General features: G+C 56.7%; 46 protein-coding genes and 1 pseudogene (1 of these 47 running past the window's edge). 25 read left to right on the top strand and 22 right to left on the bottom strand.

Annotation, left to right across the window (positions count from 1 at the left end):
- Nucleotides 1-208 carry the 5' end (the start) of an MFS transporter gene (locus tag AC4PCC_RS11400; protein ID WP_492127499.1) on the bottom strand. The gene continues 1019 nt to the left of window position 1, outside the view, so only the first 208 of its 1227 coding nucleotides appear in the window; the start codon lies at nucleotides 206-208; its stop codon lies beyond the left edge, outside the window.
- A gap of 237 nt (nucleotides 209-445) precedes the next feature.
- Between AC4PCC_RS11400 and AC4PCC_RS11395 the strand changes: the two genes are divergently transcribed.
- The 3 genes from AC4PCC_RS11395 to bioD all read left to right on the top strand — a co-directional run bounded on the left by AC4PCC_RS11395 (nucleotide 446) and on the right by bioD (nucleotide 3521).
- Nucleotides 446-1339: a LysR family transcriptional regulator gene (locus AC4PCC_RS11395; protein WP_492124584.1), complete on the top strand. Its 894-nt coding sequence runs from the start codon at nucleotides 446-448 to the stop codon at nucleotides 1337-1339.
- Nucleotides 1340-1473: 134 nt separating this feature from the next.
- The gene (gene mlc / locus AC4PCC_RS11390) at nucleotides 1474-2691 is read left to right on the top strand and encodes a sugar metabolism global transcriptional regulator Mlc (protein WP_492124583.1); all 1218 of its coding nucleotides are present in this window, start codon (nucleotides 1474-1476) and stop codon (nucleotides 2689-2691) included.
- A gap of 164 nt (nucleotides 2692-2855) precedes the next feature.
- Nucleotides 2856-3521: a dethiobiotin synthase gene (gene bioD / locus AC4PCC_RS11385; protein ID WP_492124582.1), complete on the top strand. Its 666-nt coding sequence runs from the start codon at nucleotides 2856-2858 to the stop codon at nucleotides 3519-3521.
- 2136 nt (nucleotides 3522-5657) lie between these two features.
- On the opposite strand, the gene osmV is transcribed toward bioD, so the two are convergent.
- From osmV to AC4PCC_RS11365, 4 genes are all read right to left on the bottom strand, one after another.
- Complete coding sequence (gene osmV, locus AC4PCC_RS11380) at nucleotides 5658-6794, bottom strand: osmoprotectant ABC transporter ATP-binding protein OsmV (protein WP_492124581.1); 1137 nt, start codon at nucleotides 6792-6794, stop codon at nucleotides 5658-5660.
- Nucleotides 6794-7441, bottom strand: coding sequence for an osmoprotectant ABC transporter permease OsmW (gene osmW / locus AC4PCC_RS11375; RefSeq protein ID WP_067702166.1), 648 nt, complete (start codon nucleotides 7439-7441; stop codon nucleotides 6794-6796). Before osmW ends, osmV begins: the two co-directional genes overlap by 1 nt.
- 9 nt (nucleotides 7442-7450) lie before the next feature.
- Nucleotides 7451-8332 carry a glycine betaine ABC transporter substrate-binding protein gene (locus AC4PCC_RS11370; RefSeq protein WP_492127498.1) on the bottom strand — a complete coding sequence of 294 codons (882 nt, stop codon included), beginning with the start codon at nucleotides 8330-8332 and terminating at the stop codon, nucleotides 7451-7453.
- 66 nt (nucleotides 8333-8398) lie between these two features.
- Entirely contained in the window at nucleotides 8399-9115 is a 717-nt protein-coding gene (locus AC4PCC_RS11365) for an ABC transporter permease (RefSeq protein WP_492124580.1), read from the bottom strand.
- A gap of 294 nt (nucleotides 9116-9409) precedes the next feature.
- Between AC4PCC_RS11365 and AC4PCC_RS11360 the strand changes: the two genes are divergently transcribed.
- On the top strand, nucleotides 9410-10873 hold the full coding sequence (locus AC4PCC_RS11360) for an MDR family MFS transporter (RefSeq protein WP_492124579.1): 1464 nt from the start codon (nucleotides 9410-9412) through the stop codon (nucleotides 10871-10873).
- 30 nt (nucleotides 10874-10903) lie between these two features.
- Here the strand turns inward: AC4PCC_RS11360 and AC4PCC_RS11355 are convergent, their stop codons facing one another.
- Both AC4PCC_RS11355 and AC4PCC_RS11350 read right to left on the bottom strand, forming a co-directional pair.
- Nucleotides 10904-11200: a DUF1161 domain-containing protein gene (locus tag AC4PCC_RS11355; protein WP_067702154.1), complete on the bottom strand. Its 297-nt coding sequence runs from the start codon at nucleotides 11198-11200 to the stop codon at nucleotides 10904-10906.
- 83 nt (nucleotides 11201-11283) lie between these two features.
- Nucleotides 11284-11631: a DUF1283 family protein gene (locus tag AC4PCC_RS11350; RefSeq protein WP_082804093.1), complete on the bottom strand. Its 348-nt coding sequence runs from the start codon at nucleotides 11629-11631 to the stop codon at nucleotides 11284-11286.
- Between the two features lie 141 nt (nucleotides 11632-11772).
- Here AC4PCC_RS11350 and AC4PCC_RS11345 point away from each other — a divergent pair, with 141 nt between their 5' ends.
- Nucleotides 11773-12102 (top strand): YnfA family protein, encoded by a 330-nt coding sequence (locus AC4PCC_RS11345; RefSeq protein WP_492124578.1) that lies wholly within the window; start codon nucleotides 11773-11775, stop codon nucleotides 12100-12102.
- A 3765-nt stretch (nucleotides 12103-15867) separates the two neighbouring features.
- On the opposite strand, the gene ydfG is transcribed toward AC4PCC_RS11345, so the two are convergent.
- Nucleotides 15868-16614: a bifunctional NADP-dependent 3-hydroxy acid dehydrogenase/3-hydroxypropionate dehydrogenase YdfG gene (gene ydfG, locus AC4PCC_RS11340; RefSeq protein ID WP_492127497.1), complete on the bottom strand. Its 747-nt coding sequence runs from the start codon at nucleotides 16612-16614 to the stop codon at nucleotides 15868-15870.
- Nucleotides 16615-17010: 396 nt separating this feature from the next.
- On the opposite strand from ydfG, the gene guaD reads away from it, so the two are divergent.
- Both guaD and dcp read left to right on the top strand, forming a co-directional pair.
- Nucleotides 17011-18357: a guanine deaminase gene (guaD, locus tag AC4PCC_RS11335; protein WP_492124577.1), complete on the top strand. Its 1347-nt coding sequence runs from the start codon at nucleotides 17011-17013 to the stop codon at nucleotides 18355-18357.
- Nucleotides 18358-18465: 108 nt separating this feature from the next.
- Nucleotides 18466-20520, top strand: coding sequence for a peptidyl-dipeptidase Dcp (gene dcp / locus AC4PCC_RS11330; RefSeq protein WP_492124576.1), 2055 nt, complete (start codon nucleotides 18466-18468; stop codon nucleotides 20518-20520).
- Between the two features lie 132 nt (nucleotides 20521-20652).
- Here the strand turns inward: dcp and hpxO are convergent, their stop codons facing one another.
- Nucleotides 20653-21810, bottom strand: coding sequence for an FAD-dependent urate hydroxylase HpxO (hpxO, locus tag AC4PCC_RS11325; protein ID WP_492124575.1), 1158 nt, complete (start codon nucleotides 21808-21810; stop codon nucleotides 20653-20655).
- 242 nt (nucleotides 21811-22052) lie between these two features.
- On the opposite strand from hpxO, the gene AC4PCC_RS11320 reads away from it, so the two are divergent.
- The 3 genes from AC4PCC_RS11320 (at nucleotide 22053) to AC4PCC_RS11310 (ending at nucleotide 23702) form a co-directional block, all read left to right on the top strand.
- Nucleotides 22053-22688, top strand: coding sequence for a hypothetical protein (locus AC4PCC_RS11320; protein ID WP_492124574.1), 636 nt, complete (start codon nucleotides 22053-22055; stop codon nucleotides 22686-22688).
- A gap of 96 nt (nucleotides 22689-22784) precedes the next feature.
- Nucleotides 22785-23231, top strand: coding sequence for a DUF441 domain-containing protein (locus tag AC4PCC_RS11315; protein WP_345831441.1), 447 nt, complete (start codon nucleotides 22785-22787; stop codon nucleotides 23229-23231).
- Nucleotides 23232-23291: 60 nt separating this feature from the next.
- Nucleotides 23292-23702 carry a hypothetical protein gene (locus AC4PCC_RS11310; RefSeq protein ID WP_492124573.1) on the top strand — a complete coding sequence of 137 codons (411 nt, stop codon included), beginning with the start codon at nucleotides 23292-23294 and terminating at the stop codon, nucleotides 23700-23702.
- 35 nt (nucleotides 23703-23737) lie between these two features.
- On the opposite strand, the gene AC4PCC_RS11305 is transcribed toward AC4PCC_RS11310, so the two are convergent.
- A complete protein-coding gene (locus tag AC4PCC_RS11305; protein ID WP_492124572.1) occupies nucleotides 23738-25012 on the bottom strand; it encodes a Glu/Leu/Phe/Val family dehydrogenase in 1275 nt (424 codons plus the stop codon).
- Nucleotides 25013-25478: 466 nt separating this feature from the next.
- Here AC4PCC_RS11305 and eptB point away from each other — a divergent pair, with 466 nt between their 5' ends.
- The 6 genes and pseudogenes from eptB (at nucleotide 25479) to AC4PCC_RS11275 (ending at nucleotide 31710) form a co-directional block, all read left to right on the top strand.
- Complete coding sequence (gene eptB, locus AC4PCC_RS11300; protein ID WP_492124571.1) at nucleotides 25479-27149, top strand: kdo(2)-lipid A phosphoethanolamine 7''-transferase; 1671 nt, start codon at nucleotides 25479-25481, stop codon at nucleotides 27147-27149.
- A 74-nt stretch (nucleotides 27150-27223) separates the two neighbouring features.
- Nucleotides 27224-28420: an enoyl-ACP reductase FabV gene (gene fabV / locus AC4PCC_RS11295; RefSeq protein WP_492124570.1), complete on the top strand. Its 1197-nt coding sequence runs from the start codon at nucleotides 27224-27226 to the stop codon at nucleotides 28418-28420.
- Nucleotides 28421-28804: 384 nt separating this feature from the next.
- A pseudogene (gene tssK, locus AC4PCC_RS11290) lies at nucleotides 28805-29249 on the top strand (type VI secretion system baseplate subunit TssK); the annotation flags it as partial.
- Nucleotides 29250-29700: 451 nt separating this feature from the next.
- Nucleotides 29701-30330, top strand: a complete 630-nt coding sequence (locus AC4PCC_RS11285; RefSeq protein WP_492124569.1) for a hypothetical protein — start codon at nucleotides 29701-29703, stop codon at nucleotides 30328-30330.
- Nucleotides 30331-30474: 144 nt separating this feature from the next.
- Entirely contained in the window at nucleotides 30475-31143 is a 669-nt protein-coding gene (locus tag AC4PCC_RS11280) for a hypothetical protein (RefSeq protein WP_492124568.1), read from the top strand.
- Nucleotides 31144-31320: 177 nt separating this feature from the next.
- Entirely contained in the window at nucleotides 31321-31710 is a 390-nt protein-coding gene (locus AC4PCC_RS11275; RefSeq protein ID WP_492124567.1) for a hypothetical protein, read from the top strand.
- A gap of 124 nt (nucleotides 31711-31834) precedes the next feature.
- Here AC4PCC_RS11275 and ptrR read toward each other — a convergent pair whose 3' ends face one another.
- A complete protein-coding gene (gene ptrR, locus AC4PCC_RS11270) occupies nucleotides 31835-32713 on the bottom strand; it encodes a putrescine utilization regulator PtrR (RefSeq protein ID WP_492124566.1) in 879 nt (292 codons plus the stop codon).
- A 135-nt stretch (nucleotides 32714-32848) separates the two neighbouring features.
- Between ptrR and AC4PCC_RS11265 the strand changes: the two genes are divergently transcribed.
- The 6 genes from AC4PCC_RS11265 to AC4PCC_RS11240 all read left to right on the top strand — a co-directional run bounded on the left by AC4PCC_RS11265 (nucleotide 32849) and on the right by AC4PCC_RS11240 (nucleotide 40696).
- Nucleotides 32849-34240 carry an NAD-dependent succinate-semialdehyde dehydrogenase gene (locus AC4PCC_RS11265; protein WP_492124565.1) on the top strand — a complete coding sequence of 464 codons (1392 nt, stop codon included), beginning with the start codon at nucleotides 32849-32851 and terminating at the stop codon, nucleotides 34238-34240.
- Between the two features lie 454 nt (nucleotides 34241-34694).
- Nucleotides 34695-35129, top strand: coding sequence for a DUF2231 domain-containing protein (locus AC4PCC_RS11260; protein WP_067702090.1), 435 nt, complete (start codon nucleotides 34695-34697; stop codon nucleotides 35127-35129).
- Nucleotides 35130-35131: 2 nt separating this feature from the next.
- Nucleotides 35132-36454, top strand: a complete 1323-nt coding sequence (locus tag AC4PCC_RS11255; RefSeq protein WP_067702087.1) for a PQQ-dependent sugar dehydrogenase — start codon at nucleotides 35132-35134, stop codon at nucleotides 36452-36454.
- Nucleotides 36455-36615: 161 nt separating this feature from the next.
- Entirely contained in the window at nucleotides 36616-37404 is a 789-nt protein-coding gene (locus AC4PCC_RS11250) for a siderophore-interacting protein (protein ID WP_345831471.1), read from the top strand.
- Nucleotides 37405-37477: 73 nt separating this feature from the next.
- Nucleotides 37478-38017, top strand: coding sequence for a PadR family transcriptional regulator (locus AC4PCC_RS11245; protein WP_492124564.1), 540 nt, complete (start codon nucleotides 37478-37480; stop codon nucleotides 38015-38017).
- Nucleotides 38018-38293: 276 nt separating this feature from the next.
- A complete protein-coding gene (locus AC4PCC_RS11240) occupies nucleotides 38294-40696 on the top strand; it encodes a membrane-bound PQQ-dependent dehydrogenase, glucose/quinate/shikimate family (protein ID WP_492124563.1) in 2403 nt (800 codons plus the stop codon).
- A gap of 131 nt (nucleotides 40697-40827) precedes the next feature.
- Here AC4PCC_RS11240 and AC4PCC_RS11235 read toward each other — a convergent pair whose 3' ends face one another.
- The 7 genes from AC4PCC_RS11235 to AC4PCC_RS11205 form a co-directional block, all read right to left on the bottom strand.
- A complete protein-coding gene (locus AC4PCC_RS11235) occupies nucleotides 40828-42465 on the bottom strand; it encodes a GMC family oxidoreductase (RefSeq protein WP_492127439.1) in 1638 nt (545 codons plus the stop codon).
- Nucleotides 42465-42995: a sugar dehydrogenase complex small subunit gene (locus tag AC4PCC_RS11230; RefSeq protein WP_492127438.1), complete on the bottom strand. Its 531-nt coding sequence runs from the start codon at nucleotides 42993-42995 to the stop codon at nucleotides 42465-42467. Before AC4PCC_RS11230 ends, AC4PCC_RS11235 begins: the two co-directional genes overlap by 1 nt.
- The gene (locus AC4PCC_RS11225; RefSeq protein WP_492127437.1) at nucleotides 42988-44403 is read right to left on the bottom strand and encodes a c-type cytochrome; all 1416 of its coding nucleotides are present in this window, start codon (nucleotides 44401-44403) and stop codon (nucleotides 42988-42990) included. The genes AC4PCC_RS11230 and AC4PCC_RS11225 overlap by 8 nt, the downstream gene beginning before the upstream one ends.
- A 10-nt stretch (nucleotides 44404-44413) precedes the next feature.
- A complete protein-coding gene (locus AC4PCC_RS11220) occupies nucleotides 44414-45127 on the bottom strand; it encodes a hypothetical protein (RefSeq protein ID WP_492127436.1) in 714 nt (237 codons plus the stop codon).
- A 61-nt stretch (nucleotides 45128-45188) separates the two neighbouring features.
- Nucleotides 45189-46340 (bottom strand): lactonase family protein, encoded by a 1152-nt coding sequence (locus tag AC4PCC_RS11215; RefSeq protein ID WP_492127435.1) that lies wholly within the window; start codon nucleotides 46338-46340, stop codon nucleotides 45189-45191.
- 25 nt (nucleotides 46341-46365) lie between these two features.
- On the bottom strand, nucleotides 46366-47007 hold the full coding sequence (otnC, locus tag AC4PCC_RS11210; RefSeq protein ID WP_492127434.1) for a 3-oxo-tetronate 4-phosphate decarboxylase: 642 nt from the start codon (nucleotides 47005-47007) through the stop codon (nucleotides 46366-46368).
- 65 nt (nucleotides 47008-47072) lie between these two features.
- Nucleotides 47073-48380 (bottom strand): MFS transporter, encoded by a 1308-nt coding sequence (locus AC4PCC_RS11205; RefSeq protein ID WP_492127433.1) that lies wholly within the window; start codon nucleotides 48378-48380, stop codon nucleotides 47073-47075.
- A gap of 237 nt (nucleotides 48381-48617) precedes the next feature.
- Here AC4PCC_RS11205 and AC4PCC_RS11200 point away from each other — a divergent pair, with 237 nt between their 5' ends.
- Nucleotides 48618-49643 (top strand): LacI family DNA-binding transcriptional regulator, encoded by a 1026-nt coding sequence (locus tag AC4PCC_RS11200; protein WP_492127432.1) that lies wholly within the window; start codon nucleotides 48618-48620, stop codon nucleotides 49641-49643.
- A 57-nt stretch (nucleotides 49644-49700) separates the two neighbouring features.
- Here AC4PCC_RS11200 and AC4PCC_RS11195 read toward each other — a convergent pair whose 3' ends face one another.
- The 3 genes from AC4PCC_RS11195 to AC4PCC_RS11185 form a co-directional block, all read right to left on the bottom strand.
- Entirely contained in the window at nucleotides 49701-50561 is an 861-nt protein-coding gene (locus AC4PCC_RS11195) for a hypothetical protein (RefSeq protein ID WP_492127431.1), read from the bottom strand.
- Between the two features lie 657 nt (nucleotides 50562-51218).
- A complete protein-coding gene (locus AC4PCC_RS11190; RefSeq protein ID WP_492127430.1) occupies nucleotides 51219-51920 on the bottom strand; it encodes a molybdate ABC transporter substrate-binding protein in 702 nt (233 codons plus the stop codon).
- Between the two features lie 93 nt (nucleotides 51921-52013).
- Entirely contained in the window at nucleotides 52014-53252 is a 1239-nt protein-coding gene (locus tag AC4PCC_RS11185) for an alpha-hydroxy acid oxidase (RefSeq protein ID WP_492127429.1), read from the bottom strand.
- A 272-nt stretch (nucleotides 53253-53524) separates the two neighbouring features.
- Between AC4PCC_RS11185 and AC4PCC_RS11180 the strand changes: the two genes are divergently transcribed.
- Together AC4PCC_RS11180 and otnK are read left to right on the top strand one after the other, a co-directional pair.
- Nucleotides 53525-54211, top strand: coding sequence for an aspartate/glutamate racemase family protein (locus AC4PCC_RS11180; protein WP_492127428.1), 687 nt, complete (start codon nucleotides 53525-53527; stop codon nucleotides 54209-54211).
- 3 nt (nucleotides 54212-54214) lie between these two features.
- The gene (gene otnK, locus AC4PCC_RS11175) at nucleotides 54215-55543 is read left to right on the top strand and encodes a 3-oxo-tetronate kinase (RefSeq protein ID WP_492127427.1); all 1329 of its coding nucleotides are present in this window, start codon (nucleotides 54215-54217) and stop codon (nucleotides 55541-55543) included.
- Nucleotides 55544-55618: 75 nt separating this feature from the next.
- Here otnK and AC4PCC_RS11170 read toward each other — a convergent pair whose 3' ends face one another.
- Nucleotides 55619-57577: a methyl-accepting chemotaxis protein gene (locus AC4PCC_RS11170; RefSeq protein ID WP_492127426.1), complete on the bottom strand. Its 1959-nt coding sequence runs from the start codon at nucleotides 57575-57577 to the stop codon at nucleotides 55619-55621.
- Nucleotides 57578-57671 lie beyond the last annotated feature (94 nt).

Raw genomic sequence — 57671 nt, 5'->3', positions numbered from 1 at the left:
AGAGCGAGATACTGCTGGCGGCGGGAGAAATGGCAAACTCCTGCGAAAGCACCGGCAGTATTGGCTGTACGCAGTAAAGCAGGGCGAACGTCGCCAGACCGGCAGAGAAAAGCGCCAGCGTAACGCGCATAAACTGTGGCGTGCCGCGTTTAATATAGAGATTAACGCCCCGGGTCGCAGCCGGTGTAGCATCTCCACCCGCATTTATTTTTGCGGCATGAGGAGGGTAACCGGTGCTGCCAACTGGTTGAGGGGCCACGGATGCGTCGTTATCGGGCCGGGTATTAACCGCAGCAGGGCAATCGTCGCTGCCCTGACCGGCGGTGTGAGATAAATGATTCACTGCTATTCCCTGATTTTTGAATGAAGGTTCACGGCTTTTACTTTATTGAGCTATTAATATGATGTCTAATATATTAATAATCTCAAATGATACATATAACCTATGAATATTGAGCTGCGACATCTGCGCTATTTTATCGCCGTTGCTGAAGAGCTGCATTTTGGCCGTGCCGCGCAGCGGCTAAACATTTCTCAACCGCCTCTGAGCCAACAGATCCAGATTCTGGAACAGCAGACGGGTGCACGTCTGCTTGCGCGCACTAATCGCAGCGTACAACTGACGGCGGCAGGCGCTCAGTTTCTGATTGATGCCCGCCAGATTATGGAGAGCGTTACGCAGGCGGCAGATAAAGCCCAGCGGCTGCATAACGGACATGAAGGAGTACTGCGCATTGGCTTTACCTCTTCAGCGCCTTTTATTACCGCGGTTTCCGAGGCGCTGTTCGCCTTTCGTCAGCGCTTCCCGCAGGTACATATTCAGATGCAGGAGATCAATACGCGCCAGCAGCTCGACCCGCTGCTAAAGGGGCGTCTTGATCTGGGTGTGATGCGCAATACGCCGCTGCCTGACAGGTTGCAACATCAGCTTATGCTGCGCGAACCCCTGTGTGCGGTCGTGCATCGTGCCCACCGGCTGGCGAACCAGCCGCGTATTTCGATAACCCAGCTGGCGAAGGAACCCTTTGTTTTTTTTGACCCACAGGTCGGCACCGCACTGTATTCCGAAATTCTCAGGCTGCTGGCACAGTACGGCATCGTGCCTGATATTGCCCAGGAAGTGGGGGAGGCCATGACTATCCTCGGCCTGGTGGCTACCGGTCTGGGCGTATCGCTTCTTCCTGCCTCGTTTCGACGAGTACAGCTGGAGGATATTTGTTGGATACCGCTCCATGAAGAGGATGCCTGGACCGAAATGTGGCTGGTATGGTCGGCTAAACGGGAGCTGAGCGCGCCAATTGAACAGATGAAAGCACTGCTTTTACAGCATGAAAACTGATATTTGGCCTGCTGTACGGCACCTTTATGTGCAGCCAGTCACAATTCCAGCCAAATATTTGACGCCAACATTTAAGTGTTTCACCATGCCCCAAAGGTTTATTTTGAGGCGCGAAAATAAGTGTGAGCGGGAGCATGATAATGGAGGGTCAGCCTGGTCATATCGATCGGATTAAACAGATTAACGCCGGGGCGGTGTACCGCCTTATTGACCGTTTTGGCCCAATATCGCGTATCGATCTCTCCCGCGAGGCCCGCCTTGCGCCTGCCAGTATCACAAAAATCGTGCGCGAAATGCTTGAAGCCCATCTGGTGCAGGAAACCGAGTTTGAAGAGGCCGGCAGCCGGGGACGGCCCGCAATTGGCCTGATCCTTGACACCGTTGCCTGGCATCACCTCGCGGTCCGGATTGGCAAGGGGGAGATGACCCTGGCCCTGCGCGATCTCAGCAGCAGGCTGGTGGTGGAAGAGCAGCGTCCACTGCCCGCCGACGCGGATGAACCGCTACTGACTCGAATTATTGTCGAAATAGACGCCTTTTTTATCCGCCATCAGCATCGGCTTGAAAGGCTGACCGCCATCGCGATCACCCTGCCGGGGATTCTGGATGTGAAGCGGGGCATTGTGCATCGAATGCCTTATTATTCGATCAACGATATGCCGCTTGGCCCGGCCTTAGAGCAACGCACCGGCCTGCCGGTCTATATGCAGCATGATATCTGTGCCTGGACGCTGGCGGAGGCGTTGTTTGGTGCGTCTCGTCATACGAAGGACGTTATTCAGGTGGTTATCGATCACAATGTCGGAGCCGGGGTGATTACCGGCGGGCAGATGCTGCATGGAGGCAGCAGCACGCTGGTTGAGATAGGGCATACGCAGGTCGATCCTTATGGGCAACAGTGCTACTGCGGCAACCATGGCTGTCTGGAAACGGTAGCCAGCACCACGGCCATGCTCGAGCTGGCCGCCCAGCGGATGCGCACCACACCGCACTCCACTTTGCATCAGCAGCCTCTGACCCTCGATTCCCTGTGCGATGCGGCGCTGGCCGGTGATACGCTCGCCCGGGACGTTATTATTGATATGGGTCACAGCGTGGGGCGCATTCTGGCCATCATGGTTAATCTGTTCAATCCGCAAAAAATCCTGATTGGCTCACCGCTTAATCGCGCCATGGAAATTCTCCATCCGGCGATCGCAGACTGCATTCGGCGCCAGTCTTTACCCGATTACAGCAACAGGATCAGCTTGGAGCCCACGCATTTTCACAATACCGGTACGATGCCCGGCGCCGCGCTGGTCAAGGATGCTCTCTATAACGGTACGCTGCTGGTAAAACTGTTGCAGGGCTAATGATTGTCCCCCGCCGTTTAAGACCGGATTTAACGTATTGATTACGCGTAATGATAAAATATTGCGCTAACGCAAGCCTTGCTGTTTTACCCTGCCTTAATATGCCCGCACGAAATGTTAATAATTATTTGTCATTTGGTCGGTAGCGACCTGCGGAGCTGAACATGTTGAAGCGTTTATTTGTTACGGGTACGGATACAGAAGTCGGTAAAACAGTGGTCAGCCGTGCTCTTCTGCAAAAACTGGCGGAAGGGAATAAACGTACCGTCGGCTATAAGCCCGTGGCGAAGGGAAGTCAGCAAACGGCAGAGGGTGTACGTAATAAAGATGCGCTGATCCTGCAGGCCTCTTCTTCGGTTCAACTACCCTATGTGGTGATTAACCCTATAACGCTGCTGGAGGACGAGATCAGTACCAGCCGCGATGCATCAATTGATTATCCTAAGCTGAGTCAGGGGCTGTCTTCGTTGGCCGGGCAGGTGGATCACGTTGTGGTAGAGGGAACCGGCGGCTGGCTCAGCCTGATGAACGATTTGCGACCGCTTTCTGCGTGGGCGGTAACGGAGAGGCTGCCGGTGGTTATGGTGGTGGGCATTAAGCTGGGCTGCGTCAGTCACGCATTGCTGACGGCGCAGGCGATCGCTAACGACGGGCTGCCGCTGCTGGGTTGGGTGGCAAACCGCATTAACCCTGGGCTGGCGCATTACGCGGAGATTATTGCGGTGCTGGAGGAGAAAATCCCCGCTCCGCTGCTGGGCGAGCTTCCTTATCTTCCCCGGGCGGAGGGAAGAGATCTGGCGAAATATATCGATTTAAGCCCGCTGCGGTGACAGGGCTCTGTGGTGTTTGCAGGAAGGTCAAAACCCGCTCCGATGACAGGGCTGTGGTGTTTGCAGGAAGGCCAAAACCGGCTCCGGTGACAGGGCTCTGTGGTTTTTGCAGGAAGGTCAAAACCTGCTCCGGTGACAGGGCTATGTTGCGGGTCAGAACGCCGGGACGCCGTAAACCCCTCCCTGGGGGCTTCACTGCCGCATCCCTGCGGCAGAGACCCGGCTTATCTGCTCCGCAACACCGCCTTCTGGCTGCGGCGTGGGCTGCGGGTTCTCTGGCAGTGGTTAAGGTCAAAACCTGATCCGATCATGACAGCCTTATCTGTCGAAAATGTTGTAAGCCGGAGCCGGACATGAAGAGGTTTTTAACAGCGACGACGTAGCCCGAGGCCAGGCGGGGACCGTTGGCTTAGCGGACCGTCGAGCGCAGGGATGCGCGAGCCGAGCCCACACGGATGTGCCTGCGGCGTGTCCGCGTGACAAGGGTCCCCGCAGGGCTTTGCACCGTATCATCGCAATGACAGCAAACGTTACAGATGCCAGCCAGATCAAAACCCGCCCAGTAACACAGCTATGTTGTTTGCAGGCAGGTTAAAACCTGCCCGGTGACAGGGCTATGTTGCGGGTCAGAACGCCGGGGCGCCGTAAACCCATCCCTGGGGGCTTCACTGCCGCATCCCTGCGGCAGAGACCCGGCTTATCTGCTCCGCAACACCGCCTTCTGGCTGCGGAATGGTCTGCGGGTTCTTTGGCAGTGGCTAAAGTCAAAACCTGCTCCGATCATGACAGCGTTATCTGTCGAAAATGTAGTAAGCCGGGGCCGGACGTGGTGGGGTTATTAGCAGCGACAAAACGGCCTGAGGCCAGGCGGGGACCGTTGGCTGAGCGGACCGTCGAGCGCAGGGATGCGCGAGCCGAGCCCACACGGATGTGCTTGCGGTGTGTCCGCGTGACAAGGGTCCCCGCAGGGCTTTGCACTGCATCACCGCAATGACAGCAAACGTCACAGATGCCAGCCAGGTCAAAACCCGCACTGGTGATGGGGCTATATTGTTTGCATGAAGGTTAAAACCGGCCCGGCGACAGGGCTATGTTGCGGGTCAGAACGCCGGGACGCCGTAAACCCGTCCGTGGGGGCTTCACTGCCGCATCCCTGCGGCAGAGACCCGGCTTATCTGCTCCGCAACACCGCCTTCTGGCTGCGGAATGGGCTGTTAATTTATTGATGCAGGCCAGGGTCAGAATCTGATTCAGTGGCATTCCTTTGATATGGGCCTTAAGGTCAAAACCACTCCCGACCAGGAAGATATTATCTGTCGAAAGTTTTGTAACCCGCGGCAGGATGTGAAGAGCTTTTTAACAGCGACGACGTAGCCTGAGGCCAGGCGGGGACCGTTGGCTGAGCGGACCGTCGAGCGCAGGGATGCGCGAGCCGAGCCCACACGGACGTGCTTGTGGCGTGTCCGCGTGACAACGGTTCCCGCAGGGCTTTGCACCCCATCACCGCAATGACAGTAAACGTCACAGGTGCCAGCCAGGTCAAAACCTGCCCGGTGACAGGGCTATGTTGCGGGTCAGAACGCCGGGGCGCCGTAAACCCATCCCTGGGGGCTTCACTGCCGCATCCCTGCGGCAGAGACCCGGCTTATCTGCTCCGCAACACCGCCTTCTGGCTGCGGAATGGGCTGTTAATTTATTGATGCAGACCAGGGTCAGAATCTGATTCAGTGGCATGCCTTTGATATGCGCCTGAAAGTCAAAACCACTCCCGACCGGGGAGATGTTATCTGTCGACAGCTATGTAGGCCGGGCCGGACGTGGGGGGGGTTTTAACAGCGACGACGTAGCCTGAGGCCAGGCGGGGACCGTTGGCTTAGCGCACCGTCGAGCGCAGGGATGCGCGAGCCGAGCCCACACGGACGTGCCTGCGGCGTGTCCGCGTGACAACGGTCCCCGCAGGGCTTTGCACCGCGTCACCGCAATGACAGCAAACGTCACCGATGCCAGTCTGGACATGGAGAAGCTGGGACAACGTAGCCTGAGGACAGGCGGTGACCGCTGGGGTAGGTGATTCTTCCCTGGGCCAGCATCCCTGCTGGCACCACAGAACGTACGCCGGAGCAGCACCCGGCGCGGTTACGCCTGGTTCAACGCGCGGCGGGTGCGGCCTGAACTGAGATAGTCGGCGATATAATCCTGGGAAATCTCACCGCTATAGCGTCCCTCTTCATCAACGATCGGCATCCACACCAGATTATGCTCGTAAAGCTTGGAAAGCACCACGCGCAGATTCTCCTCGGCGCGGCCGGTAACGGTGAATTTGTTCAGCTTCTCAATGCACTCACCGCTGGCACCGCGCGCTTCACGACGCTTAACAAAGCCCAGCGGCTTGCCGTCATCATCAACAACGGTAATTGAACGCAGATCGTTATCATCCATCATGCCGAAGGCTTCCGCCAGCGGCGTGGTTTTCTTCGCTGTTATCGTTGGCTGCTGATCGGTCACGTCCCCCGCCTGCACCAGTAACAACCGCTTGAGGGTACGGTCCTGACCGACAAAGGAGCCGACAAATTCGTTCGCCGGTTTCGCCAGCAGCTCGTCGGGACTGGCGCACTGCACAATTTTGCCCTGGCCAAACACCGCAATGCGATCGCCCAGCTTTAGTGCTTCATCAATATCATGGCTGACCAGCATCACCGTCTTGCGAAGCTGACGCTGCATATCCAAAAACTCGTTCTGAATAGACTCTCGGTTAATCGGGTCAACGGCTCCGAAAGGCTCATCCATCAGCAACACCGGTGGATCGGCTGCCAGCGCACGGATCACCCCGATACGCTGCTGCTGCCCGCCGGATAACTCACGAGGGTAGCGATGCAGGAAGGTTTTCGGATCCAGCGCGACCATGCTCATCAGCTCGCAGGCACGTTCACGACAGCGCTTCTTATCCCAGCCCAGCATACGCGGCACCACGGTAATATTGTCTTCGATGGTCATATTCGGGAACAGACCAATCTGCTGAATAACGTAGCCAATATTACGACGCAGCGTGACGGTATCCAGCCCGCTGGTGTCCTCGCCGTTAATTAAAATTTTTCCGCTGGTGGAGGAAATCAGGCGATTAATCATCTTCAGCGTGGTGCTTTTGCCACAGCCGGAAGGACCGAGCAGAACGCACATCTCACCTTCCGGCACGTTGAGGCTGACATTATCAACCGCGTTAAAGGTAGTGCCTTTCTGGGTAAAGGTTTTGGTCAGATTTTCCAGTTTTATCATTATCGTATCCCTCTGGGTGTCAGGGCCAGCTGCAGACGGTGCAGCAGCCAGTCGAGAATAATGGCCAGCAGGCAGATCATCAGCGCACCGGTAATCAGCATACGGAGATCGCTGCCGCTGATGCCGTTAAGCAGCAACAGGCCCAGCCCACCCGCGCCGATCACCGCAGCAATCGCCATAACGCCAACGTTCATTACTACGGCAGTACGGATGCCGCCGAAAATCACCGGCAGGGCCATTGGGATTTCCACCCAACGCAGACGCTGCCAGAAGGTCATGCCGATGCCGATGCCCGCCTCGCGCAGGCCGCCGGGAAGGTTTTCCAGCGCCGTATGGGTATTGCGAACAATGGGCAGCAGCGAATAGAGAAAAACCGCCGTGATGGCAGGTACGACGCCGATGCCCTGACCAATCATGGAAAACAGCGGGATCATCAGGCCGAACAGGGCAATCGAGGGAATAGTCAGCACCAGGGTAGCGATGCCCAGCACCGGCGTGGCCAGCCATTTGTAGCGCACAATCAGCACGCCCAGCGGCACGCCAATGATGATAGCCAGTCCAACCGCCAGCACCACCAGCCACAAATGTTGTAGAGTCAGTCCGGCAATATATGACCAGTTATCAATAATATAATGAATCGTGTCCATTCGGGTTCCTTAGATCAGGCCTTTAGATTTCAGGAAATCATTAGCCACCTGTTGGGGAGACTGGTGATCGATATCTACACGCTTATTCATTTCGGTGATCGTCTCGTCGGTAATCTGCGCCGACAGCGTATTCAGCGCATCGGCCAGGCCCGGATGAGCCGCCAGCGCCTGTCGCGTGACGACCGGCGTAATGGCATAGCTTGGGAAGAAGCCCTTATCATCCTTGAGGATCTTAAGATCGAACGCCTTTACGCGCCCGTCGGTGGTATACACCAGGCCCACATTGACAAATCCGTCGCGAATAGCGTTATAAATCAGGCCCGGATCCATCTGGCGGATCTGTGGACGGTCCAGCGGCATCGAATAGGCTTTTTGCAAGGGTTTCAGCCCGTCTGAACGGCCGGCAAACTCAAGATCCAGCCCCAGAAGCCAGTTGTTATCGGGATCGTGCTGACGGACATCTTCAATTTTTGCCGCCAGCTGCGACATAGTATCGATATGGTCACGATCGGCACGCTTGCGGTCCATGGCGAAGGCGTAGGTGTCATTCATCGGAGAAGGATTGAGCCAGATCAGATCCCGTTTTGCATCCAGCCGCCTGACCGTTTCCCACGCCTCATGCGCCGACATCGGTTGAGTAATATGATTAAAAATAATCAGCGAGGTGCCGGTATATTCCCACATCATATCAATCTGTTTATTGATCATCGCATTACGACTAATTGCGGTCGCGATATTGGTTTTAGGCTCGACCTGAAACCCTTTTTTACGCAGGTAGGTAGTGGTGAGTGCGGAAAGAATATGCATCTCGGTAAAGCTTTTGGTCGCCATCACAATCGGCTTTGCAGCCCAGCAGGAGACGGAGGTGGTTAATGCCAGCGTAGCGCTCATTGCCAGCGCGGTGTTGCGGACCCAGCGGGTCAAACAGGCCTTAGCCATTTGGTTTTCCTTTTATTCTTAAACCGCGGCGTGCGGGCTCAGCAGGCGGCCTAGCCCGGCCAGCAGCATATCGAGGATCAGCGCAAAAAGTGCCGTTGCGGCAGCGCCGAGGATAAGCGACGGGAAGTCATTCAGGTAAATACCGGGGAAAATCAGCTCACCGTAGCTGCTGGCACCGATAAGAAATGCCAGCGGGGCGGTGCCGACGTTGATTGCCGTCGCCACGCGGATACCTGAAAGCATAACCGGTAGCGCGTTTGGCAGCTCAACCTGGTACAACCGCTGCCATTTAGTCATGCCAATTCCCTTTGCCGCTTCGGTCAGCGCCGGAGGAACGGAGGTCAGGCCGGAATAGGTGTTGCGAACAATGGGCAGCAGAGAGGCCAGAAACAGCGCCACGACCGCAGGCCGATCGCCAATCCCCACCACAATCATCGCCAGTGCCAGTACGGCAAGGGGCGGCAGGGTATTACCCACGTTAAAAATCTGCATCACATACTCTGCCCAGCCACGGGCAAAGGGGCGGCTGAGTAAGACTCCGCTGGGAATACCGATCAGTAAGGCTAACAGCATCGACCAGAAAACCAGCAGCATATGCTGTTGGCCAAGATAAATCAGATCGACCCGTCTTGACCGAATAGTATCCAGACCCAGCCCGTAAACCAGCAGGCCGACGATCACGGCAATAAAGAGCACGGCAAGTAAGGCACGCCGGGCCAGCGTTGCATTTTGCATAAATTCCACTCTCCCTGATTATAATTAGTGGGTTACCGCGGTGGTAAAACCTTCACCGAGCGCCCATAGCGCGTTAAACCTATAGCAGCATGTACGCAAATGGCAAATTTTATGCATAAAATCATAAGGTTGGTTTTTAAGCAGATTGAGCGTTATTCCTTATAGGGTAGTGTGTTAGCGTCAATAAAAAATTTTCATCGACTAAAGGTTACAGTGTCACATAGCACCTTAAGCACAATTAACACCATGCGCGACCCCATTCAGGCCAGACTATAAGAAAATAAGGAAGGGTCTATGACAGAATTAGCAAAACATCCGGTGACTCATCGCCACTGGATCCTGATCGCCGCGATGCTTGCCATGTTTATGGCAGCCATTGAAGTCACCATTGTGGCAACAGCGATGCCGACCATTGTGGCGGAGCTGGGAGGATTCTCGCAGTTCAGCTGGGTTTTTTCGATTTACCTGCTCACTCAGGCTGTTAGCGTCCCCCTTTATGGCAGGCTGGCCGACCTGTGGGGGCGAAAACGCGTATTTTTTATCGGCACCGGCCTGTTTCTCTGCGGCTCGATACTCTGCGGCTTTGCGCCTCAGATGGGCTGGCTGATACTTTTTCGTGCCGTTCAGGGGCTGGGTGCGGGGGCAATTATGCCGCTAACCGCAACCATCATTGCTGATGTGTATGAGCCTGAGGAGCGTGCATCCATACAGGGCTGGCTCTCCAGCGTTTGGGGCGTAGCCGCGATCGTCGGTCCGCTCACAGGGGCGTGGATCGTTCAGCACTTTAGCTGGGCGCTGATTTTTTGGGTAAACGTACCGATAGGCATCGTTTCAATGCTGATGCTGGCCCGCTGGTTTCCTGAATCGCGCAGCGAAGGCGGTCAAAAGCTTAATCTTGTCGGTAGCGCATGGCTGATGCTCACGGTGACCGCGTTGCTCGCCGGACTGCTACAGGCAGAAAACCTGGGCTACTGGGTTAGCCTGTTCTTTGCCGTTGCCTTGTTCGCCGGTTGGGCGTTGGTGAGCCACGAACGCCGTTCAGCGGAACCGCTTTTTCCACTGGCAGTCTGGCAGAATCGAACCATACTGGCCGGGAATGCAGGAAACCTGATTATCGGCGCGGCGATGATGGGCATCAGCGCCTTCCTGCCTACCTGGATTCAGGGTGTTAACGGAGGCACTGCGCTACAGGCGGGCAGTGCGCTGGCAATGATGTCAATTGGCTGGCCGCTTTCCAGTACCCTGAGTGGATGGCTGATGCTCCGCACTTCCTACCGTTTCACTGCACAGCTGGGTTCGCTACTGCTGATTGTGGGGACCGGCCTCCTGCTGACGCTGGACAGTAGCAGCTCGGTGATCTCTGCTGGCGTGGCGGCTTTTGTGATTGGAACAGGGATGGGAATGTGTAGCACGACCTTTCTGATTGCGGTGCAGAACAGCGCAGAATTCCACATTCGCGGCATCTGCACGGCATCTATTATGTTCAGCCGCATGCTGGGTTCGGCGCTGGGTACTGCGGTGATGGGAGCCGTACTGAACTACAACCTGATGGTCAGACTGCCTGCACACAGCGATCCGGTACAGCAGATAATGTCATACTCACAGCGCAAGGGGATGAGCAAGGGGACGCTGAGTCAGATGATCGCAGAAATTTCAGCTTCACTACACTGGGTTTTTGCCGTATCGGTGCTGATTGCTTTTTTCAGCCTGCTGGTTGCGCGGAAAATCCCGGCACAGAAGCCCCGGAAGGCGCGGTAATAAAAGGGCCGCTCAGGGCGGCCCAATCATTTATGAGGAAGGTGCATCCTGAGACGTGCCGGTGCTGGCAGGTTCAGCGGTATCGCTCTCGGTACCATTACGCTTATAGACTATTTTCTGGCTGTCATTTTCGCAATGGCCCACCACCTGGCCACCGGCCTGGTCAGCCTGATCGTTAGGGACGATCTCCAGGCTGAATCCGGAAGCAGGAACACCGTTACTGATAATCTTCTGGTTAATATCTGCTTTTACCGTTTCACATGATGCCTGGGCTGCCAGTGGGGCAGCAACCACCAGAGCGGTTAATATCCACTTAAAACCTTTCATCTTCTCATCCTTATGTTATGAAACAGTAATGACTATAGCAGCTGTTGCCGATCAGGGCGTAACCGGACAGCAGCTGTTGCCGATCAGGGCGTAACCGGACGTCCGGTACGGCGGTCAAGGCAGCGCAGCGTACTGTTTTCCCAGTAGGCATTTACATTAAGGCTTTCATTACAGGCGTCGCGGGTATCAAAGGCACGGTCAGTTTTATCGAACTCTTTTTCTACGCGCGTATCGACTTTGTTACGCAACCGACGCGTGTTGTCCCACTGCTCCTTATCCTGGCGCGCCTGTTCGTTGCTCAGTGCGTTGTTGCCATCCTGAATGATCAGGCGGTTAGTGTCTGCCTGCGCGGCGTGCTGAACGCTGAACAGACTACCTAATAGCACCAGTGGCAGGGCTAATTTGCCCAGTTGTGTATGCCAGCGTGTCATTTTCATTTTCATCTCAGGTTCCTTTTAGTAAAGCACGTAGCCGGTAGAGGGGCTGCGAGTAGCGCTTTATATAGTATATCATCCGCATACAAACGCTCACCAGCGGGTACGTCTGTCGTTTAGTATTCAGAGAGATTCAGCATGCTGTTTAAGACTACGATTTTGTTTTTCATTACTGCGCTGGCAGAGATAACCGGCTGTTTTCTCCCCTGGCTGTGGCTGCGTAAAGGCGGTTCAGCCTGGCTGCTGCTGCCCGCCGCACTAAGTCTTGCGCTGTTCGTCTGGCTGCTTACGCTGCACCCCGCCGCCAGCGGGCGGGTTTATGCCGCCTACGGCGGCGTTTACGTCGTGACAGCACTGCTGTGGCTCCGTTTTGTCGACGGTGTGAAATTAAGTCCCTATGACTGGCTGGGCGCGACCGTGGCGTTTTGCGGCATGATGATTATCGTCGCGGGATGGGGAAGGGTCTAGTGTTGCGGTGATGCAGTGCAAAGCCCTGCGGGGACCCTTGTCACGCGGACACGCCGCAGGCACGTCCGTGTGGGCTCGGCTCGCGCATCCCTGCGCTCGACGCTCCGCTAAGCCAACGGTCCCCGCCTGGCCTCAGGCTACGTCGTCGCTGTTAAAAAGCTCTTCACATCCTGCCGCGGCTTATATAAATTTTGACAAGTAAAGCCGTCGTGATCGGAGCAGGTTTTAACCTTAGCCACTGCCAGAGAACCCGCAGGCCATTCCGCAGCCAGAAGGCGGTGTTGCGGAGCAGATAAGCCGGGTCTCTGCCGCAGGGATGCGGCAGTGAAGCCCCCAGGGATGGGTTTACGGCGCCCCGGCGTTCTGACCCGCAACATAAGCCCTGTCACCGGGCAGGTTTTGACCTGCTGGCATTTGTGATGTTTGCTGTCGTTGCGGTGATACAGTGCAAAGCCCTGCGGGGACCCTTGTCACGCGGACACGCCGCAGGCACGTCCGTGTGGGCTCGGCTCGCGCATCCCTGCGCTCGACGGTCCGCTAAGCCAATGGTCCCCGCCTGGCCTCAGGCCGCTTTGTCGCTGCTAAAAACTTCTTCAGGTCCTGCCGTGGGTTACAAAACTTTCGACAGATAATATCTTCCCTGTCGGAAGTGGTTTTGACCTTAAGGCCCATATCAAAGGAATGCCACTGAATCAGATTCGTGAGGATACTTACAGCTCACGCCGCAGCCAGAAGGCGGTGTTGCGGAGCAGATAAGCCGGGTCTCTGCCGCAGGGATGCGGCAGCGAAGCCCCCAGGGAAGGATTTACGGCGTCCCGGCGTTCTGACCCGCAACATAGCCCTGTCACCGGGCAGGTTTTGACCTGCTGGCATTTGTGATGTTTGGTGTCGTTGCGGTGATACAGTGCAAAGCCCTGCGGGGACCCTTGTCACGCGGACACGCCGCAGGCACGTCCGTGTGGGTTCGGCTCGCGCATCCCTGCGCTCGACGGTCCGCTAAGCCAACGGTCCCCGCCTGGCCTCAGGCCGTTTTGTCGCTGCTAAAAACCTCTTCATAGCCAGCTCCAGGCTACATAGCTGTCGACAGGTAATTTCTTACCTGGCATAAGTGGTTTCGAGCTTCAGATCAGTGGTAACAAAGGCATGCCACTGAAGCAGCTTCTGAGATTACCCGGTGTGAGGATACTTACAGCTCACGCCGCAGTCAGAAGGCGGTGTTGCGGAGCAGATAAGCCGGGTCTCTGCCGCAGGGATGCGGCAGTGAAGCCCCCAGGGAGGGGTTTACGGCGCCCCGGCGTTCTGACCCGCAACATAGCCCTGTCACCGGAGCAGGTTTTGCCTTACTGCAAACAACATAGCTGTGTCACCGGGCGGGTTTTGATCTGGCTGGCATCTGTAACGTTTGCTGCCCTTGCGGCGATACGGTGCAAAGCTTGCGGGGACCCTTGTCACGCGGACACGCCGCAGGCACGTCCGTGTGGGCTCGGCTCGCGCATCCCTGCGCTCGACGGTCCGCTAAGCCAATGGTCCCCGCCTGGCCTCAGGCCGCTTTGTCGCTGCTAAAAACTTCTTCAGGTCCTGCCGTGGGTTACAAAACTTTCGACAGATAATATCTTCCCTGTCGGAAGTGGTTTTGACCTTAAGGCCCATATCAAAGGAATGCCACTGAATCAGATTCGTGAGGATACTTACAGCTCACGCCGCAGCCAGAAGGCGGTGTTGCGGAGCAGATAAGCCGGGTCTCTGCCGCAGGGATGCGGCAGTGAAGCCCCCAGGGAGGGGTTTACGGCGCCCCGGCGTTCTGACCCGCAACATAGCCCTGTCACCGGAGCCGGTTTTGACCTTGTTGCAAACAACATAGCTTTGTCACCGGGCGGGTTTTGATCTGGCTGGCATCTGTAACGTTTATTATCGTTGCGGTGATAAGGTGCTAAGCCCTGCGGGGACCCTTGTCACGCGGACACGCCGCAGGCACGTCCGTGTGGGCTCGGCTCGCGCATCCCTGCGCTCGACGGTCCGCTAAGCCAACGGTCCCCGCCTGGCCTCAGGCTACGTCGTCGCTGTTAAAAAGCTCTTCACATCCTGCCGCGGGTTACAAAACTTTCGACAGATAATATCTTCCCTGTCGGAAGTGGTTTTGACCTTAAGGCCCATATCAAAGGAATGCCACTGAATCAGATTCGTGAGGATACTTACAGCTCACGCCGCAGGCAGAAGGCGGTGTTGCGGAGCAGATAAGCCGGGTCTCTGCCGCAGGGATGCGGCAGTGAAGCCTCCAGGGAAGGATTTACGGCGTCCCGGCGTTCTGACCCGCAACATAGCCCTGTCGCCGGAGCCGGTTTTGACCTTTTTGCAAACAACATAGCTTTGTCACCGGGCGGGTTTTGATCTGGCTGGCATCTGTAACGTTTATTATCGTTGCGGTGATAAGGTGCTAAGCCCTGCGGGGACCCTTGTCACGCGGACACGCCGCAGGCACGTCCGTGTGGGCTCGGCTCGCGCATCCCTGCGCTCGACGGTCCGCTAAGCCAACGGTCCCCGCCTGGCTTCGGGCTATACAGTCGCTGCAAAAAACCTCTTCACGTCCGGCCCGGCTTATATAAATTTTGATAAGTAAAGCCGTCGTGATCGGAGCAGGTTTTGACCTTCGCCACGGCCAGAGAACCCGAAGGCCATTCCGCAGCCAGAAGGCGGTGTTGCGGAGCAGATAAGCCGGGTCTCTGCCGCAGGGATGCGGCAGTGAAGCCCCCAGGGAGGGGTTTACGGCGCCCCGGCGTTCTGACCCGCAACATAGCCCTGTCACCAGAGCGGGTTTTGACCTTCCTGCTAACAACATAGCTGCTTCACCGGGCGGGTTTTGACCTTAGCCACTGCTAGAGAACCAGCAGCCCACGCCGCAGGCAGAAGGCGGTGTTGCGGAGTAGATAAGCCGGGTCTCTGCCGCAGGGATGCGGCAGTGAAGCCCCCAGGGAGGGGTTTACGGCGCCCCGGCGTTCTGACCCGCAACATAGCCCTGTAACCGGAGCAGGTTTTGACCTTGTTGCAAACAACATAGCTTTGTCACCGGGCGGGTTTTGATCTGGCTGGCATCTGTAACGTTTGCTGCCCTTGCGGCGATACGGTGCAAAGCCCTGCGGGGACCGTTGTCACGCGGACACGCCGCAGGCACGTCCATGTGGGCTCGGCTCGCGCATCCCTGCGCTCGACGGTCCGCTAAGCCAACGGTCCCCGCCTGGCTTCGGGCTATACAGTCGCTGCAAAAAACCTCTTCACGTCCGGCCCGGCTTATATAAATTTTGATAAGTAAAGCCGTCGTGATCGGAGCAGGTTTTGACCTTCGCCACGGCCAGAGAACCCGAAGGCCATTCCGCAGCCAGAAGGCGGTGTTGCGGAGCAGATAAGCCGGGTCTCTGCCGCAGGGATGCGGCAGTGAAGCCCCCAGGGAGGGGTTTACGGCGCCCCGGCGTTCTGACCCGCAACATAGCCCTGTCACCAGAGCGGGTTTTGACCTTCCTGCTAACAACATAGCTGCTTCACCGGGCGGGTTTTGACCTTAGCCACTGCCAGAGAACCAGCAGCCCACGCCGCAGGCAGAAGGCGGTGTTGCGGAGCAGATAAGCCGGGTCTCTGCCGCAGGGATGCGGCAGTGAAGCCCCCAGGGAGGGGTTTACGGCGTCCCGGCGTTCTGACCCGCAACATAGCCCTGACACCGGAGCAGGTTTTGACCTTCCTGCTAACAACACTAACCCCGCGCAGGCCCTCACCTCAGCTCTTATGGACCTTCAGGCCCGCCACGGTCTGGCCAACCGGCATCATCTCCAGCGTATTAATATTCACGTGCTTAGGCAGCGTCGCCACCCAGTAAACCGCCTCGGTGATATCCTCCGCCGTCAACGGCTCTGTACCGTCGTAAACGCTCCCGGCTTTGGCATCGTCGCCCTTAAAACGGACGTTCGAAAACTCGGTGCCGCCCACCAGCCCCGGCTCAATATCCGTCACGCGCAACGCCGTACCGTGCAAATCCGTACGCAGGTTAAGGCTAAACTGCCGCACAAAAGCCTTGGTCGCCCCGTAAACGTTACCGCCCGCATAAGGCCAGCTGCCCGCTATCGAACCAATATTAATAATATGACCCACATCGCGCTCCACCATGGCAGGCAGCACGGCACGGGTCATATAAACCAGTCCCTTATTATTGGTGTCGATCATCGCGTCCCAGTCATCGACATTGGCTTTATGAGCCGGTTCAATACCCAGAGCCAGCCCGGCATTATTGACCAGCACGTCGATATTGCGCCACTCAGCGGGCAGGCTGCTAAGGGCCTCTTCAATTCCGGCGCGGTTACGTACGTCCAGCTGCAACGTGTATAAATTGTCACCCAGCTCATCCTTCAGCGCTTGCAGACGTTCATTGCGGCGTCCGGTCGCTATGACTTTATGACCCTGAGCGATAAAGCGGCGGGTGATACTCTCGCCAAATCCCGCGGTGGCACCGGTAACAAACACAATCATCATACTGTTCCTCATCATATTTTAACTTTTCTTCACCCTATCACGTTGCCCACATCCTGATAAGACGCAATACCTATATGTTAATTCCGGGGCTGCACACTACTGGCGCAGCAGCCCCTGGATATGCCTTTTATTGGTGCGAGACCGGGCAGGGGGCCCGCAGAAAACGCATTCACCCAAAGCACAGAACGACATGGCAATCGTTTGCTAACGCAGGCAAACGATTGCCTGGCCATTTATATTTGCACAGTTAAAAACGGGAATCAATTTAAGCTAACTACCTGAAAATTCGCTATATTAATTTCACCTTACTCTGGTATGACAATTGCAAATTTCACTTCACCCCTCTGTTGCCATAACCGAAAAAGCACAAGGCTCTTTCAAAAAGGAATCGCTATGTTACCGACCTATACCCAGGCCATTAGGGGAAGTTTTTTTGATTTTACCGCTGCGGCGGAAAATCCCGGGCAGCTTGCCGGACTTGCCCGCTATATTGAAGATGGGTTGCTTCTACTTAACGGCGGTAGAATTGTTTCGCTGCAAAGCTGGGAAGAGGGGCAGGCGCAGTTAAGCGATCCGCAGGCCGTTATTGACTATCGCGGTAAGCTTATCGTTCCGGGCTTTGTTGACACCCATATTCACTATCCGCAGACCGAGATGATTGGTGCCTTTGGTGAACAGCTCCTGGAGTGGCTACAGCACTATACCTTTCCGGTCGAAAGCCAGTACCACTGCACGACGCATGCCGCGAACATGTCGGCGTTTTTTTTGCAGCAGCTGCTCAGCAACGGGACCACTACCGCACTGGTGTTCGGCACCGTACATCCCCAGTCCGTGGATGCCCTGTTTGAAGCGGCGCATCGCCTCAATATGCGGCTGATTGCCGGCAAGGTGATGATGGACTGCAACGCCCCTGCCTATCTTATTGAAACGCCAGAGCAGAGCTATCAGCAAACCCGCGAGCTGATTGACCGCTGGCACAATCGCGGCCGTCTCAGCTACGCGTTGACGCCGCGCTTTGCGCCCACCTCATCCCCGGCTCTGCTGGGCAAGGTGCGTCAGCTTAAAGCCGAATTTCCTGATACCTGGCTGCATACCCATCTTAGCGAAAACCCCCAGGAAATTGAGTGGGTAAAAGCGCTCTTTCCCGATCGCAGCGGCTACCTCGACGTCTACGATCACTATCAGCTTACCGGGCGTCGCAGCGTCTTTGCTCACTGCGTGCATTTAGAAGATAGCGAGTGGGACTGCCTGCATGACACCGATTCGGCGGTCGCCTTTTGTCCCACGTCCAATCTGTTCCTCGGCAGCGGCCTGTTCAACCTGAAACGCTGCTGGGACAGGCAGGTGAAGATGGGTGTCGGTACCGATGTCGGCGCGGGCACGACGTTCAATATGCTGAAAACCCTGGCCGAAGGATACAAAGTGGGCCAGCTACAGCGCTATTCCCTGTCAGCCTGTGAGGCGTTCTACCACGCCACGCTCGGCGGCGCGAAGGCGCTGGATCTGGATAGCCATATCGGTAACTTTCTGCCGGGTAAGGAAGCCGATTTTGTGGTGATCGATCCGGCCGTCTCAGAGCTACAAAAAATGCGCCAGGCCAACAGCCGCGATATCGGGGAAAAGATGTTTGTGCTGATGACGCTGGGTGACGATCGTAATATCGCCAGTACCTGGGTTAACGGCCAGTGCGTATGGCAGCAAAATAGCGTGGAGAAGGGCGAAATTGCCGGGGGCCGTTGACATCACCGGGAGAGCGTCTGGAGATATCTCGCATTACGTTAGTGACGGGGTTGGCTTCACGGCCTTCTCGTCCTATGCTGAAAGCTTTAGCGACCCGGAGACACGCCCATGCCCCTCTCGTCAGCCAACCCTTTCAGCCAGCCGAGCACACTGCCGTTTCAGGCACCGCCGTTCGACCTCATCTCGGAGGGCGACTACCGACCCGCCCTGGAAGAGGGGATGCGGGTCAAGCGCGAAGAGATCCAGAAAATTATTGCTAATCCCGATGCCCCCACCTTTGAAAACAGCTACGAAGCGCTGGAAAAAGCCGGGCAGATGCTTAAGCGCGTTGAAAACGTCTTTGGTGCCATGACCTCAGCCAATACCAGTGATGCGTTACAGGCGCTGGACGAAGAGATGTCGCCAAAGCTGACCGCGCTGGAGGATGATATTAAACTCGATAGCCGCCTGTTTGCGCGTCTCGACACGATTTATCAGCAGCGTCATTCGCTCAGCCTGTCGGGGGAATCCCTGCGGCTGGTGGAGGTTATCTGGCAGCGTTTCCAGCTGGCCGGAGCCAGCCTGGATGCGTCGCACAAAGACCAGCTCAAAGCGCTGAATCAACAGGCTGCGTCGCTGAGTACAAAGTTTACCAACCAGTTGCTGATCGCCGCGCGGGACGGAGGACTGGCGGTAAAGGATAAGACCCTGCTGGCAGGCCTGAGCGAGGCCGAACTGAGCGCGGCAGCCGGGGCAGCACAGGCTAAGGGGCTGGAGAATAGCTGGCTGATTATGCTGCAAAACACTACCCAGCAGCCCGCGCTACAAAGTCTGAGCAATCGCGACACGCGGCAGGCGCTCTATGACGCCTCATGGAATCGCGCTGAAAAAGGGGACGCCAGCGATACGCGACAGCTGATTATCCAGCTGGAGCAGGTGCGGGCTCAGCAGGCGGCCCTGATGGGCTTTAGCAGCTTTGCCGCATGGCAGCTACAGGACCAGATGGCGAAAACGCCTGAGGCAGCGCTCGATTTTATGCGGGCGATTGTTCCGGCCGCTACGGACCGGGCGCAGCGTGAAACGGCTGACATTCAGGCGGTGATTACCCGGCAGCAGGGAGATTTTACCGTGGCACCCTGGGACTGGCTCTATTATTCCGCGCAGGTGCGAAAGGAAAAATACGATCTTGATGAGAGCGAAACCAAACCCTATTTCGAGATGTGGAACGTCCTCGATAAGGGCGTTTTCTGGGCGGCCACGCAGCTGTTTGGGATCACCTTCGCACCCCGCAGCGATATTCCGGTTTATCAGCCCGACGTGCGGGTTTTCGAGATTTTCGACAACACGGGAGACGCGCTGGCCCTGTTCTATGTCGACTATTTCAAACGCGATAATAAAGGTGGCGGGGCATGGATGAGCAATTTTGTCGGGCAGTCAACGCTGCTGGATACCCGGCCGGTCATTTATAACGTCTGTAACTTTGCTAAACCGGCCGACGGCGAACCCGCGCTGATTAGCTGGGATGATGTTATCACTATGTTCCATGAGTTTGGCCATACGCTGCACGGGCTGTTTGCCAGCCAGCGCTACCCCAGCCTCTCCGGGACGGAAACACCGCGAGATTTTGTGGAATTCCCCTCGCAGTGCAACGAGCACTGGGCCAGCAATGACCAGGTATTCAATAATTTCGCCCATCACTACCAGACCGGCGAGCCGATGCCGCAGGCGCTGCGTGATAAAATCGTTAAATCGAGTAAATTCAACAAAGGCTACGACATGACGGAGCTGCTGGCCGCCGCGCTGCTGGATCAGCACTGGCACGGCCTTGCGTCGGATACGCCGGTGCAGGACGTGGACAGCTTCGAGAAAAGTGCCCTGCAGCAGGATAAAATTGATCTTGCCGCCGTGCCGCCACGCTACCGCTCCAGCTATTTCCAGCACATCTGGGGAGGCGGCTATGCCGCGGGATATTATGCCTATCTCTGGACGCAGATGCTGGCCGATGACGGTTTTGAATGGTTTAACGAGCAGGGCGGCCTGACGCGGGAAAATGGCCAGGTCTACCGGGATAAGATCCTGTCACGCGGTAACAGTGAAGATCTTAATCAGCTGTATCGCGAGTGGCGGGGAAGGGATCCTGAGATTGAACCGATGCTGATTAATCGCGGGCTCAAGGACAGCTAAGGGTGTAATAAGGCGGGGAGTATTCGCTACCTGAAGCGGTATCCCCGCGCTAAACAACCGTTCAACCGTAGGGTATCTTTCACGCTAAACAGCCTTTCAAACATCAGGGTGGGCCTGCGCGGTGCACAACCACTACGCCAGTGGTCCGCCCTGAATGGTTTCGCACATGCCATTCATAATGCGCTCGCCGGTCTCGGTTTTCAGTTCCTCATACCACTGCTGGGTCACCGCCATCTCTTTACCGTGAGTAACATCGCAGCGCTTACGCGCTTTCAGCACCAAATCTTTTACCCGATCGACGCGCTGCTGCTGATAGTGACGCAGCGCCGCCTCAGCGTCGAGCGGATACGATTGCAGCGCATCTGCCAGTACCACCGCATCCTCCATCGCCGCACAGCCGCCCTGGCCGATATCCGGCGTGGTGCTGTGCGCCGCATCACCCAGTAGCGCAATGCGCCCTTTAACCAGCGGCGAAAAGGGGTCGATATCGTGGATTTCGATGCGGTTAGTGGTCTGCGGATCAATACGTTCGATCAGCGTTTGCACCGGCTGCGCCCAGCCGCTGAAGTAGCGCGTAAGATCGCCACGCAGCGAAGTACGATCTTCCGCTAAACCTGCGGGCAGGGGAACATCAAAAAAGAAATAGAAGCGGTTACCCGCCACCGGCATCAGCGAGACGCGCTTACCCTCGCCGACGAAGGTGGTCCACTGATCGGCAGGCGCGATGGCTTCATCACACTCAACCAGGCCGTTCCAGTTCACATAGCCCGCATAGCGCCGCTCAACCGGTCTCTCCAGCACGCTGTTACGCACTACCGAATGGGTGCCGTCGCAGGCGATCAGCAGGTCACCCCGGGCCTCGCTGCCATCTTCAAACCGGGCGATGACGCCCTGGCTATCCTGTTCGACCTGGGTTACGCGCTTGCCAAACTGTACCTTCTCGCGGCCGTAATGATTTAGCAGCATCATCTGGAGTTCGGCGCGCGCCACTGGATAAGGACGTTCGCCCGACTGAGCCACCAGCGGATCGAGGCTGAATCGGGTCAGAACCTCCCCCCGTCGAAAATCCTGATAGGCCATCGTGCGCATGTTGCCGCCGAGCGCCCGCAGCGGCTCTTTCATTCCCAGGAAATTTAGGCATTTAACGCCATTGGGCCAGATGGAGATCGCCGCGCCGACCGGTTTGATCTCTTTCACCGCTTCAAACACTTCCGTTTCAATACCGTACCGCTTCAGGGCTATCGCGCTACACAGTCCACCGATACCGCCACCAATCACTATTACTTTCATGCGTCTCTCCTTTACCAGTTACCCATTCGTGCAATTTTCATACCAGATGCCCGTCGCGCGGCAGACGGGGAGGGGTGTGACGAATGAATCGGGCCTGCAACATTCGTTTCATCGGGAGGGGGCATAAGCGCGCGGTATTGCACCAAAAGGGGGAAGCGGGGAGTAACGGGGTCGATACAGTAAACTGGCAAAGCCCGAAAGATTTGCCACAGTTAACCTATCCCCCTGATAAGGAAGACGCCATGACCATTATTGCCTGCCTGCACGCAGCCCGGAGTAATATCGAACTCTATGAAGCGGCACTGCACGCGCTGGATTTTGACGAGTTTCAGCTGCTTCACCGGGTAGAAAGTGAGCTGCTGGAAAAGGCCATCGAGGCCCGAGAGATGACCCCTGAGCTAGAGGCAGCCACGTTACAGGCGATAGATGAGCTTTGCCAGCAGGCGGACGTGGTCATTGTCACCTGCACCACGCTGGGCGTCGTTGCCTGGCAGGCAGAACGGTTCACTAAGCCGGTATTGCGGGTCGATGCCACCCTGGCGAAAGCCGCCTCGCATTATCACGGCTCAATTCTGGTGCTGTGCACGGCGCACTCAACCCTGGCTTCGACGACGCATCTGTTTGAGGCATTTATTCCCGGCGATCGTCTGATGGTCGAGCTCGTTCCCCGGGCCTGGGCTTATTACAATGCGGGGGATATCAGCGGCTACCATCAGGAAATTGCTCACTACCTACAGCAGCGCCCGGACTCTGCGCTGGGCTGCATCGTGCTGGCACAAAGCTCCATGGCCGGGGCGGAGAAATATATCAACAGCACCTTATCGGTTCTGACCGGGCCTGCGGTCAGCTTACAGGCAGCGATTGAGACCCTCCTCTGAGAAAAAAGGGCTGAGACCTAAAAAGCTAGAACGGAACGGTAAAGCGTTTTAAGCTGGAGAGACAAGACGTTACGCTTACTGCTCTCAGGGAATATAATGTTCGATATGACGCTGTTTATACTGCTGGTGTTAACCGGCATGAGCTATTTCAGTCATAACATGACGGTTACCATCGCGCTGCTGGTACTGATCGTGGTGCGCATGACGCCGCTAAACGCGCTTTTCCCATGGATTGAAAAGCAGGGCGTCACCGTTGGGATCATCATCCTCACGATTGGCGTCATTGCGCCCATCGCCAGCGGCACCCTGCCTGGCAGCACGCTGCTGGGCTCATTCCTCCACTGGAAATCCCTGCTGGCTATCGCGATTGGCATATTCGTGTCCTGGGTAGGGGGACGCGGCGTCTCCCTGATGAGCAGCCAGCCCACCATTGTAGGGGGATTGCTGATTGGCACGCTCATCGGCGTCTCGCTGTTTCGCGGCGTACCGGTCGGGCCGCTGATTGCCGCCGGTCTGGTCTCACTGTTTATTGGCAAAATGTAGGCTCAGCTTTCACCTGTGCATTCTGCTATCATCGCTGCCTAACATCAGGAGAGTCATACGATGAGCAGTAAGCAGGATAAACGTAGCAAGCGGGCAAAATTGAAGGCTAAACAGGCCAATCAGACCCGTGCCCACGGGCGTCAGATGGACGCCATCGGACGCCAGCGCTATACCGCAACGCCCGAAATGCTGGCGCTGTTTGAGACCCTGCCGCCGCTGGATGAAAGCGGAGACATGCCCTTTATTGCCGACGTCTATCGCTGGTCAGAAGCGGAATATGGTTTTGATGGCAGCAGCGATGAGAATGACAGACTACAGGTCGCCGCGCTCTGCGTGCTCTATATTCACTGGCGCACCAGCGGTGGCACATTGATGATACAGAACGAGATGATCGAAGCCGCCATCCGGCTGACGGATGAAAACGAGGCGTTTAAAACGCAGTATCAGGCGGCCGCGGCTACCGCAGCGTAGGAAGGCAACGGGCGGTGCAGCACCGCCCGAGGGTTTTAGCCGGGGTAGATCCCGCGATCTTTGCGGGCCATCAGAATGCGTTCACAGGCGACAATATAGGCGGCGGTGCGCAGGCTACAGGCTTTCTCTGCGGCTTTGTCCCAGACGTGAATCATCGCTTCGGTCATGATCCTGTCCATCCGCTGATTAATCTCATCCTCGCTCCAGAAAAAGCTCGCCATATCCTGTACCCACTCAAAATAGCTGACCGTCACGCCACCGGCGTTACAGATTACGTCCGGCACCACGGTGATGCCGCGTGAGGTAAGCATATCGTCCGCATCCGGATAGGTTGGGCCGTTCGCACCTTCCAGTACCAGCTTACAGCTGAGTTTTTCCGCCCGCTCGCGGGTAATCTGGCCTTCGAGCGCGGCGGGGATAAGAATATCCATTTTCACGTCCCAGAAGGTTTCGCTGGCGATCTCTTCAGCCCCGGGGAACCCCGCAATGTTCTTGTGCGTGGTCTGCCAGCTGCTGAGGGCATCCAGATCGATTCCACCGGCGTTAAAGAGGGTGGCGGTATGGTCCTGAATCGCCACTACCCGGCCACCGGCTGCCACAAACAGCCGTGCGGCCTCGCTGCCGACGTTACCAAACCCCTGAACGGCGATTCTCGCCCCTTCAATTTCGATGCCAGAACGGCGGGCCACTTCGCGCCCGGTGATAAAGACGCCGCGCCCGGTAGCCTTTTCGCGACCCAGCGAGCCGCCAAGATGGATAGGCTTGCCCGTGACCACGCCGGTGATGGTAGTCCCGTGGTTCATTGAGTAGGTGTCCATCATCCAGGCCATTACCCGGGCGTTGGTTCCCACGTCGGGCGCGGGGATGTCCTTCTGCGGACCGATAATCAGACCGATCTCGCTGGTATAGCGGCGGGTCAGGCGCTCAAGCTCACCTTCTGACAGCGCAAAGGGATCGACGCGGATCCCGCCTTTAGCTCCGCCGTAAGGCAGATTCACCGCAGCACATTTAATGGTCATCCACGCCGACAGCGCCATCACCTCATTCAGATCGACATTGGGATGATAGCGAATGCCGCCTTTACCCGGTCCCCGGGAGAGATTGTGCTGTACGCGAAAGCCTTCGAAATGGCGAATAGAGCCGTCATCCATTTGCAGCGGGATATCAACAATCAGCGCGCGCTTCGGATGTCGCAGCGTATCGATCCAGCGGGACAAATCCCCCAGATAGGGTGCAACGCGGTCAATTTGTTGCAGGTATGTTGACCAGGCCGTTGTGCTGCTGTCAGAAGCGTAAGATAGCTTTTCCATAACAAACCTTAATTTTAATGAGTTAATTGTGCTGCCAAATCCGGGCGTATTTGGTGAATATCACTTATGCGCGACTAAATTTATCATTAAAAGCATGTTTTGAAATCTTTAAGTTTATGTAAAATTTAAGTGTTTTTGGCGACGAATAGGCATAGCGCGAATAAATAACATCCCAGGAACATCTGATGTCAGGTGAAAGCGAAAGGCAAGTCATATTTATGCATTTAAACTGCATAGTCCGGGATAAACACTATTTCTCAAAACTTTGAATAGGATCAACATTCCTGGTCCGCTCGCGGCGGGAACATGATTTGTAACACTATAACAATACATTTCATCAACCTGAGTTAAACTCACGTTAGTTTACTTTGTCTGACCTTCCGCACGCCCTAAATGGCAGTTTTCAGAGCCTCTCTCGCTTTCTCTGTACTGGCATGACTTTTTACTAACAATCACGATGAATCAGATGAAAAAACTGCTTTTTTTGACCCAGCATCGGGTCTGCTGCTTTGTTGCTTTATATGTTGGCATCCTGCTTAACCTGCCCATATTTTTCCGTCGCTTCCATCAGCTCACTCAGGACGCCGCGCTTTCTACCGCCACAGAGATGCTGGCTGCCTTTGCGCTGGTCCTGTTTGTCACGCTGCTCGCCTCGCTGGCTGGACGCCTGCTGTTCAGGATCCTGCTGACGCTGCTGGTGGTGTTTTCCGTTGCCGCCAGCTACTACATGATTTTTTTCAACGTCGATATCGGCTACGGCATTATTGCCTCGGTAATGGCGACCGACAGCCTCGACCTTTCAAAAGAGTCGGTCGGCTGGCACTTTTACCTGTGGGTGGTACTGGTCAGCCTGCTGCCGATCCTGATGCTCTGGCTGTCGCCACTGCCGGAAGCGGCGCTGCGCCGCCATAACCATAAGGCGTTTATGGGCCGTGGCGGCGTGATGATCGCCGCTGCCCTCTGCTGCTGGCTGCCGTTAAAGGTGATGGGCGATCGTCAGGATTCCCTCGATCGCCAGAATAACAGCATGATGGCCAGCTACGGCGGCGTGGTGGCGGGGAGCTACTCGCCGTCAAACTGGCTGTCGGGCGTAGGGCTGCTGGCGTATAGCAGCTGGAGCCAGGCAGAGGACAACCGCAATCTGTTCGATCCCGCTCAGCACTTTACCTATACGCCGCCAAAGGACGTTAACGACCTGTATGTGGTATTTATTATCGGTGAAAGCGCCCGTCGCGACCATATGGGCCTGTACGGCTACAGCCGGGATAACACGCCAAATCTCGATAAAGAGAAAAACCTCGCGGCGCTGGAAGGCTACTCCTGCGATACCTCAACCAAGCTTTCACTGCGCTGTATGTTTGTGCGTGAGGGAGGCGCGTCCGACGCGCCAGAGCGTACTCTAAAAGAGATGAACGTCTTCTCGGTGCTGAAAAAGCAGGGGTTCTCATCGGAGCTGTTCTCCATGCAGAGCGAAGCCTGGTTTTACAATAAGGCCCAGGCGGATGACTATGCCCTGCGGGAAACTATCCAGTCTGAAAAGCGCAATGTGGGCAAGCCGATAGATGATATGGCGCTGGTTAGCGAACTGCGGGATTCGCTGGAGCGTCATCCTAAGGGTAAGCACCTGGTTGTTCTGCATACCAAAGGCTCACATTTCCTCTATACCGAACGCTATCCGCGATCTTTTGCGCGCTACAAGCCGGAGTGTCAGGGGATTGATGACCAGTGTTCGACCGAGGAGATGGTGAATTCGTACGACAACAGCCTGCTCTATACCGATCACGTACTGGAACAGGTCTTCAATCAGCTGCGTAACCGCAACGCCATCGTCTTTTACGCGTCCGATCACGGTGAATCGATTTCACAGAATATGCATTTTCACGGTACGCCGCGCGACAGGGCACCGATGGAACAGCGTACCGTGCCGATCATGGTCTGGGCTTCCGATAAATTCCTGCAGCAGCCCGACAACAGCGCGGCCTTTGCGCAGCTAAAAACGCTGGCGCGCGACAAAACGCCGGTGTTTCATGAAAAGCTGTTTGACAGCGTTTTAGGCTGTATTGGCTACACTTCACCAGACGGCGGCATCAACCCGCAGCGTAACTGGTGTCAGGTAAATAAAGCGATAACCCACTGACACCTTTGCCTGAACCGGCACAAGCGGGTATCCTGTTGCCCGCATTTACTGAGACAGTTTCAACTGAGGTCGACATGATTATTAAACCACGCATCCGTGGCTTCATCTGTGTTACTGCCCATCCGGCGGGTTGCAAAGCTAACGTTAAAAACCAAATCGATTACGTGACCCGTCAGGGCACCGTTGCCAACGGGCCAAAAAAGGTCCTGGTAATTGGTGCATCCACCGGCTACGGCCTGGCCGCGCGTATTTCCGCCGCCTTTGGCAGCGATGCCGCCACCCTGGGCGTCTTTTTTGAGCGTCCCGGTGAAGAGAACAAACCGGCTACCGCCGGCTGGTATAACTCCGCCGCTTTCGAAGAGTTTGCCGAAGCAAAAGGCCTGTATGCCAAAAGCATCAACGGCGACGCTTACTCCGATGAAGTGAAGCAGAAAACCATCGAGCTGATTAAACAGGACCTGGGTCAGGTTGACCTGGTGGTGTACAGCCTGGCGTCTCCTCGTCGTACGCACCCGAAAACCGGTGAAGTCTTTAACTCCACGCTGAAACCTATTGGCAAAGAAGTCACGGTCCGTGGTCTGAACACCGACAAAGAAACCGTCAATGAAACCACGCTGCTGCCTGCTTCGCAGGAAGAGATCGACGGCACCGTGGCGGTAATGGGCGGCGAAGACTGGCAGATGTGGATCGATGCGCTGGACGCGGCTGGCGTGCTGGCCGAAGGCGCGAAAACGACCGCCTTTACCTATCTGGGCGCGAAGAGCACCCAGGATATCTACTGGAACGGGTCGATCGGTGAAGCGAAAAAGGATCTCGATAAGCGCGTGCTGAGCATCCGTGACCAGCTGGCGGCGAAGGGCGGCGACGCACGCGTATCCGTACTCAAAGCCGTGGTGACTCAGGCCAGCTCCGCTATTCCGGTTATGCCACTCTATCTGGCACTGCTGTTCAGGGTGATGAAAGAGAAGGGTACTCACGAAGGCTGCATCGAGCAGGTCTATGGCCTGTTTAAAGATAGCCTGTTTAACGCGTCACCAATCGTTGATGACGAAGGCCGCCTGCGCGCCGACTACAAAGAGCTGGCACCGGAAGTGCAGGACGCCGTTGATAAGCTGTGGCCAACGGTGACTGATGAAAACCTGAATGACATCACCGATTTCGTCAGCTACAAGCGCGAGTTTATGCACCTGTTTGGCTTTGGCCTTGACGGCGTGGACTACGACGCTGACGTGAACCCCGACGTGAAGATTAAAAACCTGGTACAGATGTAACCGTCTGACCGCGCAAAATGGCCCCCTGACCGCGTTGGGAGGCCGGCTGTATAGCGCGGTATTACCCTGCCCGGTGGACGCGTCCTGCGTCGGCCGGGAACCTCCCCTCGCAGAGAAGCATCACATCTTTCTTTAAAGGATGCTCTTTAACACGGTGTCAGTTCAAACCAGCGCATTGGACAGCCAGTCAAACCTGTCACCCGGCCTTGCAGTGGAAAACGGATTTTAACTGCGGTTCAGCACATCTGCCGTTTCTCCCTGTAAGTGGAGTGAGTCCTGACGTCGCTCGCCCGATATTCAATAGCAAGGATTCGCTGTGCGCTTTTCAGATCACAAGCAAATCGGCAGACCGCCCCGCGCTCATCCACGGGATGGGGCACTGCCATAAAAATATTTCGCCCACTATGGGAAGACGGGGCCTTTCTGGTGCCGCAGCAGTTTCAGCAGCAGGCTATCTGGGACGCGCACGTAGCCGATGCCGTGGCACGAATGGGGCTGGCGCATCCCTGGGGGGGTACTGGCCGCCGGGTTTGATGACGGGGCTCTGGTGCTTTCCCGCCTGAATGCCACCCAGCTGTTGGTTCGCTTTCCCGATGGCACCCTGATAGAAACCGACTTAGCCGATAATCTGCCCCCGGTCTGCGACCTCTCTGCTGCTACCGGGCTGACTTCGGTGGGCGTACTGCTGGCGCTGCCGATGCTCTCCCTCTCAGCCTCACCGGCACTGCTCTCCAGCCTGCAAAATCTGCTTTTACGTTTACAGGCTCGTCGTCTGCGACTGATGGCCATGCGCCGTGAGAGCAATGCGCGGCTGGCCGACTTCGTTATAATAATGACGACGAAGTCCCAGGCGTAAGGCGAGAGTAGCAGAGGCTCACTTGCATTCGTAAAAGTCATGTGTTGAAGTCAGAAGCAAATAAAAAATAAAACAATAAATTTTATTTTTTATAAAAAACAATTAATTATCTTTTTTGGTTCATTAAAATACTTAAGTATGACTAATGTAATCCCTGTCAGAGATCGGCTCGTACGAGACCTGGTGACCTGTTGATAACGATGAGAAAAATGCATATTTTTTTAAAATTTTGGGCTTAGAATACTAATGAAAATCCATCATTATAAACCTAAAATAACTCAGGGTATTTATCATGTCTCCCTGGAGGTGTTTGCATAATAATAAAAAGGGATGATAATTATTATGTTCCTTTTGGAACGTGCTTATAAGTCACTTCTCTGTCAGGACAAAGGTGTGTTCAAATTAACTCTGTGAGGAGATATTTATGTCTTCCTATTCTCTATCTGTTATAAACTCAAGTGGCGCAGATGCTAATGTTGCCATCTATCAAACTTATCCCAATCTCATAGCGGGACTTCCTTTGGTATGGCTATTACAAACGATTAATAACTCCAATAAAAATACTTACAACTGGACGATTGATTGGGCCTTAAACTGGGGCACAACAGAACAACCCTTAGCACCGGGTGTACTATGGAGTTCGGGTGGTCCGATTCAGAAGATGAATCCGACAGCGTCAGGTGGCAATAACAGAATGGGCGTAACCTATGTAAACAGTCAGTTCAAAACAAATCCCCTGGCATACAATGACTCTAAAGTCTCGAGTGGAAGCATGCTGGTATCAACGGATTCTACATTTACGATTACACAATCATCAGCAATGAGCCTGGCTGTATACATGAATTCTCTGCCTGCATTTGCTATGCAGGGTAAACCAAATGGAAATTATCTGTTTAATACTCATCCTACCTATTGGATATGTACCACAGACTCTAAACAAGGTGTCGCCGTATCAGGGGATTTTGTTAGTAGCCCAACTGAGTTCGCTTTTGCCGATGGGATAACATCGTTAGAATTTGAACTCAATGAGACGCTAAATTTTGTAGCGATCTAATATTACGGAACGAGAAAACCGTAATTCGATTTATTCGCTGATGTTCTAAAAACCGATCTGAATTCAACAGATCGGTTTTTCCGGGGAAAAATTACGTTTTTTCTAAGAAGTGATGTCATGTATTTTTTAGGAGGGATGTAAATTATGACTTACTCCGTGCATGTGACCAACAATAGCGGTGCATCCCAGTTTATTGCTATAGTCCTGGCAGATGCTTCAGGCGGCAGTGACTTCTCTCTTGTTTGGTTTGTCAAAGGGAGTAACAATGGGTCGCATGTCGTATTTAGCTGGGATCCTACTCTCTTTAGTTTGGGTTGGGGGATCACACCTAAGCCTTTGGATGTTGGAGTGCTGTTTAGTTCCCTTTCTCCCGCGATTAGTGTTTTTCCTGATATCGCTGGTGGAGTAAATGTCCTTCCTGTTCTACATAATAAATATGGGTTTTACACTGGTACTCCCTATGTGAAAAAAAGCCTTTTTAATAAATTAGAGGTGATAACTGACAGAAGTTTTACTGTGTCCGACGCGAGAGATATGAGTGTAGTCCTCTATATAGATAAAAGACCGGCACTGGCTGTACAGGGGGCACCTAATACAATCTATAATTACGATATCTCACAGCTGAGATATTATCTGACGGTAACGGATTATGCGGAAAGCGTTGCTATACCCCAGTTTACTCGTCAGGACGGTGGTGGTCGGGAATATACCTCAGTACGTAGTATAAGTATACCGTTTGAGATATCATTTTGCCCAGAGAAGATGGATTTAAAATATATTCTGAATGAAAATCTAAACTTTATAAGAGACTAATTCCAATGCCATCCTCCTTACTGGAAACTGCTATTAAGGAAGTATATCAATGAATTGGATAAAATGTAATTCAGATGATGATTGATTTAAGGACTTGAGAAAGAAGCTTTGTAATGTTGCAAAACACCCCTGCAAAACGTGCAGATCTCTGTCAATGTCATTGAGGATGCTATTATCATGAAGACCAAACGTATATCGTGTTACTTTATGGCTTGTGTTTTAATGACTGCGTTTAGTGCAGTATCCACGCCCACTTTCGCGGTTGACTTGCCATTCAGTGCAAATTGCACTAATTACAGCGCTATTACCGTTGCAGCACCCAATACTGGAATTACATTGCGTAAAAATCCTAATAGCGCAGATACGCGAGCGGCAACTGCAACCATCTTTGCCATTCATGCTGTAAGGAATATTACTATCCCGGCGAATGTTTCCTCCTGCTTCTTTGCTGTGCAGGCGCCAGGTAATGACAGCTATTGCTTCCAGGCTTCAAACAATAAGGCCGTATTTACCAATATTAATGCCGTCGCTAATAATAATATGGCTGGCGCGCCAAACTGCCAGTAATCTCAGGTGCACGTGACCACGGCCGCCCACGTTGGCCGTGGTCGATAAAATACTGCGCTAAGCCAGATGCCGTCAGATGTCAGACCGAATGAGATTCGGTAATGACGTCTCAGGGCCTAAACAGTCACTGCCTGGCTCTCTCATTACCCGTTGCCTCAAGCATCGCGACCATCGCCCGCAGGTTGCCGGATGCGTAGCCTTTACGCCATACCAGCCAGATATCCAGTAGCCCGGCATCCTCAGCCAGCGGCCAGGCTGCCACGCTCTCCCGGCCGGGCATGCTCTCCAGCATGCTGCGCGGCACCATTGCCAGACCTGCGCCCGCGCTGACGCAGGCGAGAATACCGTGGTAGGACTCCATTTCGAAAATCTTGCCCGGCGCGGCATGTTCCGCGGCAAACCAGTTTTCAAAGCGGCGTCGGTATGAACAGTTGGCGCGAAAGGCGTAAATGGTCGAGCCGGAAACCGAGGCGGCATTGGGCACCGGCGGATGATTAAGCGAGGAGATCAGCACCATCTCCTCGGCAAAAGCCGCCACGCCATCCAGTTGAGGATGCTTCGGCGGCCCGTCGATAAACACCGCGCTGAAGCGCCCTGAAAACAGACCGTCGGTCATATCGCCAGAGGGGCCGGTGGAGAGATCCAGCTCCACGTCCGGCCACTGCTGATGGTAGCGCGCAATCAGCTGCGGCAGCCTGACGGCCGCGGTGCTCTCAATGGCGCCGAGGGTAAATATTCCGGCGGGCTGCTGGTGGGTGACCCGCTGCCTGGCCTCCTCGGTCAGCGCCAGAATGCGGATGGCGTAATCCAGCAGGGTTCTCCCCGCATCGGTAATATGCAGCCGCAGCTTTTCCCGGCTGAACAGCGGCGTACCCAGATCCTCCTCCAGCTGTCGCAGGCGGGTCGAAATATTGGAGGGCACGCGGTGCAGCCTTTCGGCGGCCGCGGTGACGCTACCTTCTTCCGCCACGGCGCGGAACACTTCCAGCTGGGTCAGATCCATTATTCATTCTCATATTGAGCAGGATATTTTCATTATTATTCATTTTTCAGGAACCATGCACAAGGCTAGAATGTCAGGAATCGCATCTCAACTGACTACCGCCAGGGCCTGATTGCCCGGCTAACGGGAGATTTAATGAATACAGCAACCAATACGCCAGCCAGTGCCGTCACGCGCAATCCCTTTACCGGGGAAGTGACGCAGCAGATGCCTTTCGCAACGGCCGCAGAGGTGGAAACCGCGCTGGAAAAAACCGCAGGTGCATTCAAGGGGTGGCGCGTCAGCGACCTGGAAAAGCGCACCCGACTGCTGCTAAACATTGCGGGCGGTCTGCGCCAGCAGGCCCGCGCACTGGCAGAAAGCATGGCGGACGAAATGGGCAAGCCGGTTTCTCAGGGGCTGGCCGAAGTGGAAAAGAGCGCCAGCCTGTGTGAATGGTATGCCGGGAACGGTCCGGCCTTCCTGGCGGATGAGCCGGTGCAGGCAGGGGAGAATAGAGCCTTTGTTCAGTATCTTCCCCTCGGCCCTGTTCTGGCAGTGATGCCCTGGAACTTCCCGGTCTGGCAGGTGCTGCGCGGCGCGATACCGATTATCCTGGCAGGCAACAGCTATCTGCTCAAGCCCGCGCCTAACGTGATGGGTAGCTCTCTGCTGCTGCAATCCGTTCTGCTTAAGGCCGGCGTACCCGATGGGCTGTTTCACGTGGTGAATGCAGACAACGATAGCGTGGCGAAAATCATCAACGATCCGCGAATCGCTGCCGTGACGCTGACCGGTAGCGTGCGCGCCGGGGCGGCGGTGGCCGGGCTGGCCGGTGCGGCGATCAAAAAGAGCGTGCTGGAGCTGGGTGGGGCAGACGCCTTTATCGTGCTGGCCGACGCGGATATCGACGCGGCGGTGAAGGGGGCGGTTATTGGACGCTTTAGCAACAGCGGGCAGATCTGTATCGCTGCCAAGCGTATTATCGTCGAAGAGAGCGTGTTTGCTGAATTCCGCGATAAGTTTGTTGAGGCCGTCAGGGCGATCAAGGTGGGCGATCCGCGCGACGAATCAACCTTTGTCGGCCCGATGGCGCGCTACGATCTGCGTGATGAGCTGCATGCACAGGTTGAAGCGACTCTCGCAGAAGGGGCAGAGTGCCTGCTGGGCGGCCATGCGCTGCCGGGCGAGGCTAACTTCTATGCGCCTACCGTGCTCAGCAACGTCAGGCCCGGCATGACCAGCTTTACCCAGGAACTGTTTGGCCCGGTGGCCTCGCTGATTGTGGCGAAGGACGCTGACCATGCCATTGAGCTGGCGAATGATTCCGCCTTTGGCCTCGGGGGCAGCCTGTGGAGTCGCGATACTGAGCGTGCTACCCGGCTGGCCGCACAGATTGAAACCGGCGGCGTGTTTATCAACTCACCGAGCTTTTCCGATCCGCGCGTCCCAATTGGCGGCGTTAAACAGAGCGGTTTTGGTCGTGAGCTGTCGCATTTTGGCGTACGCGAGTTCACCAACGTACAGACCGTGTGGCAGGCTTCCTGAGTGACATACAGCCCTGTAAGGGCTTCTGCACCAGTAACGTCGTACGGCGCGACCCATCTCAGGAGAAGTTAAGCCGGGCGTGGGCTGCGTGACAAACGAGGGGCTGTGTAGCGGCTGATTCGCTGCGCAGTCCCTGCTGGCGTCAGTGCAGGGGCTTATCCTGCCAGTGACTTTCTGAGTTCCTGACTTCCTGAATTCCTGATGCCTCAGTCTGACGCCTCAGATTCCCAACCCTCCAGCTTTTGCTGCCATTTAACACTCACCTGTGCTGCCTGATTAATCCGATCCCTGTTCCATCCCACCGCAATGCATCGTCCGTTCCCAGGCGACAATGTAAATATGCAATTAATTATCTTCACATTTAACAACATAAAATCACTAAGTTTACTAATATTTTACATGACTGCGTACCGACGGCTACCCGTCGCCCTTTACTGCATTAAGGAGTCATGCAATGACATCTCAAGTGATCCCCCGGCGCTCCAGCCTTGCCGTGGCCGTTTACGCCCTGTTAAACCCCTTACCGGTGGGCTTTTTCGTCGCGGCATGGATCTTCGATATTATCTATCTGTTCAGCACCGAAGTGACCTGGACGCGCGCGGCCAGCTGGCTGATTGTTATCGGCCTGATTATTGCCATTATCCCGCGCATAATTAACCTGATACAGGTCTGGACTGGCGTCTCTTATCCGCAGGGATCGCCGATAAAAATCCACTTCTGGGCATGGCTGGTGGCGATTGTGCTAGCCATATTCAACGCATTTATCCACACCCGGGATGCCTGGGGCGTGGTGCCCACCGGGGTCATTCTGTCGACCCTGGTGGTCATTTTAATGCTGTTCGCCAACGTGCAGCTTGCACTGCGCGATCGCGCGGTCAGGGAGCTATGATAATGAAAAATAACGCTGTGCTATCTCTGTTAGCCCTCTCTGTTGCGCTGGTGATTTCCGGATGCGACGAAGGGGCGAAAATCGATCCTGCCCGCCAGACCGGGGCTAACCCCGAACTGCCCGCGGCAAAAAGTTTTCTGGTGCCGCCGATGAAAGTACCTGACGGCGAGCCGTGGAAAAAGGGGGAAGCACCCAAAGTGGCGCAGGGGCTGAAGATTGAGAAAATCGCCGCCGACCTGCTGCATCCGCGCCAGCTCTATACGCTGCCTAATGGGGACGTGCTGGTCGTGGAGGGCAGCGCGCCACCCGGACAGGTCAGCCAGCCTAAGGAGTTAATCACCGGGCTGGTACAGAAGGCCGCCGGTAAGGGTGGGCAGGGCGGTAACCGTATCACGCTACTGCGCAACAGCAGCGGCGATGGCAAAACGTGGGAGAAGCATATATTCCTGCAAAATCTGCATTCGCCGTTTGGCGTACAGCTGATCGGTGACACGCTTTATGTGGCGAACGCCGACGGGCTGATGAAATATCACTATGACAGCGGTGCCACGCAGATCACCGATCCGGGCAGCGAACTGGCTGACCTGCCGGGCGGGCCGATAAATCACCACTGGACGAAGTCACTGCTGGCCAGCCCCGACGGCAGCAAGCTGTACGTTGGCGTCGGTTCAAACAGTAATATTACTGAGAATGGCATCGGGGCCGAATATCGCCGTGCAGACATTCTTGAAGTCGATGTCGCCACCGGGGCCAGCCGTATCTATGCCAGCGGGCTGCGCAATCCCACCGGGCTTCAGTGGGAACCTCAGACCGGGAAACTCTGGGCCGTGGTTAACGAGCGTGATGAAATCGGTGCCGATCTGGTGCCGGATTACATGACGTCGGTGCAGGAAAATGGCTTTTACGGCTGGCCGTGGAGCTATTACGGTCAGCATGTGGATACCCGGGTTAAACCCCAGCGCCCTGACAAGGTTAAGGCGGCGTTGCGGCCGGATTACGCGCTTAGCTCCCATGTCGCGCCGCTCGGTCTGTGGTTCTATACCGGCGATAATCTGCCTGCCGCCTGGCGCGGCGGGGCCTTTATTAGCGAGCACGGCAGCTGGAATCGCAAGCCGCTGAATGGCTACCAGGTGGTGTGGGTGGCGTTTAAAGACGGGAAGCCGCAGGGGCTACCAAAACCGGTTGTCACCGGCTTCCTTTCCGACGATCGGGAGAAGGTGCGCGGGCTGCCGGTGGGTCTGACACAGGATAAGCAGGGCGGACTGCTGATCGCCGATGATGCAGGAAACGTGGTCTGGCGCGTAAGCGCCGCGACAGGCCAGTAAACAGAGGCCCACCCTGTTGATTAACAGGGTGGGCTTTACCTCGCTTTATCTCCGCACTTGCCTTTAAGATATATCATAGATATATTTTAGTCCTCGCTCATCACCCTCCCGACGCCCGTCGGAAACATTCAGGCCAGAGTCTGAACATCAGGAGAGATAACGTGCCGGATAATCAACCACAGCGTCGCCTGCCGCGACGCGTCAGAAATGAGCTGCGCTTTCGCCCCGTTGAGGTGCTAAGCAAGCAGTGGGTCGCGAACTGTTTTTACCGTATCGAATTTGGCGGAGAAGCGCTGGTGGGCTTCAACTCCGCGGGCTTTGACGATCACATCAAAGTATTTTTCCCAGACCCCGCCACCGGGGAACTGCAGCTGCCGGTGATTACTGCCGATGGCGTGGAGTGGAAAGAGGGCGTTCGTCCCGCCGCGCGGGACTACACGCCGATGGCGTTTGACAGCCAGGCGGGCAGGCTGACGCTGGACTTTTACCTGCATCAGTCCGGCCTGGCCAGCGACTGGGCAGCAAACGCTCAGCCCGGCGACAGGCTGGCAATCGGCGGACCACGCAGCTCGCTGGTGGTGCCAGAGGATTATCACTTCCAGCTTTACGTGTGTGATGAAACCGGGCTACCGGCTTTCCGACGTCGACAGCAGACGATGTCGGGCAGCAGCATTAAACTGTTTGCCTTTGCGGAAGCCTCCACCGGTAATGACTACCTGGGTAACCCGGCGGGGGTCGATATCAGCTGGCTGCAGAGCGGAAAAATGACGCTGGCTGCGGCAGAAATGCTGATCGCCCGGCTGGATCAGATTGCACTTCCCGCCGATGACTACTTTATCTGGCTGACCGGAGAGGGTGAGGCGGTAAAGAGACTCAGCGACTATTTTCTGCAAACCCGCGGATGTGAAGCCGAACGGGTTCGCGCTATGGCCTACTGGCATCAGAAATAGCCCTGTGCCCCCGTTGAAATTCAACAGGGGGCCGATTACTATCACCCCCCTTTATTTCACCATCGGGTCCGCCATGAAAGAGTCTCCCCGTTCCCCCGCCCGCCCCACAGAGGGTAAAGGTGCCTGCGTTGACAGCGCGCGCAGAAAGCGCCGCGAAAAAATGCTGGATGCTGGCGAGGTTCGGCTACTGATGCTGCATTTTTTATCGCAGGGGGCCACCTGGGGCTATGAGCTGATCAAATCTATCGAAGATCTGTCGCGAGGAGAATATACGCCCAGCCCCGGCATCATCTACCCGAACCTGTCGCTACTGGAAGAGAGTGAGCTTATTCAGGTGGGGGATCCGCTGGCCACGCGTAAATGCTGGCGGCTGACCGCAGCGGGTGAGCGTTATCTGTCTGCGAATCAGCAGCCGCTTGAGCGTATCATCACCCGTCTTGGCTCACTGGCGGTGCTGGTGAATAATCGCAGCATTCCCGAGATGGAGCGGGCTATTCACAATTTCAAAATAGCGCTAAACGGTCGGCTTTCCCAGCCGCACCTCTCCCGGGAAAGCCTGTATAACATTATTGACATCCTCGACGACGCTGCAAAAAAGATTGAGCGAAGCTAACGCTGCGCATGAAAAAAGCCTGCCTGTTATCGCAGGCCGTTGCCGTTAGTGATACCCGGTGCGGTGCGCCCCCAGAAATCTCTACTCTCTGAAACCTCTACTCCCAGAAACCTCCACTCCCTGTGACATCTGCCAGCCGAAAAACTTTTGTACTGGCGCCCGAAAACAGCAGTAAAAAGCGTGTCTTTCTCCTCTGATTTCGTTAAATTAGCGTTACAAAAATGTAACCTCAAGTAAGAATATTTTTTATCTTTGCGTCAACACTGAGAGAAAAACATGGTCACTAAACTCACGGGTAGTGTGCTAGCGATAATTGGTATCGCTATGCTGTATATGGGCGGCAGGCTCCTACTGCTGGGCGGTTCGCCCTTTTACGTCATTATGGCCCTCGGGCTGCTGGTCACCGCCGTTTTACTGTTTAAAAATAAAAGGATCGCGCTTTCAATCTACGCCACGCTGATGTGGCTGGTGGCAGCCTGGATTATCTTTGAGGTGGGCTTCGATAAGTGGCAGTGGATCCCACGCGGTGACATTATCGGCCTGATCGGCGTCTGGCTGGCGCTACCCTGGGTGGTGCGACCGCTGACGCGTACGCAAGACCGGGTAACGGGTCGCGCATTTCATCCCTACCTCGGCACCACCGTACTGGTGATGATCGCCCTGGTTGTCGGCATGATGTTTTACGATCCACTGCCGCAGGAGGGCAATATCACTACTGCCCGCAATCCGGAGAGTGGCGAAGGCGCGCAGAATGACTGGGCGGCCTACGGCGGCACCGCCGACGGGCTGCGCTTCTCTAACCTGAAACAGATAACCACTGACAATGCCAGTAATCTGGAAACGGCCTGGACCTACCATACCGGGGATCTGCGCAGCACACAGGACGCCAGCGAATACACCTTTGAAGCGACGCCACTTAAGGTGAATAACACCGTCTATTTCTGTACGCCGCATAATGAAGTCCATGCGCTCAACCCGGAAACCGGGGCGCTGAAATGGAAGACTACCCCAACGCGCGAGCGTTCTTATATGCAGCAGCACCAGACCTGCCGTGGCGTAAGCTATTACGATGCTGCCGCGACGCCAGCGGTGTCCACCGCTCAGGCCGCTGCCGTTACCACCCCGGCCCGCAGCCAGGCGGTATGCCGCAAGCGCATTTTTAACGCAACCAATGACAATAAACTGCTGGCGCTGGACGCGGATACCGGCAAGCTGTGCGCCGATTTTGGCGACCGCGGCACGGTCGATCTGCGGGAAAATATGGGGCCGCTTCGCGATCATGCTCTGATGCAAACCGCAGCGCCGCTGGTGGCCGGAAATCTGGTTATCCTCGGTGGTTCGGTCATGGATAACGGTTATAACGCCGGAAACCCTTCTGGTGTGATCCGTGCCTATGATGCCATCACCGGTCGTCTGATGTGGAACTTCGATCCGGCCCGGCCTGATATGACCCAGCCTCTGCCAGCCGGACAGAGCTATCCGCAGGATACCCCGGTGGCCTGGGCAACGCTCAGCGCCGACACCAAAAACGGCCTGGTGTATGTGCCCTTTGGCAACGCCTCACCGGATGAGCTGGGCACCCATCGCGATGCCAACAGCAATACCGAGAAGTTTCGCGACACGCTGGTGGCGCTGGATCTGAAAACCGGGGCGTTTAAGTGGCGCTTCCAGTCGTCGAAGCACGACCTGTGGGATCGCGATAATCCTTCACAGCCTTCGCTGCTGGATATTGATTACCAGGGTAAACGGCAGCCGGTGGTGATCCTGCCGACTAAAACCGGCAACCTGTTTGTGCTCAACCGGCTGACCGGTCAGGCCGTCTACCCCATAAATCAGGTCGCGGTGTCGACAAAGGGAGGCGTCGCGGGCGAGGACTTCTCGCCTACGCAGCCGGTGTCTGCCCTGAACTTTATTCCGGCTCCCCTGAGCGAAAAATCCATGTGGGGCCTGACGCCCTTTGATCAAATGGCCTGCCGCATCGAATTTAAGTCGATGCGCTATGACGGCAACCCCTGGACGCCCTCGACCGTCGCCGGGTCAATTGTTTTTCCGGGCAATATCGGCGTATTTAACTGGGGGTCGGTCTCCGTTGATCCTCAGCGGCAGATCCTTGTCGCCGCACCGGTTCGCCTGGCCTACAAGTACAATCTGATCAAACGTTCGCCGGAAAATGCGGAGAAGCGTTTGTTTACCAAAGACGGCACGCCGTACTGGAATGAAAACTTTGACGGCGACTACGCCATCCATATTCAGCAGTTCGCTTCCAGCCTGGGCATTCCCTGTATTGCACCACCCTGGGGCCGGATGGTGGGCGTGGATCTGACCACCGGTAAAACGGCGTGGCTGCGTCGCGTTGGCACCACCAAAAACCTGAAAACGACCTTCCTGCCGGGACGCTTTCCCATCGGCTTCCCGATGGGGATGGTGGCGCACGGCGGGCCGCTGACCACCGCAGGCGATCTGGTTTTCCACGGGGCAACGGCAGATAACTTCTTCCGCGCCTACGATATCAATAGCGGCAAGCTGCTGTGGCAGACCGAACTGCCCGCCGGCGGCCAGGCGACGCCCGCGACCTATATGGGCGCGGATAACCGACAGTACGTGATTATTGCGGCGGGTGGCCACGGCTCGATGGGCACCAAAGAGGGCGATGCCGTGGTGGCGTTCCGCCTGAAATAGCTTAACGGTATGTTAAACGGAGAAAGGGGCTGCCTGAATAAAGCAGCCCCTTTTTTATCGCCCGGAGGGTGATAGCGTGGGGATGGAGAGTTATCACTCTGCCGGGGGCACCTCCCGGTGGTTAAGGGGTTTTATACCCGGACCGTATTCAGCAGATAATCGGCCAGCCGCAGACTCAGTGCTGCGCCGGTAAGGGTGGGGTTCATACAGGAGGCGGACGGCATGACGCTGGTCCCGGCAATAAACAGGTTGGGGTGATCGTGGCTCTGGCAGTGGCGGTTAACCACCGAGTTCGCCGGGTCGTCACCCATTATCGTCGTGCCCATAATGTGCTGGCGGTCCTGATACTGCGTATCAATTTTCAGTACGTCGGCGTTAAGCAGCTGCGCAAAGCGTTCGAAGTCCTTCAGTCCCTGGGTTTTTCCGGCATGCCAGTAGTCGGTTACGCTGTAGTAGATCTCCGGCAGGGGAATGCCGAGCGCGTCCGTTTTTGTCCTGCTGGGAAGCACCCGGTTTTCCGCCAGCGGGAGCGTTTCAAAATCAATAGCGAAGTTCAGCGACCGTGCCGACAGGCGATGCAGCGCCTTATCCAGCGCGGACCCGAGCACCCCCTGCTGGATCAGCGACGCGGCATAATCGGCAGTCGGTACCGTATTGCGCACCTTAATCTTGTAGCTTGGGAAGTCCCGGCGAAAGTCACCGTCGCGGTTATTAAGATAGACCAGCAGCTCGGTCGGCCCCTGGCCCGGCCACACATCCTCTTTCATCATCAGGTTCATGCTGATGCCGGTATGGCCCATCAGATTGCGGCCCACCTGGTCCGAGCCATTCGCGATACCGCCTGGGTAGCGCGGCGAGGTGGAGTTCAGCAGTAGCTTGGGCGACTCGATGCCGTAGGCGGCCAGCACGAAATGGTGGGCGGTCAGCTGATGTTCCGAACCGTCCGGTTTTTTGTAGCGGATGCCGGTGATTTTACCCCGATCGTCGGCCTCAATGCTGACCACCACCGAGTTATCCAGCAGCCTGGCACCCTGTTCCAGCGCTTCGTCGATATGCATGGAACCGTCATATTTGGCAGCAATGGGGCAGACCGGATTACAGTTATTGTTGCCCGCGCAGGCCGGGCGTTTTTTCCACGGACGCGTGGCGCGGCCATTCGGCTCCAGCACCGGATGATAACCGCCTTTACCCAGCATGGCGGAAAGGCGGGTAAACAGGTAGCTGGGCGGCAGGCCCGGCATCGGGAATGGCCGGGAGCGCGGTGGCCATGCCCCGCCGCCGTGGCCGCTCTCATCCTGCCCGTCGACGCCGGACACCCCCAGCTCGGCTTCGGCCTCGCCGTACCAGGGCTCCAGTTCTTCATAGCCGAAAGGCCAGTCGCGACCGCGCCCATAAAGGCTGTGCAGCCTGAAGTCGTTTGGCACCATGCGCCACAGGGCGGATCCAAAGTGCCAGGTGGTACCGCCGACCACGCGAAGGTAGCGGGTGGCGTACTTTACCGGGCCGACGTGCTGAATGTAGTCGCCATAGGTGGAGGGAACGTGCGGCAGATCGGGGTAGGGGGAACCTACGCCCTGAAGCTTCATATTGGTCAGCGACATTTTAAACGGCGAATTGCGAAAACGTTCGACGATCTCCTGGCGCTTAACGCGTGGGCCAGCCTCGACGATAATTACCGACTTTCCAGCCTTTGCCAGCCGGGTCGCGATAAGGCCGCCCATCACGCCGGAGCCAATGATAATCACCTCGGCATCGACGGGTTTGTCCATTACTCCTCTCCTTTTTTTAGCTGCGGATTGATTGGCCTGCTGCCCCAGGAATCAGGGCCGCCGCCGTAGGTGGGTATGACCAGCACGCCGCGGGTCGGCAGGTACATCATGGCGTCAGCATAGGCAATCAGCTCGCGGTCTGCGCCTTCACCCACCACGCCGGTGTACCAGGCGGCGACAATCAGCGACGCGGTCTGACGCCGGGGATCCTGTACGGCAAGCGTACGGGCAAGATCGTCAACATGGGTAAAGCGCTGCGTTTCCAGATACCGGGCCAGCGTGTTAAAGCGTGCAGAGAAGTCCGCTACGCGACGGTTCAGCGCGGCAAAATAGCGGGCGCTGAGCACCGGGCTGACCGGACGACTGACCAGGAAGGCAGCGATCTGTTGAAAGGCCTGGGTTTCCTGCGTGCGTGCGGCGGCCTGCTGCGGAAAGAGCGAGGCGGTGAGCGCGCTAAGCGACAGTACCGCCATGCCCTGTAACAGCCTGCGCCGGGACAGGGGCAAGGGTGATGAGGTGGGTTCAGACATGTCGCCTCCTTCTGCGGATGATCAGGGCTGCCGCGAGCAGGACAACGGCCAGGGCGGCCCCCGCCAGTACACCCGGCTGGGTGAGCCGGACCAGCAGCGGCGTGGCCCCGCCCCGGCGCAGCCCGGCGACCTGTTCAGCCGTGACGTTTACCTGCGGGTTACCAAAGTTCTTCATGACGTAGCGGCTAACGTCGGCAATCTGCTGGTCACTCAGCCGCATCGCGTAATCGGCATCCGGCCCGAACGCGGGCATGGCGACCGACTCACCCTGAACATTGCGCTGGACGCCAAACAGGACGGTGGCAACCAGATTATCCGAGCGGCTGGCGCCGGTGGCGCTATTATGGAACAGCGAAGGGTAGCGAGCGTTACCGCTGCCGTCGGGCTGGTGGCAGCTGGCGCAGCTGGCGCTGAATACCTGCCAGCCGGGGTCGGCATCCTGCTGCCCGCGCAGCCGCGCCTCACTGGCGGAGGGGCCGCCCAGGCTCTCTCTGGCCGTTACCTCGCCGTTATCCACGGCCGGTAGCTGACGCAGCCAGGCCACCATCGCCGCAATATCCGCATCGGAGAGGTATTGCAGGCTGTGCTCCACCACCTCGGCCATCGGACCGGCCGCCTGCGCCTTGCCCGGTACGCGTCCGGTTTTCAGGTAGCGGGTTAGGTCTGCCGCCGTCCAGCTGCCGATCCCCGACTGGGGATCGGGCGTGATATTGGGCGCATACCAGCTGCCCAGGCTGCCGCCTGCCAGCGCCCGATCGTTCTGCTGGCCCATCAGCATATTGCGCGGGGTATGGCAGGTATCGCAGTGCGCCAGCGCATTGACCAGGTACTCTCCGCGCGTAGCGGGAGTCGAACTGGCCTGTGGCTCACGGGCGAAAAGGGCGTTCCACAGTGCCATAGCGCTGCGGAAGCTGAACGGGAAGGGCAGCCGCGTCCGGGGCGTGGGCGTATCGGATGGCGTCACGCCCTGCATAAAGTAAAAATAGAGCGCATGCATATCGTCATCGGTGATGCGGGCGTAGGCGGTGTAGGGCATCGCCGGGTAGAGATGCTCCCCCTGACGATTGATGCCCTTGCGTACTGCCCGAACAAATTCCGCTTCGCTCCACAGGCCAATGCCTGCTGTTTTTGACGGCGTGATGTTGCTGGCGTAAATGCTGCCCATCGGGGACTGAATGGCGTAACCTCCGGCCATCGGCGCACCCTGGCGGGGAGACGTGTGGCAGGCGCCGCAGTCGGCGGCAATAGCCAGATACTTCCCCCTGGTCAGCAGGTCGCTATTTTCGGTGCCGCTCGCGCCATGGACTGCGCTGCCCGGCAGCCGGTTAATTTCGATGCCGCCAGCAGCATAACCAGCGCCGCTGATCAGCAGCAGGCTTATCGCCAGCGGCAGACAGAGATATCTCACCGGGCAGCCTCTACAGCAGTTCGTAATCGTTAAAGATCAGCGGCGTTTCGCCACCGTTGGTTAACTCCACCTTGCCGGGATCGGTGAGCATCGCATCGCCACGGTGGATCCAGATCTCTTTATTACGGTTCGGCTGGCCGGGAACAGCCACCAGCAGGCGGCCTTCGGTGAAGAATACCCGCACGCCGGGACCATGCTGGGCGTAAGCGCCGGTTCCTTCACCGGGCTGCAGCGTGACCTTCCAGCCCATCACGGTTTTCTGACTGAGCACCTGCTGGAACAGCGGGCTGTCCGGTCGGGTTGCGTCACCAAAGCCCAGTGGGCCATGCTGTTTGATTTCAAATGCCACCTGATGATTGATCGTGGTATCAATATTGGTGACCCGATCGACCGTCGACCTGCCCTGATGCGCGCCAAACTTGACGTTGCCGCTCTTCATCTCGCTCTCTTTGGCGGGTTTGTCAGGCCAGCTGATGCTCACCCGGCTGCCGTTAACGTGGGTATTGACGTAATCAAGGTGCTGCTCATGATACTGGGTTGACTGGCCGGGACGGATAATCACCCGCATCACCGTAACGTACTGATTCTCCAGGATAACGTGATGCAGCGGCTCAAGGTCAGTGGCGACGCCTTTTTCCACCGCGCTGGCCGCGGGCAGGGAGGTCAGCGTAAACAGGCCTGCGGTAAGCAGGGCAGCAATCAGGGGACGTGTTTTAAGGGGCATAATGGCTCCATGAGTGGTGGACTCAGCCCGGTGGACACGGCCCACCGGGCGGTGGCTAAGGTTACTCTTCTACCAGCGTGACCCAGTTGGCACCTTTACCCGTGGGGTAACGGCCCACCAGGGTCAGCGCGCCGGTGACGTTGTCACGGGTATACAAAGAGAGTTGGGTGGATTTTTGCCCGGATTCGATCAGGAAGCGGCCGCTGTTATCAATGGCGAAGCCGCGCGGCTGCTCTTCGGTTTTGATGCTGGAGAGCAAGGTCAGATGACCGTTAACAGGATCGACAGAGAACGAAGAGAGCTGACTGCGGGTGCGCTCGGTGGAGTAGAGAAAACGTCCGTCCGGGCTGAGATGGATATCGGCCTGCCAAATCCGCGGTTTAGCCGAAGGCGGCAGCTTATCGTCGCCGGTCAGCGGCCGGGCTTCACCACGCTGCATATCCTCTTTGGGCGAGACGGAATTCACCTCCTCCTGGGGGGTGGCGGTACCGTCAGGGTTGAGGGTCAGGCGGGTAATATTGCCCTCCATCTCGGTGAGAATATACATATTGCGCTTGCCCTGCCTGTCCAGCCCCGGTGCGATAACGAAATGGCGCGGGCCGGTCGCCGCTTCATGCTGAATATTTACAAAGGGTGGGTTAGCCGGGGTTACCCTGCCACTGGTCGCATCAAAGTGATACTGCAACAGCTGGTCAGCGCCCAGCAGCGTGACGTAAAGGAAGTGGTTGGTCGGGTCAACCTGAATCGCATGCGCACGCTTGCCGGTATGAACAACCTGCACCGGCGGCGTCTCCACCCGGCCCTGAGCGTCGATGCGGTTGATGCTGAACAGATCGCCGCCGTAGGAGGCGCTAAGCAGATAGCGCCCCTGTTTATCCAGTGACAGATAGGCCATGCTTTCCGGCAGCGGCGTCTCACTGGCTTTCACCAGCGTGCCGTCGGGCTGAATATGCCAGGCCGCCACCCGCCAGGGCTGGCTGCGTACCGAAACATAGAGGGTTTTCTTATCGGCAGAGACCACCGACGACATGGCTTTCTCGCCAGTCGGGAAGGTGCCGGTGGGGATCAGGCCGGGCTGCTCTTTATCCAGCTGATAACCGGTAACCGTGCCGCTGTCGGCGTTAGAGACATAAACCAGGGTGCGGGCCTGTGCGCCGCTGAGGGTTGCCAGCACTGACAGCAGCGCAGCGGCATAAACACGTTTATTTCGCATATTTTTTTCCTGTTGTTATCTGGCGTTACCAGCTTGTGGAGAAGGCTTCACAGAGTTCGCTGACCTGGGCTTCGTCCAGCGGCTCGGGCTTATTCGTGGCCTGCATCCATAAGCGGGCGGTCTCCTCCAGCTCCTCCAGCGCATAGCAGGCGGCGGACACGGATCGGCCCCAGATAACCGGGCCCAGGCGTTCGAGCATCACCCCTCTGACCTCGCAGGCAAGTTTTGCCACCTGCTCCGCTACCTCAGGCGCGCCAGGGCGGCGGTAGGCGATCAGCGGGATGCGTCCTACTTTCATCACCTGATAAGGCGTGATCGGCGGCAGAATGCTTGCGGCGTGCCAGACGCCCGCCAGCGTCAGCCCCACCAGATGGGTGGAGTGGGTATGTACCACGCCCTGAACCTCCGGGTTACGATCGTAAACCTGGCGATGCAGCAGCAGGGTTTTGGAAGGTTTATCGCCCGATAGCCAGTCGCCGCTAAGAGAGACTTTCGCAATCTGCGCCGGCGTCAGTCGGCCCAGGCAGGCATCGGTCGGGGTGATAAGCCAGCCATCGTCCAGTCGGGCGCTGATATTGCCTGCGGTGCCGACGGTATAGCCACGTGACCAGAGGCTGAAACCCACCTGGCAGATCTCTTCACGAAGCTGATTTTCATTTTTCATCATTACACTCTTTCATTCGCATCAGTGGGGTAGCAGTGTCGGGCAACAGGGCGGCCTGAGGCCATCGGTTAGCGATGAGCCGCCGCGACCCGGGCCGCGTCACCGTTTTTTTTCAACACCAGTGGTTCCACTTTTCCCATAATAAACATAAAGTTAAACGCTCCGAGCAGGCAGATGCCGCCCGCCACCAGCAGCGGCACCACAAAGGATCCATGGCTCAGGCTGAGCATCAGACCGGTAAAGGAGGCCGTGACGATCCCCGCCAGGTTGCCCGCAAAGTTCTGAATACCGCTCAGCGTCCCCACGTAGCCCGGGCCGGGGGCGACGTCGGCAGGCAGGGTCCAGATATTGGCGGCGGTAAAGGCCAGGCCCGCATAGGTCAGAGAAAACAGCGTCAGGATCACCGGCATGCTGTTGGTAAAGGCGGCAAAGGCGATCACCGATGAGAGCAGCATCCCGGCAATCAGACAGGTTTTACGCGCGGTGGTCAGCGAAAATCCCTTGCGGTACATCCAGTCGGAGCACAGGCCGCCGAGCAGGCTGCCGGGGATACCCATCAGCGCGGGGATAGCGCCCAGCGTACCCAGCTCCTTGAGAGAGAAGCCGTGCGCCATGGTCAGATAGGTTGGGAACCACGTCACAAAAAAGTAGGTGGCAAAGTTCATGCAGAAGAAGCCGATCATCATTCCCCAGACCGTCCGGTAGCGGAACAGGCCGGGAATATTGACCTTCTCGCTTTTATCCACCACCTGCACGCTGCGATCGGCCAGTAAATTTTCGCGCTGAACCGGGTCCAGCCCCTTAATCTCCTCAGGTTCGCGATAGAACAGCATCCAGATAGCCACCCATACCAGCCCCAGGCCGCCGGTAACCACAAAAGAGGTTTCCCATCCCCAGGTGCCGATCAGCCATGCCACCAGGGGCAGGGCGATGGCGCTCCCGGCGCGCGGGCCGGCATCGAAAATACCGCTGGCGGTCGCGCGCTCTTTTTTTGCAAACCAGGAGTAGACCACTTTGGCACAGCCGGGATAGCCCCCCGACTCACCCAGTCCCAGCATCAGGCGGAAGGCAAAAATCGAGGTAAAACCGCGTCCGAAAGCGGTGAAGACGGTAAACAGCGACCACCAGCCCACGGCGATGGCCAGCCCCATACGCGCACCCAGCCGGTCAATCATTCGACCGGCGGGGATCTGCATCAGCGCATAGGTCCAGAAGAAAGCCCCGAGGATAAGCCCCATGCTGGTGTCATCCAGGCCGAGATCCCGTTTAATATGGGGTGCCGCAATCGCCAGATTAATGCGATCGATATAGTTAATGGCGATGGCGAAGAAACAAAACGCGATCATTAGCCAGCGGATCCGAGGGTATCTACGCATGGTGAATTCCTTTATTATCCTGATGCTTTTATATGATGGTTATCAGACGGAGGATGCCCCTGACTGCCGCAATCCCTGTTATCATTTGGTAAAATTTGAAGGTAAATTGATAACGTGGTGTTGAAAGTAAGCGATTACAAAAATCAGTCAAGCGAAAAGTAAGCGCTTTCAAATCTAAGTTTTCGTTGTCTGCAAAATTTGTGGGCGACGTCACTCATTTCAGCATGGAGTTCCATCATGTCCGATAAGCCCGCTCTGCCTGGCAGAGTCTCCCTGGAAGATGTTGCTAAACGATCTGGCGTGTCGACGGCGACCGTGTCACGCGTGCTGAACGGCAGTGCTTCGGTGCGCCAGTCGCGGCGTGAGGCGGTAGAGCAGGCGTGTGAGGAACTGGGCTATGTGATTAATCGCGCGGCGCGGACGCTGGCATCACGAAGAAGCATGACAATTGGGGCGGTAGTGCCGACGCTTGCCACCGAAACCTTCTCGCGGCCGCTGGCCGCCTTTCAGCAGCAGATCCACCAGTCCGGGTATACCCTGCTGCTGGCGAACTCCGACTTCGACCCGCAAACCGAACTGCAGGAGGTTAACAAGCTGGTGGAGTACGGCATTGATGCGCTGATGCTGGTGGGTAATTCACACCATCCCCGGCTGCGGGAGCGTATCAACCAGCTTGATATTCCCTGCGTGCAGACTTTTTCCGTTGATCGGCAGCATCCGAGCGTCGGCTACGATAATGAGCAGGCGGCGGGCGAGCTTACCCGGCATCTGCTGGCGCTGGGGCATCAGCGGTTTGGGGTGATTGTCGGGACGCCCCCCTCCAACGATCGCGTGTTCGATCGTATTACCGGCACGCGTGAGGCGCTGGCCGCCGCGGGCATAGCCCTGGCGGAAGTGAACTTGATTGATAATGCCTTTACCATGAACGATGCGCGTCAGGCGATGTTTCGCCTGCTGGACGGCCCGGCGCCGCCAACGGCGGTGATCTGCGGCAACGATCTGCTGGCATTTGGTGCGCTGCGCGGTGCGGGGGAGCGTTATCTGCGGGTACCCAACGATATATCCATTACCGGTTTCAACGATTATGAATACGCGGAGCATCTCGGGCATCCGCTGACCACGATGCGCGTGGAGCTGGATGAAATCGGCCGCTGTGCGGCAGATTATCTGCTGGCAACGCTAAATGGCCAGCCCGCGACGAGGCAGACGCTGCTCACCCCACGGCTGATTGTGCGCAGCAGCACCGGGACAGCCCCGCGCTAACCTGAGCGCGGGGTGATTCGGTTAGCTTAAAGGATCTTTGTAAGATCCCCGGATTTCCTACCGTGTTAACTGACCATCAGAGCCAGACCTGGATAGATTCCACTTCTGTCTCGCCGCTTCAGGGCTTTTTTCATAATCCTGCAAGGCCTGTTTCAAAAGCCCGGCCAGCTTTTCATTATCGTTCACCTGCTTAAGCTGAATAACCAGATCGGTCCCTGTCGGACCTGAGGTTCGCGGTGGCTGCGGAGCCAGATCTGAAGCCCTGGGGCTGGAGATTTCCGGCGGCTGGGGTGCCCGCACGGTCTTTCGGCTGAGGCCCGGACTGGTTAGACCCCATCTCTTCCTCGCCGCTTCAGGGCTTTTTTGAAAATCCTCCATGGCCTGTTCCAAAAGCCTGGCCAGCTTTTCATTATCGTTCACCTGCTTAAGTCGCATAACCAGATCGTTCACCGTCGGACCTGAGGTTCCCGATGGCTGCGGAGCCAGATCGGTAACCCTGGGACTTGACATCCCCGGCGGCTGCGGAGCCCGTACTGTCTTTCTGCTGAGGCCTGGACTGGGTCGATCCCACTTTTCCCTCGCCGCTTCAGGTTTTTTTTGGTGATCCTGCGTGGCCTGTCCCATCATAAGCTTAGCCAGCTTTTGCTCATCGTTCACCTGCTCAAGCTTGATAGCCAGATTAGTCGCCTTTAGGATTGAGGTCGGTGGCGGGGGAGCTGGACGCAGATTGCCCAGCCGACCCCCTGACGGGGTTTGATTTTTATTACAAGAAGCCTGTGGCTTCTTCAAATTAACATTACTGTTAATAACTGTTGATAAACGCGACAATAAAGATAAAGTATTTTTAGGCTGGATCCTGGTCATCGAGTACAAGGCCTTAAAGCCTGTAACAATACCAGAGCCCGAGACAATAGACATATTCACATTTCTCACTATCTTCTAAAATTATAAGATCCCGACGTGGAACCCCTGCTCAGGCCCGCCTGAGCATGAACTTCAAAGAATACCACTAACCGGGGCCGTCATAACTCCCCCTGGTGCTGTAAACAATCAAAGTTGAGCGGTTTCTGTAAGTTAAAAACCGCTGGCTACGGCTACTTAGTGACTTAGCGCTCCTCAACCACTGACGCAGATGCTCGTGTAAATTATCCACCTGACAGCTCACTTACAACAATAACGCTAATACGGTTGGTAACATGAATCGCTCAGGGAATACCAGACTTTATAATGCAGCTTAGAGTAATAAGAAATAATGCAGCTTATAGTAATAGAACATTGTCAGATATTTATACTCAAACATCTGTCTGCATCAGTATCAACACTTCATTATGGTTTCAGAATATTACAGTCTTCATTCTCTTAATTATTTCGCAAAGTCCCTGTTCGAGAGAAGAATAAGGCCTCTCCAGTTTAAAGGGTAAAGGATCCAGTAATATCATGGTGGGGCAGACTTCAAAAACCGGGCCGCAAGGATATTTTTCTCAATCCCGTCAGCTGAAGGGCAAGCACCACCCTCTGGCGCCTGCAGTGCCATTCTATTTTACTGCCTGGAGGCTGGAAGATAAATCAGACAGTCTACTCGCGACAGGTCAACCCAAAGGATTCGAAGGTCGCCCGCGCCTGCGGCGTACGCAGCGAGGCAAGCAGTGCCGCCGCATCCTGCGGATTGGCTGCCGCGCGGAAAATACCCCCGGCAAAGGCGGTCACCTTCTGCGCCTCATCGGGCAGGGGGCCGATCACTTTCACACCCGGCACCATCAGCAGCTCGCTGATTTGCTGCAGGGCGAGATCCGCCTTACCCGTCAGCAGCTGGCTGGCGGTAAATCCTTCGGGGAGGGTGGTGCCGCGCGACGTTATTTCCGCTTCAATGCCCAGCTGCGCGATCAGCGTTTGAAAATAGATGCCGCTGGCCCCCCCGAGCGACCAGGCCACCGAGCGCGCTGCCAGCAGCGTCTGCTTAAGCGCCGACAGGCTGCTGATATCCGGCGCGACCGCATCGGGCAGTATGGCCAGACCAATGCGCGAATCCACCAGATCCACGCGGCTGTCGGCAATTATTACGCCTTCCTCAATCAGCCGCTCGATCACCGGTACGGTGAGGATTGCCGCATCGGCCGGGGCACCGGCGGCAATTTTTTTCTCAATCACGGACGTGGGATTCCACTCCAGCGTCAGTTCGCAGTGGGGATGCTGCTGCAAAAAAGCGTGCTCCAGTGCGTCAAAGGGCGCGCGAACCGCCAGTGCGCTAAATACGCGCAGGGTTGTATTTCCGGACATACCGTACTCCTTAATAATGGGATCAGCGCGTAATGCGCAGGTAGCGCTCATTTCGAATCAGCGCGTAATGCACATTTAGCGCTAATAATTGTATCAGCGCGTTTTACACAGGTAGCTCTCATCCAGTTCAGACGGGGTGCGCACGCCGAGGAGCGCCAGATCGCGGTCGATTTCATCACGCAGAATATGCATGGCATGCTCCACGCCTGCCTGCCCCCCGATGACGGCCCCATACAGAAAAGGCCTGCCAAGCAGAACCAGATCGGCGCCCAGCGCCATGGCTTTCATCACATCGGTGCCGCGGCGAATGCCGCTGTCGATAATCACCTTCATGCTGCCCTTTTGCGCAGCCACCTCGGCCAGCGAATAGAGGGGCGGCAGGGTGTGATCCAGCTGGCGGCCGCCGTGATTGGAGAGGATCACCGCATCCGCGCCAAGATCGCGAGCAATAAAGGCATCCTGCGGCGACATCAGCCCTTTGATTACCAGATTTCCCCGCCACTTTTTACGAATGGCCTCGACGTTTTTCCAGCAGAGCTTGTCGCGCGCCTGGGTGTTTCGCACTTTGCCCGACATCATCGGCGGGCCGCGCTCGGCGTCGGTATTTTCAAAATGCGGCGCGCCGTGACGCAGGAAGGTCTGCGCGACGGTGCCCAGCAGCCAGCGCGGGCTGAGCGCGCTTTCAAGCGCCACCTTCGGGGTGATCTTAATCGGCATACTGAAGCCGCTGCGGATATTGTGCTCGCGGTTACCCAGCATCGGCGTATCGCCGGTGACCACCAGCGTGCTGAAGCCCGCCGCCGCCACGCGATCCAGCAGCCGGTCGATACGCGGCTGATCGCCCGCCAGATAGGCCTGAAACCACGCATCCGGGTTAGCGGCATGTACGTCCTCCAGCTTAACCAGTGAAGAGGCGCTGAGGATCATCGGCACGTTCATTTCACGGGCGGCCCGGGCAAGCGCGATATCGGCCTGATAGGCGACAAAGGAGGCACCGCCCAACGGGGCAACGCCGAAAGGATGATGATAGCTGTGGCCAAACAGGGTGGTGCGCTGGCTGCGACCCGAAACGTCTCTGAACATACGAGGGATAAACGTATAGCGCTGGTAGGCTTCAAGGTTACCGGCAATACCGCGCCCGGTTTCAACCCCGCCCGCCACGTATTGATAGATCATATTGGGCAGGCGTCGACGGGCATGGCGTTCAAAATCGTCCAGGGCCAGCAGATCGCGAAACCGACGCGGCAGCGTTGACGTCGCCGGTGCGGTCACGACGGTAGCGGTATCCGGGTCAACCCCGCGCAGCGTGGAGGGCGTAGCAGATGAAGTCATAATGCGTTCTCACAGTCGGTGAACAGGGTTAGCAGTGAGGCATCAGGGCATGTCGGGGCATGACGCAAAATGCATTTATTTTGTAAGCGCTTTCAATTGTGATCAATCATCGTTAATATTTCAACATAACATTAACAATGTGAACCGCGTAATCTGTGATCGGGCTCACTTTACAGAAACATTTGTAAGCCCTTACATTGTAACCCGTGCCCGACGCGGGACGACTATACCGGGCAGAGCAAGCCCGCCGAGCTAACTCTCTGGAGCGAATCATGACCCGTATTGTTTTACTGCACGCCACGCCGGTGGCCATGGCGCCGATTGATGCGGCCTTTCGGGATATCTGGCCCGAGGCCGAAACCATTAACCTGCTGGACGATGGCCTGTCGGTGGACCGTGCGCGCGAGGAGACGCTCTCCCCGGCATTAATCGATCGCTTTGTTCGCCTGGGCGAATATGGCTATGAGATGCAGGCCGGGGGCATTCTGGTCACCTGCTCGGCCTTTGGCCCGGCCATCGACAGGCTGGCGGAGACGCTTCCCATACCGGTACTAAAGCCTAATGAAGCGATGTTTCACGAGGCGGTGCAGCAGGGGAATACCATCGGCATGCTCGCCACCTTTGGTCCTTCGATACAGACCATGACCGATGAATTTAACCAGTACGTCGCGGAGCATCACTCTGCGGCCACGCTGACCACCGTGCTGGTGGAGGAAGCCATCGATCTGCTGAAGAAAGGTGACGTCGAGGGGCATAATCAGCGGGTGGCCGCGCGGGCAAAAGATCTGGCGCACTGCGATGTCATTATGCTTGCCCACTTTTCCACCTCGCGCGCTGCCGACAGCGTTCGTCAGCAGGTTGCAATCCCGGTATTGACCGCGCCCCATGCCGCCGTGAAGCGGATGAAGGCCAGCGTGGCGGCAGCGGATCGGCACAGCCCCGCAGGCGAAAAGGAGTAGACAATGTTAATTGGCGTAATAGCGGACGATTTTACCGGGGCCAGCGATATCGCGGTGACGCTCGCGAAAGGGATACAGGGTGAGGGCGGCCTGAAAACAACCCAGTACCTGGGGGTGCCCTCGCGGCCTGCTGAGGCAGAAGTTGAAGCGGGGGTGGTGGCCCTTAAAAGCCGCTCTGTTCCGGCGGATCGGGCCGTGGCCCAGTCGCTGGCCGCCTGCCGCTGGTTACAGGCACAGGGCTGCGAGCAGATCCTTTTCAAATACTGCTCGACCTTTGATTCAACCGACCACGGCAATATCGGGCCGGTCATTGATGCGCTGGCGGCGCAGCTTGGGGCCAAAAGCGTGGTGGTCTGTCCCGCTTTCCCCGCCATGGGCCGCTCGGTTTATCAGGGGCATCTGTTCGTGGGCGATCGGCTGCTTAACGAATCGGGAATGCAGCATCATCCGCTTACCCCGATGACCGATGCCGATCTGCGCCGGGTACTGCAACGCCAGTCGCATAATCCGGTTGTGCATATTGGCTGGCAAACGGTGAGCCAGGGTAGCGACGCGCTGAGTCGGGCATTAGCGAAAGTAGAACAGCAGGCGGAAACCCCACGCGAACGTGCGTCGGGCGCAGCGTCAGATGCTGGCCCGCAGGCGAACGCGACCACGCTGGTGGTGGTGGATGCTATCAGCGAGGCCGATCTGGCGGCTATCGGTGAAGCCTGCCGCCATGCGCCGTTGGTCACCGGCGGCTCCGGCATCGCCCTTGGTCTGCCGCACAACTTTATTGCGCAGGGGCGGGTAAGCGGCCAACCTGCGCGTACCCCGCAGGTTCCCGGTGCGGAAGCGATTCTGGTCGGCAGCTGTTCGGGGGCCACCCGCGAGCAGATTGCCGAACACCAGAAACATTACCCGGTGATGATGATCGACGTTGGCGACGTGATGAGCGGCATAACCGGCCCCGATCGGCTGGTCGACTTTATTCAGGCGCATCAGGGGCAGTCTCCGCTGGTTTACTCCTCCGGTGACCCGGCATCGGTCAGGCAGATCCAGCAGCAATACGGGCGTGAGAAGGTTGCCGCTGCGCTGGACGCGCTGTTTGGCACCACCGCGCAGCGGCTGGTGGCCGCCGGCACCCGGCGTATCGTGGTCGGTGGAGGGGAAACGTCGGGGGCGGTGGTCAGCGCGCTGGATCTGGGTGCGCTGACTATCGGCGAAGAGATCGATGTGGGCGTACCCGCGATGTTTTCTCAGGGCGAGGAACCCATCGCGCTGGCGCTAAAATCGGGTAACTTCGGGGGGAAAACGTTTTTCGCCCGCGCGGTCGCCTCACTGCGCGGCTAACACCCTCTCAGCCGCGTGTCTCTCCGCGCTTTCCTGCGCCGCGTCGAGGGCAGGGAAGCGCGAGCCGGCCGGGGGCTAGAGGTTCACCAGCTTTTGCAGAACGGTGAGCTGACTGACCGCCTGATTCATCGCATCCATCCCCGCTGCGGCATCTTTGAGTCGGCTGATATTTTCCACCATGCTCTGTCGGCCAGTCGCGTTCTCTTCGCTGATGGTGGCGATCTGTCCCTGAGCCGAGAGGCTCTTTTGTGCCATATCCGTTGTCGTGCTGGCGCTGCGGCCCGCCAGTTTTTTCAGCGTGGCCAGCGTAGTGACCGTTTCGTTGATGTTTTGACGGGTCGCATCCGCCTGTTCTTTTGACGAGCGCGCCAGACGGCGTACCTCCTCCGCAACTACCGCAAATCCGCGTCCCGCCGCGCCAGCGCGCGCAGCCTCTACCGCCGCGTTAAGCGCGAGGAGGTTGGTCTGATCGGCAATGGCGCCGATGCCAGCGGTTATCTGAGTGATGCCGCGGGAAATTTTCTCCAGCTCGGCAAGCTGTGCGGTGAGTTCTTCCTGCGCGGTGAGGGTGATGGCGGCGGCATCGTTAATCGCGCCAATATTCACCCCTGCGATATCCAGGGCGTCGCTCTGGCGGTTGGTGGCCTGCTCAAGCAGCGGGAAAGTATTGATCACCGGCGTGATGGCCTGCTGGTAGGCAATGACCTTATCAATCACGCTGGTCTGTAGCGTATGCAGGGCTTCCCAACGCCGCAGCGAGCGCTGTGCATAGTGTCCGGCATAGGCCGCATACTCGACCGCAAAGCGCGTCATAGCCTTTACATCCCGGTCGTAAAAAACCAGCGCTGACAGCGTTTGGTTGATCGGGACACCGAAAATTTCGCCAAAGCTTGAGAAGCCCGCGGCGGTTACGCCGCTAAAGAGCTGGGCCGAAGGCAGGCTGTCCGGGTTATTCAGACGACGCAGCAGGCAGTCATTAAGCAGCATTGCGCTGGGCTTGCCTTTACCGGCTGAAAATTTCAACCACTCCTGGTGTGTGGCATTAACAAAATCCTGCGCCTCCAGCAGATAAAGGCGATCGCCAAATTCCAGGTCGCAAAAAAAACTGAGACTGTCGGTATTAACTTTAGCGACGGAACGAATAAAGTATTCCTCTCCGACTTTCACGCCAAATGTCGTTCCCTGTAAATGTTTTTCAAGCTGGGAAGGCGGGCATTTAAAATAGTCGGCAAGGGCCTCAACGATCGGTTTCTGCTGTCCGTCGGTATCAAACAGCGAGGTGACGGTGCGGGTGACCGGGTTCGCTTCTGCAATTAGCCAGCTTTGCGAGGTCGGGGTAAAGTTCTGGCTCTTAAAGGGTGCGAATGATTTACCTTTCGCCATCTTACAAAATACAATCACCGCTTTATTCTGTAACAGTCCCTCATGCGTTCCAATCCAGGTATTCAGGAAGTCCGTGCGTCCGCCCGCCGATCCGCCTATTGCCAGGCAGGGGAAACGTCCGCTGTCATACCAGGCCTGCATCAGAAATCCTTCTGCCGAAGAGAGGCCGTCGCAGTAGATCATCGCAAAGGTATCTTCAGAGGAGAGCGCCATACTGACCGGCATTTTGTCTAACTGGTGTCGGAGCGCGGCTATGCGCTGCCCGGCCGTGGCCTCGGGCGGGATAGCCAGGTCCAGCTGATGCACTTCATGTTCGGCGATGGTTTGTTGCGGCAGCCAGAGCCAGCTGCCCATCGGCCCGCTGGTGTCGCAGTAGGTAGACTGCCCCTTTTTTGCACAGAGCGCGCCGGTCGACGAGAGCACGATAATCCGGCGATGCGGGGTGCTCAGCCTCTGCCAGGCGCTGTTAATTCGGCTGAAATCGGCTTCGGGCGGCACGAAAACCATCATCAGGCCCCGGCCGTCGCCGCTGCCAACCGGAAACCGCGTTGGCACCGCCCGACAGTCAAACGTATTGCTGGCCGGCCGGGCCGCCAGTGAATGTATTTTACGTGGAATAAGGGTATTCCACAGATATGATGCGATGGACATGCTGTGCTCCAGGGGATAATTTAGCTTAAGTCTTTATTGATGGGTATGACTTATCTAACCCCAATGTAAACGTTTATTTTTAATTAGGATAAAA

The organism is Erwinia sp. L03-1, assembly GCF_058686115.1.
The sequence above is the reverse complement of the archived record's forward strand: the minus strand, read 5'-3'. Positions and strand labels throughout refer to the sequence as shown.

What these genes read in the sequence shown, in the direction of transcription:
- hpxO (WP_492124575.1), bottom strand. Translation starts at nt 21,810, where the DNA reads ATGAAAGTAATAGTGATTGGTGGCGGTATCGGTGGACTGTGTAGCGCG.
- AC4PCC_RS11345 (WP_492124578.1), top strand. Translation starts at nt 11,773, where the DNA reads ATGCTGTTTAAGACTACGATTTTGTTTTTCATTACTGCGCTGGCAGAG.
- AC4PCC_RS11185 (WP_492127429.1), bottom strand. Translation starts at nt 53,252, where the DNA reads ATGACTTCATCTGCTACGCCCTCCACGCTGCGCGGGGTTGACCCGGAT.
- AC4PCC_RS11280 (WP_492124568.1), top strand. Translation starts at nt 30,475, where the DNA reads ATGACTTACTCCGTGCATGTGACCAACAATAGCGGTGCATCCCAGTTT.
- AC4PCC_RS11360 (WP_492124579.1), top strand. Translation starts at nt 9,410, where the DNA reads ATGACAGAATTAGCAAAACATCCGGTGACTCATCGCCACTGGATCCTG.
- dcp (WP_492124576.1), top strand. Translation starts at nt 18,466, where the DNA reads ATGCCCCTCTCGTCAGCCAACCCTTTCAGCCAGCCGAGCACACTGCCG.
- AC4PCC_RS11190 (WP_492127430.1), bottom strand. Translation starts at nt 51,920, where the DNA reads ATGTCCGGAAATACAACCCTGCGCGTATTTAGCGCACTGGCGGTTCGC.
- AC4PCC_RS11200 (WP_492127432.1), top strand. Translation starts at nt 48,618, where the DNA reads ATGTCCGATAAGCCCGCTCTGCCTGGCAGAGTCTCCCTGGAAGATGTT.
- AC4PCC_RS11220 (WP_492127436.1), bottom strand. Translation starts at nt 45,127, where the DNA reads ATGCCCCTTAAAACACGTCCCCTGATTGCTGCCCTGCTTACCGCAGGC.
- AC4PCC_RS11260 (WP_067702090.1), top strand. Translation starts at nt 34,695, where the DNA reads ATGACATCTCAAGTGATCCCCCGGCGCTCCAGCCTTGCCGTGGCCGTT.
- otnC (WP_492127434.1), bottom strand. Translation starts at nt 47,007, where the DNA reads ATGATGAAAAATGAAAATCAGCTTCGTGAAGAGATCTGCCAGGTGGGT.
- bioD (WP_492124582.1), top strand. Translation starts at nt 2,856, where the DNA reads ATGTTGAAGCGTTTATTTGTTACGGGTACGGATACAGAAGTCGGTAAA.
- AC4PCC_RS11215 (WP_492127435.1), bottom strand. Translation starts at nt 46,340, where the DNA reads ATGCGAAATAAACGTGTTTATGCCGCTGCGCTGCTGTCAGTGCTGGCA.
- AC4PCC_RS11180 (WP_492127428.1), top strand. Translation starts at nt 53,525, where the DNA reads ATGACCCGTATTGTTTTACTGCACGCCACGCCGGTGGCCATGGCGCCG.
- AC4PCC_RS11275 (WP_492124567.1), top strand. Translation starts at nt 31,321, where the DNA reads ATGAAGACCAAACGTATATCGTGTTACTTTATGGCTTGTGTTTTAATG.
- fabV (WP_492124570.1), top strand. Translation starts at nt 27,224, where the DNA reads ATGATTATTAAACCACGCATCCGTGGCTTCATCTGTGTTACTGCCCAT.
- AC4PCC_RS11235 (WP_492127439.1), bottom strand. Translation starts at nt 42,465, where the DNA reads ATGGACAAACCCGTCGATGCCGAGGTGATTATCATTGGCTCCGGCGTG.
- AC4PCC_RS11240 (WP_492124563.1), top strand. Translation starts at nt 38,294, where the DNA reads ATGGTCACTAAACTCACGGGTAGTGTGCTAGCGATAATTGGTATCGCT.
- AC4PCC_RS11395 (WP_492124584.1), top strand. Translation starts at nt 446, where the DNA reads ATGAATATTGAGCTGCGACATCTGCGCTATTTTATCGCCGTTGCTGAA.
- AC4PCC_RS11320 (WP_492124574.1), top strand. Translation starts at nt 22,053, where the DNA reads ATGACCATTATTGCCTGCCTGCACGCAGCCCGGAGTAATATCGAACTC.
- AC4PCC_RS11285 (WP_492124569.1), top strand. Translation starts at nt 29,701, where the DNA reads ATGTCTTCCTATTCTCTATCTGTTATAAACTCAAGTGGCGCAGATGCT.
- AC4PCC_RS11195 (WP_492127431.1), bottom strand. Translation starts at nt 50,561, where the DNA reads ATGTCTATTGTCTCGGGCTCTGGTATTGTTACAGGCTTTAAGGCCTTG.
- eptB (WP_492124571.1), top strand. Translation starts at nt 25,479, where the DNA reads ATGAAAAAACTGCTTTTTTTGACCCAGCATCGGGTCTGCTGCTTTGTT.
- AC4PCC_RS11305 (WP_492124572.1), bottom strand. Translation starts at nt 25,012, where the DNA reads ATGGAAAAGCTATCTTACGCTTCTGACAGCAGCACAACGGCCTGGTCA.
- AC4PCC_RS11170 (WP_492127426.1), bottom strand. Translation starts at nt 57,577, where the DNA reads ATGTCCATCGCATCATATCTGTGGAATACCCTTATTCCACGTAAAATA.
- AC4PCC_RS11310 (WP_492124573.1), top strand. Translation starts at nt 23,292, where the DNA reads ATGAGCAGTAAGCAGGATAAACGTAGCAAGCGGGCAAAATTGAAGGCT.
- ptrR (WP_492124566.1), bottom strand. Translation starts at nt 32,713, where the DNA reads ATGGATCTGACCCAGCTGGAAGTGTTCCGCGCCGTGGCGGAAGAAGGT.
- mlc (WP_492124583.1), top strand. Translation starts at nt 1,474, where the DNA reads ATGATAATGGAGGGTCAGCCTGGTCATATCGATCGGATTAAACAGATT.
- ydfG (WP_492127497.1), bottom strand. Translation starts at nt 16,614, where the DNA reads ATGATTGTGTTTGTTACCGGTGCCACCGCGGGATTTGGCGAGAGTATC.
- AC4PCC_RS11365 (WP_492124580.1), bottom strand. Translation starts at nt 9,115, where the DNA reads ATGCAAAATGCAACGCTGGCCCGGCGTGCCTTACTTGCCGTGCTCTTT.
- AC4PCC_RS11255 (WP_067702087.1), top strand. Translation starts at nt 35,132, where the DNA reads ATGAAAAATAACGCTGTGCTATCTCTGTTAGCCCTCTCTGTTGCGCTG.
- AC4PCC_RS11370 (WP_492127498.1), bottom strand. Translation starts at nt 8,332, where the DNA reads ATGAGCGCTACGCTGGCATTAACCACCTCCGTCTCCTGCTGGGCTGCA.
- AC4PCC_RS11350 (WP_082804093.1), bottom strand. Translation starts at nt 11,631, where the DNA reads ATGACACGCTGGCATACACAACTGGGCAAATTAGCCCTGCCACTGGTG.
- osmV (WP_492124581.1), bottom strand. Translation starts at nt 6,794, where the DNA reads ATGATAAAACTGGAAAATCTGACCAAAACCTTTACCCAGAAAGGCACT.
- AC4PCC_RS11230 (WP_492127438.1), bottom strand. Translation starts at nt 42,995, where the DNA reads ATGTCTGAACCCACCTCATCACCCTTGCCCCTGTCCCGGCGCAGGCTG.
- AC4PCC_RS11355 (WP_067702154.1), bottom strand. Translation starts at nt 11,200, where the DNA reads ATGAAAGGTTTTAAGTGGATATTAACCGCTCTGGTGGTTGCTGCCCCA.
- otnK (WP_492127427.1), top strand. Translation starts at nt 54,215, where the DNA reads ATGTTAATTGGCGTAATAGCGGACGATTTTACCGGGGCCAGCGATATC.
- guaD (WP_492124577.1), top strand. Translation starts at nt 17,011, where the DNA reads ATGTTACCGACCTATACCCAGGCCATTAGGGGAAGTTTTTTTGATTTT.
- AC4PCC_RS11265 (WP_492124565.1), top strand. Translation starts at nt 32,849, where the DNA reads ATGAATACAGCAACCAATACGCCAGCCAGTGCCGTCACGCGCAATCCC.
- osmW (WP_067702166.1), bottom strand. Translation starts at nt 7,441, where the DNA reads ATGGACACGATTCATTATATTATTGATAACTGGTCATATATTGCCGGA.
- AC4PCC_RS11315 (WP_345831441.1), top strand. Translation starts at nt 22,785, where the DNA reads ATGTTCGATATGACGCTGTTTATACTGCTGGTGTTAACCGGCATGAGC.
- AC4PCC_RS11205 (WP_492127433.1), bottom strand. Translation starts at nt 48,380, where the DNA reads ATGCGTAGATACCCTCGGATCCGCTGGCTAATGATCGCGTTTTGTTTC.
- AC4PCC_RS11245 (WP_492124564.1), top strand. Translation starts at nt 37,478, where the DNA reads ATGAAAGAGTCTCCCCGTTCCCCCGCCCGCCCCACAGAGGGTAAAGGT.